General features: G+C 34.0%; 44 protein-coding genes (1 of these 44 only partly in view). 37 read left to right on the top strand and 7 right to left on the bottom strand.

Annotated elements, in window-relative coordinates; genetic code table 11:
- The 6 genes from ACVQ8P_RS04715 to fba form a co-directional block, all read left to right on the top strand.
- Nucleotides 1–114 carry the 3' portion of an alpha-hydroxy-acid oxidizing protein gene (locus ACVQ8P_RS04715; RefSeq protein WP_462297825.1) on the top strand. Its footprint begins 987 nt before the window's first position, so the window shows 114 of its 1101 coding nt (coding positions 988–1101); its start codon lies beyond the left edge, outside the window; its stop codon occupies nucleotides 112–114.
- Between the two features lie 44 nt (nucleotides 115–158).
- On the top strand, nucleotides 159–758 hold the full coding sequence (locus tag ACVQ8P_RS04720) for a TMEM175 family protein (RefSeq protein WP_462297826.1): 600 nt from the start codon (nucleotides 159–161) through the stop codon (nucleotides 756–758).
- A 181-nt stretch (nucleotides 759–939) separates the two neighbouring features.
- The gene (locus ACVQ8P_RS04725; protein WP_462297828.1) at nucleotides 940–2274 is read left to right on the top strand and encodes an NCS2 family permease; all 1335 of its coding nucleotides are present in this window, start codon (nucleotides 940–942) and stop codon (nucleotides 2272–2274) included.
- Between the two features lie 29 nt (nucleotides 2275–2303).
- Nucleotides 2304–4091 (top strand): adenine deaminase C-terminal domain-containing protein, encoded by a 1788-nt coding sequence (locus ACVQ8P_RS04730; RefSeq protein ID WP_462297829.1) that lies wholly within the window; start codon nucleotides 2304–2306, stop codon nucleotides 4089–4091.
- Between the two features lie 9 nt (nucleotides 4092–4100).
- Nucleotides 4101–5834, top strand: a complete 1734-nt coding sequence (gene ade, locus ACVQ8P_RS04735) for an adenine deaminase (protein WP_462297831.1) — start codon at nucleotides 4101–4103, stop codon at nucleotides 5832–5834.
- A 153-nt stretch (nucleotides 5835–5987) separates the two neighbouring features.
- Nucleotides 5988–6851: a class II fructose-1,6-bisphosphate aldolase gene (fba, locus tag ACVQ8P_RS04740; RefSeq protein WP_462297833.1), complete on the top strand. Its 864-nt coding sequence runs from the start codon at nucleotides 5988–5990 to the stop codon at nucleotides 6849–6851.
- A 160-nt stretch (nucleotides 6852–7011) separates the two neighbouring features.
- Here the strand turns inward: fba and ACVQ8P_RS04745 are convergent, their stop codons facing one another.
- Entirely contained in the window at nucleotides 7012–8016 is a 1005-nt protein-coding gene (locus ACVQ8P_RS04745) for a LacI family DNA-binding transcriptional regulator (protein ID WP_462297835.1), read from the bottom strand.
- A gap of 285 nt (nucleotides 8017–8301) precedes the next feature.
- Between ACVQ8P_RS04745 and ACVQ8P_RS04750 the strand changes: the two genes are divergently transcribed.
- Nucleotides 8302–10362, top strand: coding sequence for a beta-galactosidase (locus tag ACVQ8P_RS04750; protein ID WP_462297837.1), 2061 nt, complete (start codon nucleotides 8302–8304; stop codon nucleotides 10360–10362).
- A 12-nt stretch (nucleotides 10363–10374) separates the two neighbouring features.
- Nucleotides 10375–12309 (top strand): glycoside-pentoside-hexuronide (GPH):cation symporter, encoded by a 1935-nt coding sequence (locus ACVQ8P_RS04755; RefSeq protein ID WP_462297839.1) that lies wholly within the window; start codon nucleotides 10375–10377, stop codon nucleotides 12307–12309.
- Nucleotides 12310–12476: 167 nt separating this feature from the next.
- On the opposite strand, the gene ACVQ8P_RS04760 is transcribed toward ACVQ8P_RS04755, so the two are convergent.
- Nucleotides 12477–12845, bottom strand: a complete 369-nt coding sequence (locus ACVQ8P_RS04760; RefSeq protein ID WP_462297841.1) for a DUF1304 domain-containing protein — start codon at nucleotides 12843–12845, stop codon at nucleotides 12477–12479.
- Between the two features lie 172 nt (nucleotides 12846–13017).
- On the opposite strand from ACVQ8P_RS04760, the gene ACVQ8P_RS04765 reads away from it, so the two are divergent.
- The 9 genes from ACVQ8P_RS04765 (at nucleotide 13018) to ACVQ8P_RS04805 (ending at nucleotide 25362) form a co-directional block, all read left to right on the top strand.
- Complete coding sequence (locus ACVQ8P_RS04765) at nucleotides 13018–13497, top strand: DUF2798 domain-containing protein (RefSeq protein ID WP_462297844.1); 480 nt, start codon at nucleotides 13018–13020, stop codon at nucleotides 13495–13497.
- A gap of 154 nt (nucleotides 13498–13651) precedes the next feature.
- Entirely contained in the window at nucleotides 13652–14839 is a 1188-nt protein-coding gene (locus tag ACVQ8P_RS04770; protein WP_462297846.1) for an iron-containing alcohol dehydrogenase, read from the top strand.
- A 128-nt stretch (nucleotides 14840–14967) separates the two neighbouring features.
- A complete protein-coding gene (locus tag ACVQ8P_RS04775; RefSeq protein ID WP_462297848.1) occupies nucleotides 14968–15816 on the top strand; it encodes a YitT family protein in 849 nt (282 codons plus the stop codon).
- A gap of 10 nt (nucleotides 15817–15826) precedes the next feature.
- The gene (locus tag ACVQ8P_RS04780; RefSeq protein ID WP_462297850.1) at nucleotides 15827–16312 is read left to right on the top strand and encodes a methylated-DNA--[protein]-cysteine S-methyltransferase; all 486 of its coding nucleotides are present in this window, start codon (nucleotides 15827–15829) and stop codon (nucleotides 16310–16312) included.
- 407 nt (nucleotides 16313–16719) lie between these two features.
- On the top strand, nucleotides 16720–17565 hold the full coding sequence (locus tag ACVQ8P_RS04785; protein ID WP_462297852.1) for a methylenetetrahydrofolate reductase: 846 nt from the start codon (nucleotides 16720–16722) through the stop codon (nucleotides 17563–17565).
- Between the two features lie 488 nt (nucleotides 17566–18053).
- Entirely contained in the window at nucleotides 18054–19568 is a 1515-nt protein-coding gene (locus tag ACVQ8P_RS04790; RefSeq protein ID WP_462297854.1) for a helix-turn-helix domain-containing protein, read from the top strand.
- The gene (locus ACVQ8P_RS04795) at nucleotides 19568–20941 is read left to right on the top strand and encodes an FAD-dependent oxidoreductase (protein WP_462297856.1); all 1374 of its coding nucleotides are present in this window, start codon (nucleotides 19568–19570) and stop codon (nucleotides 20939–20941) included. Before ACVQ8P_RS04790 ends, ACVQ8P_RS04795 begins: the two co-directional genes overlap by 1 nt.
- A 344-nt stretch (nucleotides 20942–21285) precedes the next feature.
- Nucleotides 21286–23268: an N-acetylglucosamine-specific PTS transporter subunit IIBC gene (gene nagE, locus ACVQ8P_RS04800; protein ID WP_462297858.1), complete on the top strand. Its 1983-nt coding sequence runs from the start codon at nucleotides 21286–21288 to the stop codon at nucleotides 23266–23268.
- A 174-nt stretch (nucleotides 23269–23442) separates the two neighbouring features.
- The gene (locus tag ACVQ8P_RS04805) at nucleotides 23443–25362 is read left to right on the top strand and encodes a fructose-1,6-bisphosphatase (RefSeq protein ID WP_462297861.1); all 1920 of its coding nucleotides are present in this window, start codon (nucleotides 23443–23445) and stop codon (nucleotides 25360–25362) included.
- Between the two features lie 6 nt (nucleotides 25363–25368).
- On the opposite strand, the gene ACVQ8P_RS04810 is transcribed toward ACVQ8P_RS04805, so the two are convergent.
- Entirely contained in the window at nucleotides 25369–26022 is a 654-nt protein-coding gene (locus ACVQ8P_RS04810) for a TMEM175 family protein (protein WP_462297863.1), read from the bottom strand.
- Between the two features lie 177 nt (nucleotides 26023–26199).
- Between ACVQ8P_RS04810 and ACVQ8P_RS04815 the strand changes: the two genes are divergently transcribed.
- From ACVQ8P_RS04815 to ACVQ8P_RS04840, 6 genes are all read left to right on the top strand, one after another.
- The gene (locus ACVQ8P_RS04815; RefSeq protein ID WP_462297865.1) at nucleotides 26200–28920 is read left to right on the top strand and encodes a sigma 54-interacting transcriptional regulator; all 2721 of its coding nucleotides are present in this window, start codon (nucleotides 26200–26202) and stop codon (nucleotides 28918–28920) included.
- 132 nt (nucleotides 28921–29052) lie between these two features.
- Nucleotides 29053–29364, top strand: a complete 312-nt coding sequence (locus ACVQ8P_RS04820; RefSeq protein WP_462297867.1) for a PTS sugar transporter subunit IIB — start codon at nucleotides 29053–29055, stop codon at nucleotides 29362–29364.
- 16 nt (nucleotides 29365–29380) lie between these two features.
- Nucleotides 29381–29698 (top strand): PTS lactose/cellobiose transporter subunit IIA, encoded by a 318-nt coding sequence (locus tag ACVQ8P_RS04825; RefSeq protein WP_462297869.1) that lies wholly within the window; start codon nucleotides 29381–29383, stop codon nucleotides 29696–29698.
- Between the two features lie 27 nt (nucleotides 29699–29725).
- Nucleotides 29726–31009, top strand: coding sequence for a PTS sugar transporter subunit IIC (locus ACVQ8P_RS04830; RefSeq protein ID WP_462297870.1), 1284 nt, complete (start codon nucleotides 29726–29728; stop codon nucleotides 31007–31009).
- A gap of 66 nt (nucleotides 31010–31075) precedes the next feature.
- Entirely contained in the window at nucleotides 31076–32482 is a 1407-nt protein-coding gene (locus ACVQ8P_RS04835) for a glycoside hydrolase family 1 protein (protein WP_462297871.1), read from the top strand.
- Nucleotides 32483–32503: 21 nt separating this feature from the next.
- Nucleotides 32504–32926: a DUF3284 domain-containing protein gene (locus ACVQ8P_RS04840; RefSeq protein ID WP_462297873.1), complete on the top strand. Its 423-nt coding sequence runs from the start codon at nucleotides 32504–32506 to the stop codon at nucleotides 32924–32926.
- A 51-nt stretch (nucleotides 32927–32977) separates the two neighbouring features.
- Here ACVQ8P_RS04840 and ACVQ8P_RS04845 read toward each other — a convergent pair whose 3' ends face one another.
- Both ACVQ8P_RS04845 and ACVQ8P_RS04850 read right to left on the bottom strand, forming a co-directional pair.
- A complete protein-coding gene (locus tag ACVQ8P_RS04845; RefSeq protein ID WP_462297875.1) occupies nucleotides 32978–33832 on the bottom strand; it encodes a DegV family protein in 855 nt (284 codons plus the stop codon).
- Complete coding sequence (locus ACVQ8P_RS04850) at nucleotides 33829–34356, bottom strand: DUF1836 domain-containing protein (protein WP_462297876.1); 528 nt, start codon at nucleotides 34354–34356, stop codon at nucleotides 33829–33831. The genes ACVQ8P_RS04845 and ACVQ8P_RS04850 overlap by 4 nt, the downstream gene beginning before the upstream one ends.
- A gap of 162 nt (nucleotides 34357–34518) precedes the next feature.
- On the opposite strand from ACVQ8P_RS04850, the gene ACVQ8P_RS04855 reads away from it, so the two are divergent.
- Nucleotides 34519–35937 carry a C69 family dipeptidase gene (locus tag ACVQ8P_RS04855; RefSeq protein WP_462297877.1) on the top strand — a complete coding sequence of 473 codons (1419 nt, stop codon included), beginning with the start codon at nucleotides 34519–34521 and terminating at the stop codon, nucleotides 35935–35937.
- Between the two features lie 58 nt (nucleotides 35938–35995).
- Here the strand turns inward: ACVQ8P_RS04855 and ACVQ8P_RS04860 are convergent, their stop codons facing one another.
- Nucleotides 35996–36892, bottom strand: a complete 897-nt coding sequence (locus ACVQ8P_RS04860; protein WP_462297879.1) for a phosphate ABC transporter substrate-binding protein PstS family protein — start codon at nucleotides 36890–36892, stop codon at nucleotides 35996–35998.
- Between the two features lie 226 nt (nucleotides 36893–37118).
- Here ACVQ8P_RS04860 and ACVQ8P_RS04865 point away from each other — a divergent pair, with 226 nt between their 5' ends.
- The 4 genes from ACVQ8P_RS04865 (at nucleotide 37119) to ACVQ8P_RS04880 (ending at nucleotide 43520) form a co-directional block, all read left to right on the top strand.
- Nucleotides 37119–39140: an ABC transporter ATP-binding protein/permease gene (locus ACVQ8P_RS04865; protein WP_462297880.1), complete on the top strand. Its 2022-nt coding sequence runs from the start codon at nucleotides 37119–37121 to the stop codon at nucleotides 39138–39140.
- A gap of 88 nt (nucleotides 39141–39228) precedes the next feature.
- Nucleotides 39229–39879, top strand: coding sequence for a TetR/AcrR family transcriptional regulator (locus ACVQ8P_RS04870; RefSeq protein ID WP_462297882.1), 651 nt, complete (start codon nucleotides 39229–39231; stop codon nucleotides 39877–39879).
- Nucleotides 39880–41619 carry an ABC transporter ATP-binding protein gene (locus ACVQ8P_RS04875; RefSeq protein ID WP_462297883.1) on the top strand — a complete coding sequence of 580 codons (1740 nt, stop codon included), beginning with the start codon at nucleotides 39880–39882 and terminating at the stop codon, nucleotides 41617–41619.
- Nucleotides 41619–43520 (top strand): ABC transporter ATP-binding protein, encoded by a 1902-nt coding sequence (locus ACVQ8P_RS04880; protein WP_462297885.1) that lies wholly within the window; start codon nucleotides 41619–41621, stop codon nucleotides 43518–43520. The genes ACVQ8P_RS04875 and ACVQ8P_RS04880 overlap by 1 nt, the downstream gene beginning before the upstream one ends.
- Before the next feature lie 101 nt (nucleotides 43521–43621).
- Here the strand turns inward: ACVQ8P_RS04880 and ACVQ8P_RS04885 are convergent, their stop codons facing one another.
- Nucleotides 43622–44686, bottom strand: a complete 1065-nt coding sequence (locus ACVQ8P_RS04885; RefSeq protein WP_462297886.1) for an AraC family transcriptional regulator — start codon at nucleotides 44684–44686, stop codon at nucleotides 43622–43624.
- Nucleotides 44687–44894: 208 nt separating this feature from the next.
- Between ACVQ8P_RS04885 and ACVQ8P_RS04890 the strand changes: the two genes are divergently transcribed.
- The 9 genes from ACVQ8P_RS04890 (at nucleotide 44895) to ACVQ8P_RS04930 (ending at nucleotide 57434) form a co-directional block, all read left to right on the top strand.
- A complete protein-coding gene (locus ACVQ8P_RS04890) occupies nucleotides 44895–47225 on the top strand; it encodes an alpha-L-rhamnosidase-related protein (protein WP_462297887.1) in 2331 nt (776 codons plus the stop codon).
- Complete coding sequence (locus ACVQ8P_RS04895; RefSeq protein ID WP_462297889.1) at nucleotides 47222–48568, top strand: glycoside hydrolase family 30 protein; 1347 nt, start codon at nucleotides 47222–47224, stop codon at nucleotides 48566–48568. Before ACVQ8P_RS04890 ends, ACVQ8P_RS04895 begins: the two co-directional genes overlap by 4 nt.
- A gap of 325 nt (nucleotides 48569–48893) precedes the next feature.
- The gene (locus tag ACVQ8P_RS04900; protein ID WP_462297891.1) at nucleotides 48894–50213 is read left to right on the top strand and encodes an MFS transporter; all 1320 of its coding nucleotides are present in this window, start codon (nucleotides 48894–48896) and stop codon (nucleotides 50211–50213) included.
- 45 nt (nucleotides 50214–50258) lie between these two features.
- Complete coding sequence (locus tag ACVQ8P_RS04905; protein WP_462297893.1) at nucleotides 50259–51788, top strand: apiosidase-like domain-containing protein; 1530 nt, start codon at nucleotides 50259–50261, stop codon at nucleotides 51786–51788.
- Between the two features lie 101 nt (nucleotides 51789–51889).
- The gene (locus ACVQ8P_RS04910; RefSeq protein ID WP_462297895.1) at nucleotides 51890–52159 is read left to right on the top strand and encodes a SemiSWEET family transporter; all 270 of its coding nucleotides are present in this window, start codon (nucleotides 51890–51892) and stop codon (nucleotides 52157–52159) included.
- A gap of 195 nt (nucleotides 52160–52354) precedes the next feature.
- Nucleotides 52355–54148, top strand: a complete 1794-nt coding sequence (gene lepA, locus ACVQ8P_RS04915; RefSeq protein WP_462297896.1) for a translation elongation factor 4 — start codon at nucleotides 52355–52357, stop codon at nucleotides 54146–54148.
- 21 nt (nucleotides 54149–54169) lie between these two features.
- Nucleotides 54170–55714 carry an ABC-F family ATP-binding cassette domain-containing protein gene (locus ACVQ8P_RS04920; RefSeq protein WP_462297898.1) on the top strand — a complete coding sequence of 515 codons (1545 nt, stop codon included), beginning with the start codon at nucleotides 54170–54172 and terminating at the stop codon, nucleotides 55712–55714.
- Between the two features lie 42 nt (nucleotides 55715–55756).
- On the top strand, nucleotides 55757–56740 hold the full coding sequence (locus ACVQ8P_RS04925; protein ID WP_462297899.1) for a helix-turn-helix transcriptional regulator: 984 nt from the start codon (nucleotides 55757–55759) through the stop codon (nucleotides 56738–56740).
- Between the two features lie 61 nt (nucleotides 56741–56801).
- Entirely contained in the window at nucleotides 56802–57434 is a 633-nt protein-coding gene (locus ACVQ8P_RS04930; RefSeq protein WP_462297900.1) for a DJ-1/PfpI family protein, read from the top strand.
- Nucleotides 57435–57581: the final 147 nt, after the last annotated feature.

The raw sequence follows: 57581 nt of genomic DNA on the forward strand, positions 1-57581 counted from the left end.
AATGTCTTTAATTATTTCCAACATGAATTAGAGTTGACAATGCAATTAACGGGAACGCATAATATTGATGAAGTTAAACGGACAAAATTAGTTGATAATCCTTACGGTAATTAACGTTAATGGATGCTAAAAATGTGAAATGAATTGAGGATAGTATTTTGAATAAAGCAAGGGTTGAGGCATTTACTGATGCTGTGATTGCTATTTTATTAACGATTATGGTGTTAGAATTTACGGTGCCCGAGACTGCTAAATTAAACGAGTTGATTAAGATTATTCCATATTTTTTCTCATATGCGACTAGTTTTTTGTTTATGGGCGTTGGCTGGTTTAGTCATCATTTTATGTTTAGTTTAACGAAACGTGTGACGAAAAAAATTTATTGGTTGAATAATTTTTGGATTTTTTCAATGTCATTTATTCCAGTTGCGACAGCTTGGACGGGGCGATTTATGGCCGATAGGGTACCGGAATATACTTATTTTGCCGTTTGTTGTTTTTGGAGTTTAACTTTTATTTTATTAACGCGTGAAATAAAAGTTGTTAATGAAGAGAAACACCCGGAGGTTAGTCGGAAAATTGATCGAATGATTGTTTACGGCATTTTAACCAGTTGGTATTATCCGGTATTAATTGTGGCTGTACTGGTCGGGATTTATTTCTTTCCACCAACAGCAGTGATTGCGCAATTGGTTATGTTGAGTATTATGGCTATTAATACGAGAAAAGATGGCGATAGGATTTTTGATGAAAAATAGAACTGTTAAATGGGGGTGGTAAACCCTTTTTAACAGTTTTTATTTTGTTCGCACGTTTCAAAACACGAACATTTCATTTGTAAATTTTAATAAAGTACGTTTTTACTATTGATTTTCAATTTAATACGAGTAATATAATGCATATAACATAAAAAAGCACAACATAGGGAGAATATATCGCATGGATAACACAGAGAAAAAAGTAGGGATTTTTGATCGCTTATTTCATATTAATGAGTCAGGTTCAACGGTTAAACGCGAATCAATGGCCGGTTTAACGACCTTTGTATCTATGGCTTATATCTTATTCGTCAATCCTCAAGTTTTAGGTGCCGCAGGTATGGATAAAGGGGCTGTCTTTACAGCAACTGCAATTTCTGCCGCATTTGGTTGTTTCTTGATGGCATTTTTAGCAAATTATCCGATTGCAATTGCACCAGGTTTGGGCGATAATGCCTTCTTTACTTATTCAGTTGTTATTGGAATGGGTATTCCATGGCAAACGGCAATGGCCGGTGTTGTGGTTGCGTCAATTATTTTTATGCTTATTACATTATTTAAAATACGTGAAATTGTTATTGATGCCATTCCACATGATTTAAAGTTAGCAATGGCAGCAGGTATTGGTTTGTTTATTGCCTTTGTTGGGTTACAAGAAGGTGGACTTATTGTTGGAGATAAATCAACTTTAGTAGCGATTGGTTCATTAACTGTTCCGACAACGTGGCTTACTATTTTTGGATTAGTTGTAATTATTGTTTTAATGGCAAAAAAAATTCCTGGTTCAATCTTCATTGGAATGATTGCGACAACTATTTTGGGATTAGTAATGGGACTTATTAAATTACCAACGCATATTATTTCTTCTGTCCCAAGTATGGCACCAACATTTGGGGTAGGTATTGAAAATCTACATAAAATTAATTCGTTACAATTATGGTCTGTTGTCTTGATTTTCTTGATGGTTGCATTCTTTGATACAGCCGGCACATTAATCGGGTTGGCTACTCAGGCTGGATTTATGAAAGATAATAAAATGCCACGAGTGGGCCGCGCATTAATGTCTGATTCAGCTTCAATGTTAGCTGGATCTGTATTAGGAACAACGCCAACAGCTGCCTACGTTGAATCTTCAGCTGGGATTGCCGTTGGTGGTCGTACTGGATTAACGTCGTTAGTTGTAGGGGGAATGTTCGTTCTAAGTTTGTTCTTCTCACCACTTCTAACGGTTGTTACATCGCAAGTTACGGCACCAGTTTTAATTGTTGTTGGGATTTTAATGGCTCAATCATTAAAAGGTATTGATTGGGGCCGTTTTGAAATAGCAGTACCTGCATTCTTAATGGTTGTTGGTATGCCTTTAACTTATAATATTTCATATGGTATTGCTTTTGGATTTATTTTATATCCAATCACAATGATGGCAGCGGGTCGTAGAAAAGAAGTTGGTCCTGTCATGTATGTGTTACTTTTTGTTTTCTTATTCTTACTGTACGTCTTAAATATTCTTCAATAATACAAAAAAATTGATGGGTGGATAACTAAATGACACAAACATTGGCACAATTAAAAGATTATATAGAAGCTGGAGCTGCAAAGATTTCTGCAGATTTAGTAATTGAAAACGGGACATTAGTTAATGTTATGACAAGCGAATATTATCAGGCAGATGTTGCAATTTATAAAGAAAAAATTGTTGCTGTTGGTGATATTGAAGCTTATATCGGTGATGAAACGGAACACATAGATGCAACAGGAAAATATATAACACCAGGGTTAATTGATGGGCACATTCATGTTGAATGTAGCAAAATGAGTATGACAAGTTTTGCTAACGCGGTCGTCCCATTTGGAACAACGAGTGTCATTTCTGGCTTAGATGAAACAATATCTGTTGCTGGGTTAGAAGGTGTTCAAGAAGTATTTAAAGAGGTAGAAGCGTTACCGCTTAATTTATTTTGGGGGGCACCATATAAAACACCATATACGATCCCAACATCAACGATAGCTTTTAACATTAATGCAGATGTTCAAGAAACAATTCAAAAATGGACAGAATGTTACGGTGTTTGGGAAACAGTTAGAGAAGCTGTTGAAACGCAAGATGAAGATACGCTAAAAACATTGGTTCATGCACAAAATAATCACTTACCAATTTTTGGTTGTGCACCAATGACAATGGGAATTAAATTGAATGAATATTTAGCAAGTGGCGTTCGGTTAGACCATGAAAGTTATGGACATGAAGAACTTGTTGAAAAAGCTCGAAAAGGGATGAATGTTTTAATCAGAGAATCATCTGTAACACATTTTTTAGCAGAGAATATTCGAGCAATTACGGAAGTAAATCCAGCAATTGCTCGTCATGTTAGTTTTTGTACAGATGATGTTACGGCAACTGATATTTTACAAAAAGGTCATCTTGATAATCTTGTTAAGTTGGCTATCGAAGCTGGAGTAGAACCAATTACAGCAATTCAAATGGCTACAATAAATAGTGCCGAAGCTTATCGAATTGATGATCAAGTTGGTTCTGTCTCACCAGGTAGATTAGCTGATATTTTAATTGTTGATCAACCAGGTTCATTTAATGTTGAAATGGTGATTAGTCGAGGTCAAGTTGTTGCTGAAAATAAAAAAATACTTAAAACATTAGTTGCACCTACAAGAAGCGATTTATTTAAAGGACAGCTGAAACACGAGTTAACTTCGTCAAAAAATTTTGAATATAAAGTCGATGAAAAAGAAGGTTTGGCAACTGTTCAAACAATCAATAGTCAAGGTGCTTTTGTTCGAAAAAGAAAAGATGTCGATTTAATTATCAAAAATGGTATTGTACAACCTAGTCTAGAAAAAGATGTGGCTTTAGTGTCTGTGTTGGAAAGATTTGGGAAAAATGGTAATCAGTCACTTGGATTTACATCTGGTTGGGGGCTTAAAAAAGGTGCAATGGCTTCATCTTCTGCACCTGATGACAATAATATTGTCGTCATGGGTGTTAATTCTAACGATATGTCGATGGCTACAAATAAGTTAATTGAAGCAGGTGGCGGACAAATTGTCGTGATTAATGGTGAAGTAGTGTCATTTTTAGCCTTGCCAGTTGGTGGGATTATGAGCGACATGTTACCAAGTGAAATTGAAGCAGGCGAAATTGCTTTAAGAAAAGGATCAGATTTAATGGGTAGTGAGTTGCCTGATCCAATGTTCTATATGTCGTTCTTACCTATTACAGCGATTCCAGATTTGGCTATTACTGATTTAGGAATGGTGGATTGTGTTGCATTAAAAATTATTAATCCAATTATCAAAATTACACCTCTCAAAAAATAAGGAGTCATGATGGAAAAAGAAAGTTTAAAGAAGTTAATTGATGTTGCCGCTGGACGGCTTCCTGCTGATTTAGTTTTAACTAATGGTAAAATTGTTGATGTGTACAACGCATGTTTAATTAGTGGGGATGTTGCAATTGTTGATGGTATTATTGCAGGAATTGGTGGGCAATACACTGGGAAATCTGTTGTTGATATTCACGGACAATTTATTTCGCCAGGCTTTATTGATCCTCATATTCATGTAGAATCAGCTTACGTTAGTCCTGAAGAATTTGGCCGGTTAATGACGCCTCATGGGACTACGACTGTGATGGCAGATCCACATGAAATTGTGAATGTTGCAGGATTAGCAGGATTAGATTACATGATTAATGCGGCTAAAGAAACTGCTTTGGATATTCAATACATGCTTCCTTCATGTGTTCCAGCAACAAAAATGGAAAATTCTGGAGCTGTTATTTCAGCGGCAGACATGGTTGATCCACTTATGCATGATGAAACAAAAGGTTTAGCTGAATTTATGGATTTTCCTGGTGTGATTAATGCTGAAAGTGATGTTCTTGATAAATTATTAGTTGCTAAAAATTTAAATAAACGGATTGATGGACATAGTCCTCAAGTCTATGACAAAGAATTGAATGCGTATGTTGCAGCTGGAATTCAAAATGACCATGAATGTTCAACACTTGAAGAAATGCAAGATAGGTTAAGTCGTGGAATGTATGTGTTTTTACGTGAAGGATCGGTCACACATAATTTAAGAACATTGTTAAAAGGTGTGACACCTAATAATTCTAGAAGAACTGTTTTATGCGGGGATGATGTTCAGGCGAAAACAATTATTGAAAAAGGTCATTTAGATAATAGTTTGAAAATTTGTGTTGAAGAAGGCCTAGATCCTTTAGTTGCGATTCAAATGGCCACGCTCAATGCTGCCGAATGTTGCGAATTGAAAGATCGCGGAGCTGTTGCACCTGGACTTAGAGCTGATCTAGTAGTTATTAGTGATTTGAATAATATGACTGTTTCGAGTGTTTACATTTTTGGTGAAAAAATTGCTGAAAATGGTAATTATTTATTAGAAACTAAAAAATATCTAATTGATAGTGTTCAATCATCTGTTCATTTAACTAACTTTAGTCAAAATAAGTTAAGATTAGCATTAACGAGTAATCGTGTACATGCTATTGAAGTGATACCGAATGAGGCAATTACGATAGATAGAGAAATTGATGTCAGTCGTGATGACGCTGGTGATTTTATCTATAACCCAAGCATTCCAGTCGCTAAAATTTCAGTGATTGAACGTCACCATGAAACGGGTAATATTTTTACTGGTGTATTGAAAGATTATGGAATCAAAGAGGGGGCAATTGCTGTATCTATTGCACATGACTCACATAATTTGATTACAACTGGAACTAATGATCGAGATATGGCATTGGCGATTACTACATTGAAAGATATTCAGGGTGGCATGGTTTTAACGAAAAATAATAAAGTTCTAATGTCGATTCCGTTACCAATTGGTGGCTTGATGAGTGATCAATCAGGAGAATGGATATCAGAAAAGCTTGAAAAATTTAATGAGGTTGCTTATAAAGAATTAGGTATTAATGATAATGTTGATCCTGTTATGACGTTAAGTTTTATGTCGTTAGCTGTTATTCCAGAATTAAAAATTACTGATATGGGATTAGTTAATGTTAGCCGATTTGAATTTGAAGATGTAAGCGTGTAAGTATGTCTAAAACAGTCATAATCGGTCAAAAACAATTGATAATTATAATTATTTAAAAAATGAAAGTTTTATCTGATGACTAAATGTGCTAAAATGTACCTGTATTAAAAAATGCAATACAGACGTATTGTAATTTATCTAGGAGGATTTCAAATGACATTAGTAAATGGTAAAAGTATGTTCGATGCTGCACGTGCAGGTCACTACGCTGTTGGTGCCTTTAACACAAACAACTTGGAATGGACTCGTGGTATTCTTGCTGCTGCCCAAGAAAAAGGTGTTCCTGTTTTAATCCAAACATCAATGGGTGCTGCAAAATACATGGGTGGATACGAATTATGTTTACACCTTGTTCAAGATACTATTAAATCAATGGGTATTACTGTTCCCGTTGTAATGCATTTAGATCATGGTAACTATGAAGCAGCTAAAGAATGTATCGAAGTTGGATACAACTCAGTTATGTTTGATGGCCATGACTTACCATTTGCAGAAAACTTAGAAAAAACAAAAGAAATCGTTGCTTTGGCACATGCTAAAGACATCACAGTTGAAGCTGAAGTTGGCTCAATTGGTGGAGAAGAAGATGGTATCGTCGGAGCTGGTGAATTAGCTGATGTTGAAGAAGCTAAAACACTTGCTGCAACTGGTATTGACTACTTAGCTTGTGGAATTGGTAATATTCATGGCCAATACCCAGCTAACTGGACTGGCTTGAACTTTGATCGTTTAGCAGAATTAGCTGCTGAAATCAAAACACCACTTGTATTACATGGTGGTTCAGGTATTCCTAAAGACCAAATCCAAAAAGCTATTAAAATGGGTGTTTCAAAAGTTAATGTTAATACTGAATGTCAATTAGTATTTGCTGCTGCAACTCGCAAATATATTGAAGAAGGAAAAGACCAAGAAGGTAAAGGTTTTGACCCTCGTAAATTATTCGCACCAGGTACAAAAGCAATCACTGATCTTGTTGAAGATCGTATTGAATGGTTCGGTACAGCAGCTGCTAAATAATTTATTATTTAGTTCTGCTAAAAGAGTTTTCAAAATCATTATGATTTTGGAAGCTCTTTTTTTGTACGGTTAATCTATAATTTAAATGTAATATTTAAATAAAATGGCTCTTTATCAACGATTATTGATAAAGAGCCATTTTATTACCTGAATTTTTGATTTATTTATGTGGTTGTAAAAAGCTTTGACGATAAACAATATCAGCATCGAGTAAAATATTTTTATGAGTATTAACTGGGAAAATAATATTATCTTTTAGTGTGGTAATTGCAGTTTTAGCCAATTGATCAGTATCAATTTTAAATGTTGTTAGTGGTGGTGAAGTATATTTAATAATATCAATATCGTTAATACTGATGATTGAAGTGTCATTTGGTACACGAATATTGTGTTCATTAAAAGCTTGTAAGACACCAACGGCTAAAAGATCTGATGCAATTATAAATCCATTTGGTAGTGGACATTTGTTTAAATTATTAATAATTTGATTTCCGAGAGAATAACCAGTTTTGATAGAAAAGTCATCACCGATATAGATTAATTTTTGATTTAATAATCCTAATTCTCTTAAATGACTTTCAATATATTTTTGACGAGGATCTTTTAACCTAGTGGATACTGTATTTGCATGCCATAAAGAGCCACCAATAAAACCAATTGATTGGAAATTATCTTGAACAAAAAGATTAACAGCTTGCTCAATAATTGATTCTAAATTAGGTTGAACAGAATTAAATTTATGGGAATCAGGATTTGAATCAATAAAAAGGCAAATAGATGAATATTTGTATAGTAACTCAAGGTCATTAGATTGAAATTGACCAATTGTCAATATTCCATCAGTGTCAGAGGGGACATCTGTAATTTGTGAGTAGAAAGTTAATGACATGTTAGTTTTTTTGGCAGAATTAACAATACTTTGTCTAAGGTTATTATAGTAAATATCTTCTAATTCTTTCCGTGGTAAGATGGCAAAAATAACAGCAATTTTATATTTACCATGTGTTGTTGCATTAACTTTTTGATAATTTAGAGTTTGTGCTGTTTCTAAAATTTTATTACGGGCAGAATCAGAAATTGAAAAAGTGGGGTCGTTATTTAACAATCTAGAAACAGCTGCGGGAGAATAGCCAGCTTTTGCAGCAATTTCTCGAATAGTAGTCATGATAATCATCTCCTAAAATAATAGTATTTAATCGTTAATAGTTTTAGTAAATCATTTAGTTGGAAACGGTAACATTAAATAAACTATAGCACAATTCTGAATTGAAAACAGGGTGAAATAGTCGATATATAGCATAGTAAACATGGTAAACAAAGATAATTTTTTGTTTACCATGTTTTAGTAATTAACCTAGGAAAGCGCTTGCGTAGGGTGTTTTAACCGACTATGCTAGAACTATGTTATTGATAACAAACTAATAAATTATTGAAAGTGGGTATTATAAAAATGGTTACAAAATTAAATATAACCAATTTTTTGCATGGAGGAGATTACAATCCTGAACAATGGCTAGATCAACCAGAAGTGATTAAATCTGATTTTAATGCTTTTAAGGATGCCAAAATAAATACATTTAGTCTAGGAATATTTTCATGGGCAAAATTAGAACCAGAAGAAGGTAAGTTTGATTTTTCTTGGTTAGATGAAATATTCGATAAAATATCTGCACAAAATGGAAAAGTTATTTTAGCAACACCAAGTGGGGCACGTCCAAGATGGTTAGCTGAAAAATATCCAGAAGTATTGAGAGTTAATGCAAGAGGGGAACGACAACTTTATGGTGAGCGACATAATCATTGTTATACATCGCCAGTTTATCGTGACAAGGTTCAGATTATAAATCGTAAATTAGCAGAACGTTATGGTCATAATGGAATGGTTATTTTATGGCATATTTCTAATGAATACGGCGGTGAATGTTACTGTGATTTGTGTCAAGCAGAATTTCGCAAATGGTTACAAAAAAAATATCAAACTATAGATCATTTAAATCACGCTTATTGGACAACTTTTTGGAGCCATACTTATACAAATTGGAATCAAATTAAAGCACCAATGCCAAGTGGTGATACAGGTGTGTTAGGGTTGAATCTTGATTGGCATCACTTTGTAAGTGATCGAACTATTGATTTTTTCGATGAAGAAATTAAACCATTGCGTGAACTTACGCCAGATATTCCAGTTACAACGAATTTTATGGGTGGTAATCCACCTGAATCTCATGTTTTTTATGATTTAGACTATCAAAAATTTGCTAAACATGTTGACGTTGTAAGCTGGGATTCATATCCTAATTGGGCTAATGATTACGAAAGTACAAAACATTTAGCAATGAAAACAGCTTTGATGAATGATACGATGCGTGGTCTTAAAATGGATAATTATTTAATTATGGAAAATACACCATCACAGGTTAATTGGCATCCATATAATCGGGCTAAACGACCAGGAATGCATGAAATGGCAAGCCTACAAGAAATATCGCATGGTGCTAATTCAATTATGTATTTTCAGTTACATCAGTCATTAGGGTCATCTGAAATGTTTCATGGTGCTGTGATTAATAATCAATTACAAACAAAAACACGAGTTTATCAAGATGTTATTAAAGTTGGTAATGATTTAGAAAAATTAAAGTCTGGATTATTAACAAAACATCAAAAAGCGAAAGTAGCAATTATTTTTGATTATGCAAATATGTGGGCATTAGACGATAGTCGTAATTATGCATCAAAAACTAAAAAATATTGGAGAACTATTAGTGAGCAATATCAATATTTTTGGGAACATGATATTCCAGTTGATATTATTTCAACAGAACAAGAAATAACTGATTATAAATTAGTCATTGATCCAATGCATTTTTTGATGAGTAGTGTCTTTGCAGAAAAATTAGCGGCTTTTGTTAAACAAGGTGGTAGATTGGTTGGGACGTATATTACAGGCATCGTTGACCCAGAATTTTTAACGTACCAAGGCAGCTGGCCTCAAGGGCTACAAGATAGTTACGGTATAGAAATTCAAGAAACAGATACCCTATATCCTAAGCAAAAAAATACTATTTCGATGAATAATCAGGTATATGAAGCTAAAGATTACTGCGAGGTAATTAAGGTAAAAGGTGCCGAAACGTTAGGGACTTACCAAAATGATTTTTACAAAGAAACACCGGCGGTAACAAAACATAATTTTGGTAAAGGAATTGCGTACTATCAGGGTTGTAGACTAGATAATGAATTTCTTACTAATTTTTATAAAGAAATAACTGAGGAGTTAAATCTTAAGTCAACATTACCTGTTAAAAAAATGACTAATAATGTTTCAATTCAAATTAGAGAAAATGATACTAAAAGATATTATTTTATTATTAATTTTAGTCATAAAGCTACAAAGGTCGAAACAGTAACGTCTTTATATGATGTGCTTATGGAAGAGATACAGCCTAGCACCCAACTAACTTTACCCGCATATGGCGTTAAAGTATTAGTAGAAAAATTAAAAAGTTAGGGAGTAATAATAATGGATAATCAAAAGGTAGGGAAAAAACATTTAACGTGGATACAGTTAAGAGAACGAATTGCGTTTGCGCTAGGTAATTTAGGTCATTCTGCGTTTTATGGTGCCTTGAGTACATACTTTATCGTATATGTTACAAGTGGAATGTTTAGTGATGTTAGTCCCAAAGTAGCTAATCGCTTGATAGCATTAATAACAACGTTGGTCGTTATTATTCGCTTAGCAGAGGTTGTTGTCGATCCCATTTTAGGCAACATTGTAGATAATACAAAAACTAGATGGGGTAAATTTAAGCCATGGCAAGTTATCGGTAGTGTGGTGAGCTCTATATTATTGGTAATTGTATTTAGTGGTATTTTTGGATTAGCTAAAGTTAATTGGCTTTTATTTGCAATTTGTTTTGTCATAATATTTGTTACTTTAGATATTTTTTATTCATTTGCAGATGTAGCATATTGGGGTATGGTTCCTGCTATCAGTGGTGATAGTAAAGAGCGTGGTATTTTTACAGCCTTAGGAAGTTTTACTGGGTCAATCGGTTGGAATGGTTTGACAATGATTGTAGTTCCAATCACAACATACTTTACATTTTTAGCAACGGGTAAGCATGAACAAGGAACCCAAGGTTGGTTAGCCTTTGCAATTATTGTTGGTATCGTTGCAATTCTCTCCGCATTAGCAGTTGCTTTTGGAACAACAGAAAAGCATGATGTTATTCGAGAAGCTGCAAGTAAAAAAACGTCAATTAAAGATGTTTTTGTTGGAATTATAAAAAATGATCAAATTTTATGGATTAGTTTTGCATATTTAATGTATTCACTAGCTTATGTAGTTACAAATGGAGTATTGTTCTATCTCTTTAAATTTGTAATCGGTAAACCAAATGAATTTTGGATTGCTGGTGCAGTAGCCACAGTTGTTGGCTTTTCAACAGCACCTTTATATCCTATTTTAAATAAATTTATTACACGTAAAATTTTATTTTTGATTGGTCAAATCTCAATGATTTTGTCATATATCATATTTATTTTTGGTAGCAGTAATATGATTTTAGTCATCCTTGGATTAATATTATTTAATTTTACATTTGCCCAATTAGTTATTGTACTATCTTTAACAGATTCTATTGAATACGGTCAGTTAAAAAATGGAAATCGTAATGAAGCTGTTGTTCTTGCAGTTCGACCAATGCTAGATAAAATTACTGGTGCATTTTCGAATGGTATTGTAGGATCAATCGCTATTATGGCAGGAATGACAGGTAGCGCAACAGCGGCTGATATTACTGCGAAAAATGTTCATATGTTTAAAATTTTTGCTTTTTATAGCCCACTAGTATTCTCTATTTTAGCATTGATTATTTTTATGTTTAAAGTTAAAATTACTGAAAAAAAACATGCTGAAATTGTTGGAGAATTGGAAAGTAAATTGGCGCGTGGTGAAATATCGATGGATGACGATGTAGCAACTACTACAGAACTTGTTGATACTACAGTTTTGGCACCAGTTGATGGAACTTTAATGCCATTGAATTCAGTTCCAACAGGATTTAGAGGGAAAGGATTTGCTATTCAACCGACAGATGGGAAAATTTATGCACCATTTGATGGTCAAATTAAATTTACATTTTCAACTAGACATACACTTGGTATTATTTCAGAGTCTGGTTTGGAGACAATCATTCATGTGGGACTTGAAACAGTTAATATGCGTGGTGAAGGATTCATAACACATTATAATGATGGTCAAAAGGTTAAAGCTGGAGAGTTACTTTTGAGTTTTGATCAAGAGTTAATTCATAAAGCTGGTTATGATGATATTGTAATTGTCTTCTTTACGCAACCAAATCGTGTTGGTAAGATGGATGAAATATTAACGAAGTCAGTGCACCATGGAAATGAAGTTCAAAATATATCTTTGAATATAGAGACAAAATAAATTATATTATGTTAGATGGTAGTAAATTCGTAAGATAATCGAATTTACTACCATCTTTTTAATTATTATAGTACTGGTGTATATATAAACAAAAACTAGGTAATCAATTTTAAATATTAATTGATTGCCTAGAAAGTTATTTAATGCCAACTGGTTAAGTTGTTGACCTATAAAGTAAAAGCAATGGCGATAAACGCTAATAATGCGGGTAATCCTTGAACTAAAATGATCTTTTTAGCTGCTGTTAAACTACCAAAAATAGCAGCGATGAAAACAAATCCGGTGAAAAGTAACAGCATTGATTTAAGTGCTGCACCAGATAGTATTAAGAGAACAATCATTAGGCCAATACTGATAAAACCATTGTATAGCCCTTGATTTGCCATTAATGATTTAGCTTCTTTTTGATTTAGAAATTCTGGTTTTAATTCAAAAGCGTTTTGGGCTGTTGAACTCGTTGAGAAAAACATTTCTAATATCATAATAAATAGATGTTCAAGTGCGACAATCCAAGATAATATAAGTGCAATTAACATAAAAATACCTCCTTAATAGTTGTAAGTTAAGTATAACGTAATCCGAATGATGCCACAAACAATCGATTTAATCGCTTACAATGAGAAAAGTTTAATATTCAAAAAAAGACTTATGCAAGCAAACGATTTTGTGTAAGATAAGTCTTTATTAACAATATTAAGGAGAATTATAATGCCAACAAATGCAAAAGAAGGAATTATTTTTACAACATTAATGTGCTCGATGATGGTTTTCGTTATGAGTGCGTACAATTTATTATTAGTCGGAAAATTAGGAATGGCTACATTATTACTTGGATTCATTCCAGGTTTTATTGTTGCTTTCATTTTAGATGTTTTAGTTGTCGGTAAAATTGCGATGGCAATTGCTGATAAATTACCACTTAATCATGACAAAATGTGGCAAATGATTCTTGCAATCTCAGGAATGATGATTTGTGGAATGGTAGCCTTTATGTCACTTTATGGTCTGCTTATTGAAGGCGGGATGCCAGTTCATTTCTGGTCGTCATACCTTACAACTATCGGACGTAATATTATTGTCGCTGTACCATTACAATTGATTATCGTTGGACCAATTTCAAGGAAAATTTTGAGCATGATTCATGCAAATGATGAAGCTAAAAAGACCGTACAAAGTGATGTCATTTAATTGATAATTAGAAAAGAGTTTACCTTTTTAAAGGTGAATTCTTTTTTTTAGTAAGTGCTTACACTAGAAGGACCTTACTAGAAAGCGTTATACTGTAGATGTTCAGTAAAAATGATTTTTAATATAACTTCAAAATACAAAGGAGATTATAATTATGAAAGATTTTCAATTTAAAAATACAACAGATATTCGTTTTGGTTCAAATCGGATTGAAACAGAATTACATGATGCGGTCGCACAATTTGGACCTAACGTACTATTAACATACGGTGGTGGATCAATTAAACGCTCAGGATTATACGATACTGTAAAGAAGATTTTGAGTGATTTAAATGTTGTCGAATTAGCAGGAATTGAACCTAATCCTAAGATTAATTCAGTTCGTGAAGGTCAAAAGTTAGCTAAAGAAAATAAAATTGATGTTGTTTTGGCTGTCGGTGGTGGTTCAGTGGTCGATGCTTCAAAAATGATTGCTTCAGCAGCATTTTATGAAGGAGATCCTTGGGATTTAGTTATCGAACCAGCAAAACGTTTTAAAATTGATCAATTACCATTTGTTGATATCTTAACATTATCAGCTACTGGGACTGAAATGAATGCTGGATCAGTGATTTCAAATCTTGAAACAAATGAAAAATTAGGTAGTTTTGGTCCTAAAACACCAGCTGTTTCATTTCTAGATCCAGCATTAACAATGAGTGTTTCAAAATGGCAAACAGCTGCTGGTTCAATTGATATTTTCTCTCATTTGACAGAGCAATATTTTGATAAAGAAAAGAATAATGATGTGTCTGATGGGATGATTGAAGGTATCATGCGGACAGTTATTAAATGGGCACCAATTGCTGTTGCAGAACCTGATAATTATGACGCTCGTGCTAACCTAATGTGGTCATCAACTATGGCATTGAATGGAATTATGCGATTAGGCTACGAAGATGGTTGGACGTCACATCCAATTGAACATGAATTATCAGCTTACTATGATATTACTCATGGTGTTGGTTTAGGTATTGTGACACCTCGTTGGATGAAATTTGTTTTATCTGCAGATACGGTTGCTAAGTTTGCAAAATTTGGTCGCAATGTTTGGCATATCCAAGATGATGATGACCAAGTAGTTGCTGATAAGGCAATTCAAGCAGTTTACGATTGGGTTAAATCATTAGGTGTTCCAACTACCTTGCCAGGTGTTGACATTAATGATGAAACAAACTTTAAAGTGATGGCTGAATCAGCTGTCAAAGTTGGAAAATTAGATAGCGCTGTTTATGTTGATATGTCAGTTAATGATGTTATTGATTTATACAAAGCTGCAATGACAACTGACGGATTCGAATAAAAATGTTAAAGGCATCCAAAATTTTGGATGCTTTTTTTGTGCAATGAAGCTTAAATTTGTTTTCTGTAATAAAGTTCAGTATGCTAAATAATAAGAGATTACAAATCTAGAACGGAAAGAGGGCCTTTATGATAAATAGGATAAAACCACAAGTGATTCAGGGATTACTCATGTTGATTGGTTTAGAAATTATTGCGATAAGTATTAATTTCTTTTATGCACCGCAAGAAGTTGCAGTTGGTGGTGCAACCGGGATTGCAATACTTTTGGAAACAGCATTCAAATGGAACGTTTCCGTCGTGTTATTGAGTATTAATATTGCGTTATTGATTTTAGCTTATTTTATGTTGGATCGTTCAACAACTAAAAAAATTATGGTAGGAAGCTTTGTTTTACCCTTGTTTTTAGCGATTACGCCCCAAATAAATGTTGTTGAAGACCGATTATTAGCTGTTATTGTCGGTGGCGCGGTTTTTGCGGTGGGTATTTCGATTCTTTATCGAATTGGTGCCTCAAGTGGTGGGACAACTGTTCCACCGTTGATCGTTAAAAAGTATTTCAATATTAAACCTGCATCAAGTCTATTAGTGATTGATGGTATTGTGTGTTTTTTCAATATATTTGTCTCGGGTTCTGAAGCGTTTATTTTAGCTATTTTTTCATTAATCATTACGTATTTTATTATGAATTATATCGAAACGGGATTAGATCGCAAGAAAGTGCTATACGTGATGGGCACAGGAGCAGGATTAGAAAAATTAAAAACAGATATTAATGCTACTTTGGACAGAGGGGTTACCATTTTTGAGGTCAAAGGTGGCTATTCAGGAGAAAGTAAAGAAATGTTGATGATTGTTGTTGAAAATCAAAATTATCAACAAATGTTGAACAAAGTTCATGAGATTGAGCCAAATGCCTTTATTATTGTGTATAATATCGCAGAAGTTCATGGTGCGAACTTGTCTGGAATTCAATAGGAGTTTTAATATGTATGTGATGAACTGGAGTAATGGCACGAATCGCTATTGGTTGGGGATGACTGATAAGGGACTCAGTTTTGTTGGATCGCCAAATGGGTTAAAGAGCGAAATTGAAGAATTTTATCCGAAAGCTAACTTTCAAGAGAATGATGATCTATTTCAAACAATAACTGAAGAATTACAAGCTTATTTTATAGGTGTCAGACAAGAATTTACAGTAGCTATTGATTTTGATGTAAGCGGGACTAAACTGCAAAATGAGGTTTGGCAACAGTTACGACTAATTCCTTATGGTGAAACGAGATCGTATTCTGAGTTGGCGTTAAAAGTTGGTCATCCGGAAGCCGTTCGAGCGGTGGCAAGTGCGGTTGGCCGGAATCCTATTTTAATGGTTGTTCCTTGTCACCGTATAGTAAGAAAAGACGGTAGTCTAGGTGGCTATCGTGGTGGCAGCAAGATGAAGAAACAATTATTAGAATTAGAGTGTAAATAAAAAATCATCATTGTCGGGGGAGACAATGATGAAATAAGAGTAAGCTAGTTAGTTTCGGGGGAAATTAGCTAGCTTATTTAATTAGAGTGTAACAAGTACTTATGTAGAAAATAGATAGGTCTATTTTAATTTAAAAAACACTAGCTACTTCAGGAGTAGTAGTGTAAAAATACTAATCTATTCGAGACTCTGGGGGGAGTAAGTTAGATCTAAATGAAATGTTGCAGTATTTTTATAATAAATTTAAAATAGATACAAAATATTTTCGTGTCTATATTCATAGTATACGGGTTTATTTTTGAAAATATACTCATGTGACAACTTTGTTAGTTTATAATTAAATTTGTAAGATATATGAGAAAAATGATTTGGAGGAAGCAATTTTGAATTTCCTAGAAAAAGTAAAAATGAGTAAAACGATTTTAGTTGAGTGGAATACGCCTAGTACGCTTAATTCAAATGATTTCTTTGAAGGTGCTGATGTGTTGAGAAAATTAGACATTGATGCCTTATCAATTGCGGATAATCCTTTAGGAAAAGCACGTATTTCAAATACATTAATGGGTTACAAATTGAGTGAGAAAGGCCTGCCTGTCATTATTCATTTAACAACACGTGACCATAATTTAGTTGGTTTAGAGTCACAGTTAATGGGATTGAGTTCTGTTGGTTTGAATGATGTAATGATCATTAAAGGCGATCCTGCGAAAACGCAGGGGGCCACAAATGTCTATGATGTGACGTCTAAACAATTAATGATGGCAATTAAACAAATGAATCAAGGCATATCACCTTCTGGACGTGAACTGAATGGCCAAACGCATTTTAAAATTGGCGGTGCATTTAATATTAATGCGCAAGAACTAGATTTGGAATTTGAAGATATTAAACGGAAAATAGATGCTGGTGTGGATTATATAATCACGCAATCTGTGTTCAATATGACTAATGTTAATCGCTTAAAAGAGTGGCTAAAGACTAATGAAATAGCTATACCAATTTTTATTAGTGTGATGCCTGTACTTTCATTTGAGCGCGCAAAATTTATTCAAGATAACGTTCAAGGAATTGATTTAAATGATGAATTCATGGCCGAAATGAAGCAAGCTGAGCTAGAAAATAAGGAACGTGAAGTGGGTATTATAGCTTCTCAAAAATTGCTTAAGGAGGTATCAAAAGTCTTTAAGGGGATTCATTTAGTGACGCCGGGATCAGATTATCAGGCCATTGTTGAAATTATTCAAGGCACATAAAAAGCCATTATCTGGGAGGATAATGGCTTAAAGGAGTAGGAATAATTAAAATCTGGGGAGAAATTAATTAGGTGTTAATTGTTTAATTAAGGTATGAATACATAATAACAAGTAATTGTGAAGAAAGTGTGACTGAAGTTAGTCAAAATTAATTTTATTAGGTTAGTCAATTTTTAGGCAAAAAAAAAACGACACCGTAACGTAAGTTACAGTGTCGAAAAGGGTAAAACAGTCAAAATCAATTGGGGGATTGATTTTGATATTCAGACCTTGGGGGAGGTACTGAATAAGTTTTATTGATTAGGTTACTTATCCAATATACCAATTGTTTGTTTAAAATGCAAGAGTTAAATTAAATAAAATTAATAAAAAAAGTTATTCGTACCAATTTAGCCTGTTTCGCGGTAATATATGACTAGAATAAAAATTAGAATTGACCTTTTTAGACATTTCGGGTAAATGGTCAAATGAAGCTGGGGATTTTATTTATGTATATGGAAGACTTTTTAGATGGACAAGAAAAAATTTCTAATCAAATATTAGAATTACTTCAAACACATGGTGGCTATTTAAGTAAGAAAAAATTAACGGAATCATTACAAATATCTGGTAACTCATTACGAATCTATTTAAAAAACATTGAAGTAAGACTTGAAAAATTCATCGAGTCTGGTCATGTTTTTTTTGAGGTTGGAGCTAATCATGTTAAATTTGGCGTTGATGGGACAACGAACTTGTCCAATATTGGTAACGATCTGTTAAGACATTCATACAAATATAAAATAATTATGTATTTATACATGAATGAAACATTGAATTTAATTGAGCTCGAGAACGAATTGCATATTAGTGGTTCATCAATAACAAGACGAATTAAAGAATTGAATGAGACGTTGGCAGAATTCGATTTAAAAATTAGAAATCGACGACTTGTCGGTACTAAACTCCAATTAAATTATTTTTATTATCTATTTTTCATTAGAGTTGCGCCTTTTACGAATAGGGAAGAACTTTTATCAAAAAGTGCAACAGTTAATGAGTATGTTGAGGTATTGAATAAACAATATGACTTAGAATGGTCTGATGATGAAAAATTTAGTGTGTATTTATGGCTTAAAATTCTGATTCGTTTGAATTCATATAAGGAACAACAAGAAGAAAAATTAACGTCAGCTTCGCGTGAATTAATTAAAAATAATCCAGCGTACGCTAAGGTTAAAATCAGTTTTTTCAGATTCTTAAAAAAATACGCATTGTCTTTTGTTGAAGAAGATGCAGTTGGTCTGTATTACTTTTTAATTGGTTTTGATTTAATTAAAAATGATTCCGAGTTATATGTACAAATTAAGGATGACGATATTGATAAGGAAACGCCAATTAATGCGGCAATTAATCTTTTTTGGAGTGATATTGAGGAAAATACTTATTTCAAAAATGACTCAAAAATTAACTATAACTTATTTAATTTATACAGTAAATTAGCCATATTTAAGGGTGAAAGTTTTATTTATAATCGAACGATTACAGAATTTAATCGTAAATCATTAGAGCGAGAAGATTTTACCCAAATTGTTCAAAAATTATTGACTGCCTATCAATCTGTGACACAATTTGATGGATTGAATTCTCAAGATGATTTATATTATTTACAAAATCAATATTTATATATATTGAATATTTTAAATTTTGAATTTGATGATGTCTTAAAAATTGGGCTATTAATCAATCGTGATCCAATTATGGAGAAATTGACTATGATTATCATGGAGCGCGTTTTGCACAGTGTTTTGAACGTTCAGGTAGAGATTTTTCAAGAAGATAAAGATTATGATTTAATTTTGACAAATAGGATGGGTATGAGCCAGGAACAATTTAAGTCACCGTTATACGTCATGTCAGAGATTGGGGTCAGTTCTGATGAAGCCATCGCTAATGTGGTAAGTGAAGTTATAGAAATTGATAAAATTAAAAAAATAAATGTCCAAAGTTTGGAGGAAGAATAATGAAATATGTCATTGTTGGTGGCACACATGCTGGGATAGCTGCCGCTAGAACAATTTTAAAATCAGACTCGACTGCTGAGGTTGTCATTCTTGAAATGAAGGAAAGCGTTAGCTATATTTCATCTGGAATTAATTTGTATTTGGATGGGGTTATTGATGACTTACCAGATGCAAGCTATGCAACACCTGAATTATTGGAATCTGAAGGAATTGAATTAGTATGCAGTACCGAAGTCTTGCATGTCAGTCCAAAAGATCAACGAATCTATGTGATTGATTCGGCTGGACGTTACAGTTATATTAATTATGATAAATTGATTTTAGCCAATGGGTCCAAGGTGGTTAAGCCAAGAATAAAGGGGATTAACAATAAAAATGTCGTTCTTTATAAAAATCTAGAAGAATCACAACATGCGCTAGAACAGTTGAACTCAGCAGGTAAACGTATTGTGATTGTTGGGGCGGGATTAGTGGGATTGGCATTAGCTAGTTCAATTTATGAGAGACATAAGGGTGAAAATGTCGATATTACATTTGTCGAAGTAATGGAAGGTATTTTAACACGTTACGTGGATAAAGAAATTGGCGCTCGTTTAATTAGTGACTTAAAAGAAAAAGGTATGAAATTTGTTTTAAAAAATGATGTTCATTCTGTTAACGTTGATAAAAATGATAAAATAGTCAGCGTTTCAACAACTGATCAGGAGATTGACTGTGATTTAGTTGTCTTTTCTGTTGGTTTAAAACCAAACAATGATTTTTTGAGAGGGACAATTGAACTCAATCAAAATAACACTATCAAAATTAATGATTACATGCAGACAAGCGATGAAAATATCTATGCTGCTGGTGATAATGTTGAATTTAAGCAAACGGTGAGTCAACGTCGACAGTATCAACCACTTGTTAATAATTCTGTTAAAGGGGCAATTGTTGCTGCCTATAATTGCATGGGATTATTTGAACCTGTTAAAGTTGAAACAACTCAGGGGACAACGGGAACAAAATTATTTGGCTATTACATAGCGACTACGGGAATTACTGAAGAAAATGCCCCTTATATGGGGTTGGACGTTTTATCTAGTACAATTGAAGAAAAAATTCAGTACAATTATGTTAAAGATGGGTCTGCCATTATTGTTAAAGTTATTTACATGAAGGATACTGAAATAATTGTTGGTGCACAACTTTATTCAGAACATGACATATTAGATGTTGTTAATATCATGTCAGTAGCGATTAATATGCAAATGACGATGGCTAAATTAGCGACAATGGATTTTTATTTTAATCCAGAATACAATAAAGCGTTAAATTCTTTAAATGAAGTGGCACTTGCGAGAACTGTTAAAGGGCGTCATATAGGCGAATAGAATTAAAAATATCAATAATTGAGGGTTAACCCTCAATTATTGATATTTTTAATTCCTTTTTATGTGACATACTAGGCATTGTAAATAAATGATTCACAGGGGTTTTATTGATTAGTATATAGAATATCGAAGAGAAGATGTAGTGTGGGGACGCTTATTTTTCTGAAAGAGGTTACTTAATGTAAATTAGGTAACTCTTTTTTTTACCAAAAATAAAATTGGTATAGATGTTTAATGGAATTTAAAACGTTGTCTAAATGCCCTTTTTGACTGGATTATATATTATTTGATTTTTTTTGGTCTATCATGTAATATAATTTCATAAGAGAAAAAGGGGATATAAAATGAAAAGTTATTTACAAAGAATGGGACGCTCGTTGATGTTGCCAATCGCAGTTTTACCGGCAGCAGCATTATTAGTTGGTATTGGGAATTGGTTACCGCAAGATTGGTTCGCGGCAACCTTTATGCAGGCTGGTGGGAGTGCGATTTTAAATAATTTAGCACTCTTGTTCGCAGCAGGATTGGCTTTAGGAATGTCGACTGACAAGGATGGGGCTGCGGCACTAGCTGGTGTTGTGGCATTTGAAATTCCCGTCAAAATGTTGGAACCAACTTCAATTGCAACGTTATTAGGTATAAAAGTTGCAGATGTTAATCCAGCGTTTAGTTCCATAAGTGGAAATGTTTTTATTGGTATTATTGCGGGATTGATCGCAGCCGCAATGTATAATCGTTTCCATAATGTAAAATTACCGATGGCTGTTTCATTTTTCAGTGGGAAACGGTTAGTGCCAATTATGTCAGCGCTTGTGATGATTTTTGTTACGCTGGCCTTACTATTCGCATGGCCAGTCGTTTATGCATGGTTAGTTGCATTTGGTAAATTCATGGTTGGACTCGGTTGGGTTGGGGCTGGATTATACGGGTTCTTCAACCGTTTATTGATTCCAACCGGACTACATCAAGCATTGAATTCAGTTTTTTGGTTCGATGTTGCTAAAATTAATGATATTGGGAACTTTTGGAGTAACACAGGAATTAAAGGGACAACCGGTATGTATATGGCAGGCTTTTTCCCAATTATGATGTTTGGGTTACCAGCTGGTGCTTATGCTATTTATCGTAATGCTTTACCAGAACGGAAAAAAGAAGTTGGCTCATTGATGTTAGCTGGTGCTTTTGCGTCGTTTTTCACAGGTGTGAGTGAACCTTTAGAATTCTCTTTTATGTTCGTTGCTTGGCCTTTATACGTCATTCACGCGGCATTAACTGGATTGTCTTTGGCGTTTGCTGCATTTATGCATTGGACAGCCGGGTTTACATTTAGTGCGGGATTGGTTGATTACGTCTTGAGTTTACGTGTGCCGATGGCTAATATGCCATTGATGTTACTCGTACAAGGGGTTGTTATGGCAATTATTTACTACACACTATTTAATTTTGCAATCAAAAAATTCAATTTAATGACACCTGGTCGTGAACCAATTGCTGATGATATTCAAATATCATCAGAATTAGGTGACGATAAATATGCACGCCAAGCTCAAATTGTTTACGCTGCCCTTGGTGGTAAAGACAATTTAACAGTGGTTGATAATTGTACAACACGTCTCCGTTTACAAGTTAAAGACACAAGCCTTGTTAATGAAGCTGCGCTTAAAGCATCAGGAGCTGCTGGTTTTAAGGTGATTGATAAAACGAATATTCAAGTTGTTATTGGGACTGAGGTTCAATTTGTTGCTGATGAACTTGGTAAATTATACGAGGCAAAAGTGGATTCAATCTCACTCAGTAATGATGAACTACAAGCAAATGTTGATAAATTAAACGATACAGCTAACGATAATGATACAGTGGTTGTTGGTCATGAATCATTTTATACAGTCGCAGATGGCGAATTAATGCCTATTTCAGACGTAAAAGACGAGACCTTTGCTGAAAAAATGTTGGGTGACGGTTATGCGGTGGAACCAACGAATGGTGAGATTTATGCGCCAGTTGCTGGTAAAGTGGCAAGCATTTTCCCAACGAAACATGCAATTAGTATCATGACTGAAACGGGATTAGAAGTTCTATTACACATGGGTATTGATACGGTTCAGTTGGAAGGGAAACCTTTTGAAGTGGTTGTTTCTGAAGGTGATACGATTAAAAAAGGGGACTTAGTTGCACAGGTTGATTTAGACGCAATTAAAGCCGCTGGTAAAGAAACGACAATGATGGTTGTTTTAACAAATATGGATAAAGTTTCTGATATTGCATTTGAACATTTGAATGAAACTGTTAAAGCGAATGAAACTTCAGCAACTGTCCAAACTAAATAAGAATAAGTAAAAGCAGACCGATAGTTTTGGTCTGTTTTTTTGGTATAGATAGGGATTTAGGTTAAAGGACTGATGTGACACTATTGTAAGACAGGTAGCTAAGTATTGGTATTGATAATTCGACCATGGTATAGTATTTGTAAGCGCATTATAAAATTGAAGGAGGTTATTGAAATGAATCCCTATTATTTAATGTTATTAGGAAAAAGATTTCCAACCAAACAAAGTATTGTTACCGAAATTATAAATTTAGAAGCCATTCTTAACCTGCCTAAAGGAACAGAGCATTTTGTTAGCGACATTCATGGTGAATATAATGCTTTTCAGCATGTTTTAAGAAATGGTTCGGGCAATGTGAAACAGAAGATTCAGGAAACGTTTAATGGCCGTTTAACTGAAGAAAATATACAAGATTTTGCGATATTGATTTATTATCCTGAAGAGAAATTGATTGCTAAAAAGCAACAAATAGCATCACAATCTGAATTAGAACAGTGGTATTTGGATACGATTGGTAGAATGATTGAGTTGTTACAAAAAACGGCAACGAAATATTCACGATCAAAGGTGAGAAAGGCGCTATCACCTGATTTTATGTATATAACGGAAGAATTATTATATAGTAATGCCCACGAATTGGATCAAAGAGATTATTACAATCGGATAATCGAAAATTTAATCAAATTGAACCAAGCGGAAGCTTTTTTAACAGTGACTGCGTATACGATTCAACGATTAGTTGTTGATCATTTACACGTAATTGGGGATATTTTTGACCGTGGTCCCAATCCAGATAAAATTATGAAGACTTTGATGGATTATCATTCAGTTGATATTCAATGGGGGAATCATGATATTTTATGGTTAGGCGGAGTGGCTGGGTCGCCTTTATGTATCGCTAATTTACTGCGAATTTGTGCAAGATATAATAATTTAGCAATTGTTGAAGATGCGTATGGTATTAATTTACGGCATTTGGCAACATTCGCTGATAAAATGTATCAAGATAACCCAGCGTTTTCACCTAAAACAAATTCAGCACAAGAAAAAATTACAGAAGACGAACGCCTTTTGATAACAAAAATTCATCAGGCAATCGCGATTATCCAATTTAAATTAGAAGGCCAGATTATTCAACGTCGTCCTGATTTTGATATGGCGAACCGTGCAATATTAGAAAAGATTGTGGCTAATGGGACGAAAATCAACAGTCATGGTAAGCAATATTCATTACAGGATACTTGTTTTCAGACGATTGATTGGGCAAATCCGTACGAGTTAACGAGTGATGAATCAGAAATAATGGATAAATTGGTACAATCGTTCATTCATGCGACTAAGTTACGAGAACATCTCGATTTTATGATGGCACGTGGCAGTATGTTTAAGCGATATAATGGTAATTTGTTAGTGCATGGGTGTGTTCCAGTTACACAAGAGGGTAAATTAGAGAGCTTTGATCTGAAGGGACATTCATATGCAGGGCCAGAATTATTAGCTTTTTTTGAAGATAATTTACGAAAAAGTTATGCCGAGCCAAAAAAATCAACGGATCTTGAGACGGATTTATTATGGTATCTCTGGCAAGGACCAAAATCACCATTATTTGGGAAACACGCTATGAAAACTTTTGAACGTTATTTTATTGCCGATAAAGCGGTTCAAGTTGAAATACCAAATGCGTATTATGAATTGCGACATGACGAAGATTTTTGTCGTCATTTATTAGAAGAATTCGGACTTAATCCGGATAACGGTAAAATAATTAACGGACATACCCCAGTTAAACGGGGACACGAACCAGTCATGGCAAACAAAAAGATGATTGTGATTGATGGAGGCTTTTCTAAAGCGTATCAGTCAACTACTGGTATTGGCGGATACACACTGCTTTCTAATTCATATGGGTTGCAATTGGTTGCACATCAGCCATTCACGTCTAAATGGGATTCAATCGAAAATGGAACTGACATTATTTCGGTGAAACGGATTGTTGACAGTGAGGTTAAAAGGCAAACCATTGCTGAAACGGATATGGGTAAAGCGTTAGCTAGTCGTGTTGTAGAATTAAAAAAATATTTACAAAGCAAATAAAAAATCTTACTTTTTAGTAAGATTTTTTTTGTTGATAATCAATTTTTCAAGGCGATCTTCATTTTCACTCATTCGAAGGTAGGCAACGAAATGATAGATAATACCAGCTACCAGGAGAAATCCAGATAACCAAATATTGATGAAAGATAAGAGAATGGATGCCCCATAAATTGCCATTGAGCCAAGAGGATCAAAGCGAATTGATTGGTAATAAGATTCTGGTTTGGCTTTTGATTTTAGATAAGAGTGTTGGTTAACGTAAAAATAAATAATCAAAAAAGTTCCTGAAATGAACAGCGCAACTAAATCATAGAAGATAAAGGCTGTTCGAATATCAGCGGTATTACCTGATGCTAAAACGGATGATATTAAGGTCATTGGGTAGTTAATTAAGGTAATCGAGAAGAGCATTAGTAAATTCAAAATGTTCAGTCCCCGGTCAGTGATTTTTAAACCAGCAATATAGTCATGATGAAATAGCCAAAGCGTGCCTACATATAAGTAGGAAATAAGATAAGTGGCAAATATGGGCCATTGATTCAAGACTTCAGTTAATAAATCGCCTTTTGTAAAACGATCTAAATGAAATTCAAGGACCATAATTGTAATTAAAATTGAGAAAACACCATCACTAAAGGCTTGGACACGATCAAGTTTCATATTAAATCCCCCAAATACTTTGTTTATAATTAGTCTCATAATAGCGTTACAAAGCCTTTTTTGCAACTAAATAGCTGTAAATTTTGATTAGTGTGTAAATGTGAGAAAAGATGCGGTATACTAATGATAGTAAGCGGTTTCGTATTTTTGTTAATGTGTAAGGGAGTAGTGAGTAACTTGGGAGATCGAAAAAAAGATATTTATAACCTTTTGAAAAATAAAGGAACAGCAATGAATGCCACACAGATTGCAGATGAACTTGAGTGCAATCGTGCTAATGTCAGTCGTTATTTGAATGACTTGTATAAATCTGGTGAGGTCACAAAGAGCGATGGACGGCCAGTTCTGTACCAATGGTCGTCAGTTGAAGAAAAAGAAAAACAACAGGTAAAAGCTGACAATAAAAGTGGCAAAGAAATGACCTTTAAAAAATTAATTGGCGCTAATGATTCGTTAAAAGTGATGATTCAGCAAGCAGAAGCAGCTATTTTATACCCACCAAGAGGATTACACACTATTATTTTTGGTGAAACAGGGACTGGTAAATCGCTATTTGCTGAGTGTATGTATCAATTTGCATTAGAATCAAAGATGGTAAAAGCGGAAGCACCCTTTATTCGCTTTAACTGTGCGGATTACGCGAATAATCCACAGTTACTTTTTGCGCATATATTTGGTGTGAAAAAAGGGGCCTATACGGGTGCTGATCAAGATAAAAAAGGGTTGATGGATAAGGCTGATGGCGGAATCTTGTTCCTAGATGAAATCCATCGGCTACCTCCTGAAGGACAAGAAATGTTGTTCACCTTCATTGACAAAGGGTTTTATCGACCTTTAGGAGAATCTTCAATTACTAAAGAAGCAAGTGTGCAGATTATTGGGGCAACGACTGAAACATCTGAAAACTTTTTAAGTACGTTTAATCGTCGTATTCCAATGGCAATCACGTTGCCACCTATTTCAAAGCGGACGATTGATGAGCGCTATGGGATGGTCATGAATTTCTTTGAACAAGAAGTGGGTCGTTTGAACCAAGATATTGTTGTTGAACGCGATGCCATGCTTGCGTTAATGTTATACGAGCCAGAAGCCAATATTGGCCAAATTCAACGAGATATTAAAGTCGTTTGTGCAAAGGCCTTTTTGTATTTTAGAACGCATGAAACAGCGTCATTGTATATTAGATTAAAAGATTTACCACTAAATGTTCAAAAAGGACGTTTAGAAGGTAAAGCGAAGTATAAGAAAATTGATGCTTTAATGGATCGTTTAGCAAAAAGAACAAATGAAAAGAATACAAAAGTTGTGACTTTTAAAAATAGTGAGATAGTAGAAAAAGATGATCAAAAACCAACCGTTTACGAAACAATTGATAAAAAAGTTAGTGAAACGGATCAACAGAATTTAAAATCATTAAGTCTTAAAACGTTAATCGATTCAGATAACAAAGGTTATTTTAAAGATTATGTTGAGCAGTTATCAGGTGAAGGTGTACGAAAAGAATTATTACCAGATGACGTTTGGAAGGTTACCAATGAAGTATATGACTTAGCACAAAGTAAGTTAGGTCAAAAATATAATGAGAATGCGCGATTTGCTTTTGGATTACATTTGGTTAGCGCAATTGAACGAATTCGAAAAAATGTCGTTATCGTCCATCCTGATTTGAATAATTTACGTCAAAAAAACCCTAAGGCTTTTCGTGTTGCGTTAGAAATGGCAGACCGAATTGAGCACGAATTTGATATTGAGATTCCGTTAGACGAAATCGGGTTTATCACTATGTTTTTGAGTTCTGATTTAAGCGAAAAGAAACAACAAAATGAAATTAAAGTTGGTATTATCGTATTAATGCATGGCGCATCAACGGCTTCTTCTATGTTGCAAACGGCGCAAGAGTTACTGGGCACAACCAAAGGTAAGGCAATTAATATGCCACTGGATGTGAACGTTTCAGAAATTTACAATCAAGTGCGAGATTATGTGCTAGAGAATCAGGACCAATTAAAAAAAGGGTTGTTACTTTTAACTGATATGGGTTCATTAACGAGCTTCGCATCAATGTTAGGCGAAGAAACGGGAATTAATACACGAGCCGTTTCGATGACGAGTACATTGGTTGTACTTGAATCGTTAAGAATTGCGATTGCTGGTCGTGAGTTGGAAGATATCTATGCTAATGCACAACATATTTTTGAATCGTCTGTTAAAGAACAATTTTTCCATATGCGTCCTAGAAAAAAAGCGGTTATTGTTGCTTGTTTTACTGGCGAAGGTGTTGCTGCAAGATTATATGACCGTATTGTACCTATTGTAAATGAAGATGAAGTAAAAGTTATTCGGATGCAATATTTAGAAAAAGATGCTTTTAAAAAGCATATCAACACATTAATGCGGGATTATGATGTGAAAGCGATTGTCGGAACTGTTGAAGTTTCTTATCAAAGAGTGCCTTTTTTCTCGGCCTTAGATATCTTTAATGATGATACGTTACAAATTTTGAAGCGCATGTTATCTGATAATGATTTAACACAAGAAACAATTACAGCGTTAGAAGGCAGCATTAATTCGGTTAACTCTGTACCAGATTTAATTCATACCGTCCAAACAATGATTATTAAAATTCAATCAGACTTACAGATTGTTCTTGATCCTGAGATTACCGTGGGAATAATGATGCACCTGGCCTTTTTAGTAGATTCAAGATTGAAGGATCAACCAATTAAACCATTTAAGAATGTTCAAGAATTTTCTGCGGAAAATCATTTACAAATGGAAATTGTTAAAACGGCGTTAATTATTATTGAAAAAATGTATAATATTAAAATTTCAGATGACGAAGTTGCTTATATTGTCGAAATATTTATGGGCAATATGTTGAATAAAACCAGTGTGTAATAGTGAAAGAGTAGTGTGTGTGTAAAAATAAAAGTCTTAGAAAACGCTTTCAGAAAGCCTTTTCTAAGACTTTTATTTTTTGGCACGGAACTTGCGTATATAAGAGTATAAATAGAAAAAGGAGTGTCAATTATGAAAACAATTATGTTAGTTTGTTCAGCGGGTATGAGTACAAGTTTATTAGTATCAAAAATGCAAAAAGCTGCAGAAGCAGAAAGCTACGAGTCAGATATCTTTGCAGTTGGAGCTTCAGAAGCAGATTCAATGCTTGAATCAAAACCAGTTGATGTTTTGATGTTAGGCCCACAAGTTCGTTTTATGAAAGACGAATTTGAAAAAAAGGTTGCTGACAAGAATATTCCAGTAGAAGTTATTAACATGCAAGATTATGGCATGATGAATGGCGAAAAAGTTCTTGCAACAGCCAAAACATTGCTTAAATAAAAAGGAGGTGTCCGGTATGGATGAAAACGACGCACAAATGCAAACAATCATGGGGTTAATCGTGAATGGTGGAAACGCTAAGAGTGATTCTATGGAAGCAATTCGAGCTGCTAAAAAAGGTGACTTTGAAACAGCAGCTGCTAAATTGGCTGATGCAGATAAATCATTAATTGAAGCACATCATTCTCAAACAGCTATGTTAACACAAGAAGCCTCAGGTGATCCGGTGCCAGTTAGTTTATTAATGGTTCATGGTCAAGACCACTTAATGAATGCGATTACATTTAGAGACTTAGCCGGCGAAGTAGTAGACGTTTACAAAAAGATAGGATAAGAATTATAATCTAAGGAGGAACTACTCATGGACAAATTTTTAAAATGGATGGATATTCACTTTATCCCAGTAGCTTCAAAAATCGGGGCACAAAGACATTTGATAGCAATTCGAGATGCCTTTGTTGTTATTATGCCACTTATGATTTTGGGTGCTTTAGGAACATTAGTTAATAATCTTCCAATTCCAGGCTTTTCAAATTTAATGAATGGCTTATTTCCAAAAATAGTTAATGATGCTCCAATTTGGCAAAGTTTAGGTGGCGGCGTTTGGAATGCAAGTTTCGGTATTATGTCATTATTCATTGCATTCTTAGTTGCTCATAACGTTGCAAAATCATACGGTAAAGATGGTATCGCTGCTGGTACAGTATCAGTTGCTTCATTCTTTGCTCTTGGTGGCTTACAATTAGCTGGTATGACATCAACAGGATTATTCGTTGCACTTATTGTTGCTTTAATTTCATCAGAATTATTCCAACGTTTGAGTGGTAACAAACATTTAATCGTTAACATGCCTGATGGTGTTCCACCTGCTGTAGCAAAAGCATTTGCTTCATTATTCCCAGCAATGATTGTTGTAACAATCTTTGCCTTTATCAATACATTATTCCAAGGATTCGGCGTAACTGATATTATTGCAGCATTCTACAAACTTGTTCAAGAACCATTCATGGGCTTGGCAAATTCATACCCATCAGCATTATTATTAGCATTCATTTCACCATTCTTATGGTTCTTCGGTTTACATGGTGCTAATATGATTGATCCACTAATGCAAACAATTAACGCACCTGCTATTGCAGCTAACGTTAAAGCACTTAGTGAAGGTAAAGCAATTCCTTACATTGTTAACAAACCTTTCTTTGATTCATTCGTTAACTTGGGTGGAACTGGTGCAACAATTGGTTTGATTATTGCCATCTTCATCGTTGGCCGTAAAAACAAACCTTACAAAATGATTGGTTCTTTATCAGCAGCTCCTGGTATTTTCAATATTAATGAACCAATGATGTTTGGATTACCAATTGTGTTGAACCCAATTATGTTCGTGCCATTTATCTTAACACCAATGGTACTTGTAACGGTTGCTTATATTGCGACTGCTACCGGTATTGTGCCAGCAGCTACGGTAATGCCTCCTTGGGTTACACCACCAGTAATTGGCGGAATCTTAGCAACTAAGAGTTTAGCAGGTGGTGTTTTAGCCGCAGTCAATGTGGCTATCTCAGTATTAATCTACTCACCATTTGTTATCTTAGCAACAAGACAAATTGAAAAAGATGAAGCAGCAGCTTCAGAAAACAAATAAAATAAAAGCAAATCTCTTTACGTAATTTTATGTAGAGAGATTTTGTGCTAAATAAAGGAGTTTACTATGGTTAAATATGAATTTCCAAAAGATTTTTGGTGGGGGTCTGCTGCAAGTGGGCCACAATCTGAAGGCCGTGTTTTAGGAGATGGAAAAGCTGATAATATTTGGGATGCTTGGTATCAATCAAGTCCCGAAAAGTTTTTCAATCAAGTTGGTCCTGAAAAGGCATCAAGGGTCTATCAAAAATATGCAGAAGATATTTCTTTGATGGAAAAAACAGGTCATAATTCATATCGTACCTCAATCCAGTGGTCACGATTAATTCCAAATCCATTTACTGGAGAAGTTAATCCGGAAGCTGTTACCTTTTATAATCATCTTATTGATGATTTAATTGCTGCTGGTATTGAACCTTTTATTAATCTCTATCACTTTGATATGCCAATGGTCCTACAAGAAATGGGAGGTTGGCTAAATCGTGAAGTTGTCGATTTATACACTGACTACGCAGAAACGTGTTTTAAATTATTTGGGGATCGTGTTAAAAAATGGTTTACTCAAAATGAACCAATTGTTCCCGTTGAAGGTGGCTACTTATATGGTTGGCATTTACCTGATGAACGTAATTTGAAGCATGGAGTCCAAGTTGCTTATCATGAAGCTTTAGCGAGTGCTAAAGCAGTTGAAAAGTATCATGAACTTAATTTAGGTGGAACAATTGGGATTATTTTAAACTTAATGCCAACGTATCCAAAAGATGAAAATAATCCAGCAGATGTTAAAGCAGCTCAATTTGTTGATGGTTTCTTTAATCGGTCATTTTTAGACCCTGCAATTAAAGGAACTTTTCCACAAGATATTGTTAATTGGTTAGAAGCATATGACTTGATGCCAATCTACCATCAAGATGATTTAGCCGTTATTAAAGACAATACGATTGATTTATTAGGTGTGAATTATTATCAGCCAAGACGAGCAGCAGCTAAGGTCATCAAAGATGAACCAGAAGGTGAAAATGGTTGGATGCCTGAAGATTTCTATACCGTATATGATATGCCTGGGAAAAAAGTAAATCCATATCGTGGCTGGGAAATTTATGAAAAGGGTATTTACGATGCTTTAATTAATATTAAAGATAATTACGGTAATATTGATTGCTTTATCTCAGAAAATGGGATGGGTGTTGAAGATGAAGCCAGATTTATTAATTCTGATGGCCAAATTAATGATGATTATCGAATTGAATTTATTAAAAATCATTTGAAGTGGGTTCACAAAGCACTTGAAGAAGGCAGTCATGTCCATGGTTATCACATGTGGACATGTATGGATAATTGGTCATGGTTGAACGCCTATAAGAATCGTTATGGATTTATTAGTATTGATTTGGATAACGAAGCGAAACGAACCATTAAAAAGAGTGGTTACTGGTTTAAAGAAATGACGGATCAGAACGGCTTTAATGATTAGAAAAATGGAGGTGAATGACTCATGGAAGTTGAAATGAAATTAAAGATTCCCGCAAAATATTTATTTGATCAGATTATGGAATCTGTATTATATGATATTCATGCTCAAACAGGTCGTAAATTAACAAGAAATCAATTAGATGGATTTGAATTCACCAAACAATTTACTAAAACCCAATCGGCTGAACTAAAAGTTACCAAAATGATTGAAAATGAAAGTTATCATTTTCAAACAGATAGTAACCGTAATAAGTTTGAAGTAGGATACGATATTAAAGTAATCGATGACGGTCATTGCTTATTAAGCTATAAAGAATCAATGACGTCTAAAGGTAAAATGCAACAAATGAATGACGCTTTTATGAGTATGATTATGAGTTTCTTCAAGAAGAGAAATTTCAAAAAAATGATTAAACAAATTGAAAGTAAGTACACGACTAATTAGAGAATAGGAAAAGGAGTCAATCGACATTTATCGATTGACTCCTTTTTTGTGTTAATCCAAAATTTCAACACCGATACCAATGACACCAGGCCCAGCATGAACACCAAGAGCTGGAGAAACGTCACCAAAGTAGAAATGCGCGGCATTTGGATAATTAGTTTTTAATTTTTCTAAGATACTTGCGGCTAAAGTTTCATTATTACCGTAAGCAACGGCAATATCAAAATGTTCAGCATCGCCAATTTTATCATCGACGAGTGACAGGAATTTTTTCAAGGCCGCTTTTTCACCGCGAGCTTTTGCGATGGGATAGTAAATACCATTTTCATCACATGAAATAATAGGTTTGATATTTAAAAGGTTACCCATGAGACCAGCAACACGACCAATACGGCCACCAACTTGAAGATAGTGTAAGGTTGGCACATAGAAAAAGACGCTACTTTCATCAACGGCTAATTGAACTTTTGTGACAATTTCGCCAAAGTCATCGCCTTCTTTGATTAGGTTTGCTGCGAAAATACCAGCTAATCCACTACCAATTCCAATATTCTTCGTATCGATAATTTCAACAGTTAATGGCGATAATTTTGCGAATGTTTTAATGGCGTTGTAGGTACCAGATAACCCACTTGAAATGGTTGTTGCAATAACATGTGTATAGCCATCAGCTTTAATTTGTTCAAAAATATCGTTAATTGCGCCACCTGCTGGTGTTGCGGTTGTTGGAATTTCAGTTTCCATACGTTCATAGACTTCTGCAGGTGAAATAGAAATGCGATCTAGGTAAGTTGTGTCACTAAATGTAATTAAAATAGGGACCATGTAAATATGTTCTTGAGCCATAAAATCCTTAGGAATATCTGAACCAGAATCGACTAATATTGCAATTTTTTCTTCTCTCATGATTGAGGAGCCTCCTTCATTAGTATGACGAGTTTTTCACTGATAATATGATTAATGACGGCACTTGCGGCCGATCGTTGTTCTAATTCAATGATTGTTGTTTCAGTTGTGACTGGCTTTAAATTAATATTAAATGTTAATGATTTAACTTGTTCGTTAAAAATTAGGGCAAAATTTGTGTAAGCTTCCTCGGATGAATTGTCGACTAAAAGTTGATCAATGCCATCCTTGATAACATCTAATGGAAAAGCAGATTTTAAAAGTGTAATAACAATAATCGCTGCTAAGTGTTCTTTATGGTATCTTTTTTTGATTGGTTTGAACATAATTTCTTTTTTTACGTAATTATTAACCATTGTAGGCGTTACAGGTGTTAATTTTAGTGGTTCTAGATATTGGTTCACAAGTTTAATGGATTGATCCATATAAAGATCTAATTCTGGAAAATCAGTCCAATTAGGTAGCGTGATTTCTTTTAAGTTATCTAACCAATTTAAAAAAGATAGCGGAACCTTTTGACTCAAATGATAACCCCCTTAACGTAATAACTTCATGTTATCATTTTCATCTAGTGTTGTAAACTAGATTGAGTTGTTTCTTAAAGCATGTGTATAATTTTATGTCTATATAGGGATAAAAGTTGTACACTATAATGGTATTTAATAACGAGAAGGAGTGACTTATTTATGATGGAACAAGCATGTACAACCATTTTAGTTGGTAAGAAAGCCACAATTGATGGCTCAACAATGATTGCTAGAAACGATGATACATTTTTGCCTATTACACCACAACGATTCTTAATGTACCCTGCAGTAACAGGGCGTCATGAAACGTTAACTTCGAATAAAAATGGTTTTACCGCACCATTGCCAGAAAATGGCTACCGCTGGACAGCAACACCTAATGTTGAAGTATCAAGTAAAGGTGTTTTTGATGAAAGTAGTATTAATGAAAAAAATGTCGCAATGAGCGCAACAGAAAGTGTCTATGCTAATGAACGTGTTTTGGCCTATGATCCTTTAATTAAAAATGGTTTGGCTGAAGATTCATTACAAACAATGGTTGCACCTTACATTGAGTCAGCAAAACATGGGGTTGCATATTTAGGGGCCTTGATTACAAAATATGGGTCACCTGAAGGAAACGGCGTCTTATTTAGTGATAAAAATGACGTTTGGTACATGGAAATTGTGACCGGACATCATTGGATTGCGCAACGTATTCCAGATGACGCTTATGCGGTTGCAGCTAATCAAGTTGCGATTCAAGAAATTGATTTTAATGATGCTGATAACTTTATGTGGTCAGACGGCATTCGTGAATATGTTGAAGAACATCATTTGAATCCTGATAAAACGGGCTGGAATTTCCGTCATATTTTTGGAACAGATACAGAAAAAGACCGTCACTATAACACACCTCGTGTCTGGTACGGTCAACGTTGTTTGAATCCTGAAATTGAACAAGAACCTACTTCAAGTGATTTACCATTCATTTGTTATGCAAATAAAAAAATTAGCGTTGAAGATGTGACTGCTATTTTAGGCTCACATTATAATGAAACGCCATATGATCCATTTGGTCATGGCGCTGATGAAGACCGGTTGAGATTCCGACCTATTTCAATGAACAGAACACAAAATGCGCATGTTCTACAATTGAGAAATGAAGTTGATGATGCGCATTCTGCATTAATGTGGATTTGTTTAGGGGTTCCAGCATTTGCACCCTTTGTCCCATTCTACACAAATGCTACAGATACAGATCCTAGTTACAGTGAAACGCCGTTAACGTTGGACATGAACAGTGCTTATTGGATGTACCGAACGGTATCAATGTTGACGGAATCACATTATTCTCATTTTGTGCAAGAAAATGTTGATTACTTGAAGGCTTGTCGTCAACAATTGAAGACGATGGTTGCTGATAGTGATGTAGCATCTGCAACTATGAGTGGGGATGAATTAACGAATTACCTCACAAAACAAAATTACGCTATTGTTGCTGATATGCGTGAAAGAACAATGGCAATGATTGGTCAATTTATTACTGAAGGCTTAACGTTGTCAAAATTAACATTCAATATGGATGCTAATTTATAAAAATAGGTTAAAAAAAGTGTTGCAATCAAAATTGCAACACTTTTTTTATGAATTTAGATTATTTGTTAATTTCGTCAACAGTCCCTTTAGCATCTTTTTCAACTTGCATATCTGAGATTGAGATGTAACCTAATTTTTTGATTAAGCTATTTTGAACTTTGTTTGATTGGATGTAGCTAATGAATTTAGCTGTTGCATATTTAGGTGAACCTTTAGTGTACATATGTTCATATGACCAGATTTTCCAGTTGTTATTTTCAACATTTTTTGATGTTGGTTTAACTTTATCAATTGATAATGCTTGGACTTTGTCATTTAAGTATGAGAAGGCTAAGTAACTGATAGCACCTGGTGTTGAGGCAACCATTTTTTGAACGGTACCATTTGAATCTTGTTCTTGTGTTTGTTTAGCTGTTTTCTTTGGAAGGATAATGCTATCAAATACAGTACGTGTACCTGAACCAGAAGCACGGTTAATCACAACAATTTTTTGATCAGCACCGCCAAGATCTTTCCAGTTTGTAATTTTACCTAAGAAAATATCAGCAAGTTGTGATTTTGAGATGTTAGTAACTTTTGTCCCCTTGTTAACAACTGGGGCAATACCAACAACTGCGACTTTATGATCAACAATCTTTTTAGCGTTAACGCCATCTTTTTGTTCTGCGAAGATATCTGAGTTACCCACTGTAACAGCGCCTGTAGAAACTTGGCTTAAACCAGTACCTGATCCGCCACCTTGAACACCGATGGTTAAACCTGAATGGGCATCTTGATAAGTTTCGGCTGCTTTTTCAACTAAAGGTTGTAAAGCAGTTGATCCAACAATATTAATTTTTCCTGTTATTTTTGTTGCGTCACTTGAAGAAGAAGATGATGATGAAGTTTTACCACATCCTGCTAATAATAAAAGCCCCATTGCTACTACTGAAATAATTGCTGTTTTCTTTCTCATAATTTACTTCTCCTTTTATTTTTGTACTCGTATTTAAGAACAACTTCATAGTATCAGGTAATTGTTATCGTTTTGTATGAATCGTGTAATGATTTATACTAGAAATTGTAAAGAATAGGTAAAGGTCGATTAAAATGTTTTGCTTTTGTGAATAGGGTTGCCTATAATGAAAATCATCCTATTATGACAGATTGTCATAAAGAAAAACAGAAACAGGGGGAGTCAAATGATTCTAGAAATCAAGCACGTTTCTAAAACGTATAATATGGCTGGTGGTACGACATTTAAAGCCTTGAAAGATATTAATGCCTCTTTTGACAAGGGCGAATTAGTTTCTATTGTTGGTGAATCCGGAAGTGGTAAATCAACATTAATGAACTTAATTGGTGGACTGGATTCAAGTTTTGATGGTGAAATTACTTATAATGGTGAAAATATCGGTGATTTTTCTGAAAAAGAATTGGTTAACTTCCATAAAAAGAGTATTGGATTCATTTTCCAAAATTTTAATTTGATTCCTCATTTAAGTTTGATTGATAATGTTGCTATGGCAATGACTCTCTCGAACGTTGATAAATCAGTGCGTGTTGAACGTGCCAAAAAATTATTAACGGATGTTGGTTTACAAGATCATATGACAAAGAAGCCAGATCAAATTTCTGGTGGACAAAAACAACGTGTTGCAATTGCGCGTGCTTTAATGAACGATCCAGATGTCATTATTGCTGATGAACCAACAGGTGCTTTAGATTCAGAGACAACGGATGCTGTCTTAGAAATTATCAAAGATATCGCCAAACGTGGTAAGTTAGTTTTAATGGTTACTCATTCAGATCGTGTTGCGGCTTATTCAAGTCGTGTTGTTCGAATTGATAATGGTGCGATTATTTCTGATGCTGAACAAGAACAACTTGAATTGCATACGAATGAAGATGAATTTAAAGGTGAAACACCTAAAAATTTAAGTCTATGGTCAGCAATTCGATTAGCTGCATTGAATATGAAAGCTAAATTCTCTCGTAATTTACTTGTTGCCATTGGGTCAAGTATCGGGATTATGTCAGTTGTTTTGATGTTGTCGCTTGGTAGAGGTGTGACAAGTTATATTAAAAGTACAATGTCTAGTTATGTGAATCCTAATGTAACGGAAGTCCATATGAAAGCCAAAACGAGTTCGAGTGCTTCAAGCAGTAGTGGCAGTTCTACACCAACGCCAACAGCAGCCACTGGTTCTCAAGCGCAAGCAGCACAAGCTAAGGAACAACAAACACAAATGGCTGCAATTACCGGTCAAACAGGTTCATTTGCTAAGAAAGATATTAAAAAATTAACGAATGTGAACCATGTTGATTCTCTTCAAAAGGGTTATACAGCGATTTCGCTTGGAACAAATACAGTTTCATATAAAGGTAAAAAAGCCAGCTTGATGCAATTGGGGACAATGAACTCAGGAATTACAGCATCAAATATTACTAAGGGGTCAAAACCTGGTAAAGATGGTATTTTATTAGATAAAACAACTGCTGATACATTAGGCAAAAATATTGTTGGTAAAAAAGTCAAAATTGCGATTGTTTACAATGAAAAAACAATCAAAAAAACGTTCAAAGTTGCCGGAATTTATGAAGCCTCTGGTAGTAGCAGCTCAAGTAGTTTAGTTTACTTGAATTATACTGACTTACAACAATTGGTTAAAGATAATCATGAATCAATCAAGCCTAATGTTGTTTACTTGCATACAAAAGATAAAGCTAATACAGCTGGCATTAAAGCTAAAGTGAAGTCATTAGGCTACACGGGTTCAATTCAAGAAAAAATGTCTGAAATGTTTACTCAAATGTTAGATATTTTAACAGATGTTTTAACAGCCGTAGCTGCAATTTCATTACTTGTTTCTGCAATTATGATATTAGTTGTGCTTAATATCTCAGTTGTTGAAAGAACAAAAGAAATTGGTGTAATGAAGGCTCTAGGGGCACGTCGCAAAGATATTCGCCGTATTTTCGTTTCAGAAGCCTTCTTAATTGGATTAGCATCTGGCCTAATTGGTGTCGGGGTAACGTATATTTTAGCCTTCGGGTTAAATGCCTTCTCGATTGCAACATTCGATGTCACAATCGTCAAAGTTACCGCTAGTTATGCATTTTCTGGTATTTTAATTAGTGTCTTGATTAGTATGTTTGCAAGTTTCTTACCAGCAAATAGAGCATCAAAACTTGATCCAGTTGAGTCTTTAAGAAAAGAATAAGTAAAAGCATTGCATTTTTAAATAAAAACGAGTAACATGACAAGTTGTCATATGACAGCTTGTCATTTTTTGCATATAAGGAGGAAATATGCCTAAGAAAACGTATTTTAATTTGGATGAAGATAAACAAAAACGAATATTGAATGCAGCGAAAGAAGAATTTTCAAGAGTGCCTTTAGCTGAAGCATCAATTAATAATATTATAAAAACGGCCGATATTCCGCGTGGTAGTTTTTACCAATACTTTGAAAATAAGGAAGATTTATATTTTTATTATTTTGATAGTATTAGACAGAACCAAACGAAGAAGTTTATGGATACTTTAGAGGCAAATCATGGCGATATCGTAAAGACGATGAAAGAATTCTTTTCCGAAATCATTGCGGATACTGTATCTGGTGAAAATGCGGCGTTTTTTAAAAATGTTTTTGTTCGGATGGATTTTAAAATGGCCCACCATATGCAACCGCATGGCGCCCGACCACATGCAGGAAGATTTCAACACCCTGAGTTTCATTTAGGGGATAAAGTTGACCTCTCATTGCTAAATATCTCTACAGATGAAGAATTGAAGTTATTAATGTTTTCTATGATGAGTCCGTTTATGAGAACAATTAATGATTACTTTTCAAAGCAAAAACAAGGCATCGAAATTCCAGTTGAGGAATTACAAAAAGAATATGAAACAATGGCTAACTGGGTAGCCATCGGCGTTTCGAAAAGAGAGGAACAAGAGTAAATGATAAAAGTAATGAAAAATCGCGTCAATCTTTGGGCAATCGGTGGTGCATTTGTCTTCATGATTGTCCAAGTTATCTGTGATTTATATTTACCAACATTGACGTCTGATATGATTAATAAAGGTGTCTCACAGGGGAACGTTTCTTACATTTGGCAAGTTGGTTATGTCATGTTAGGTGTGGCAGCTATCGGTATTGTTGCTGCAGTTGGAAATGTCTTCATCGCATCCCGATTGGCTCAAAAATTAGGTCGTAGTTTAAGAAGTAACATTTATAAAAAGGTCCTTAATTTTTCAAGTTATGAATTTGATCAAATTGGGAACTCGAGTTTAATTACAAGGACATCAACGGATGTTTTACAAATCCAAAATGTGACAGTAATGATGTTAAGAATGATGATTCAAGCACCTATTATGTTGATTGGTGCTAGTGTCTTGGCTTACAACAAACAAAAAGAATTAACCGTTATATTTCTAGTCGCTGTGCCCATTTTATTCATTTTGATTGCTGCAGTGATGACTTTTGCAGTGCCGTTATTCAAGACGTTACAAAAAAGAATTGATCACATTAACCTTGTTTTTCGTGAAGGATTAACCGGTGTCCGTGTGATTCGAGCATTCAATCAAGATGCCTATGAACAAAAACGATTTGACGGTGTAAATAAAGCCTATACAGATAACGCACGTAAAGTTTTCTCAATTACAGCTGTTATGTCACCAATGATGACTCTAGTTCTTAGTGCAACCAATATCGCAATTATTTGGTATGGTGGGCACTTAATCGGCGACATGTCGATGCAAGTTGGTAATTTAGTGGCATTCATGACGTATGCCATGCAAATTCTATCAAGTTTCATGATGTTATCAATGGTCTTCGTTATGTTGCCTCGTGCACAAGCCGCCGCCGCTCGTATTAACGAAGTTTTAGATAAAAATGATTCGATTGAAGATCGTCCTAATGCAATCACAGTTGATCGTCGTCAATTAGGCGCAAGTCAATTGTCATTTGATAAAGTTAATTTTCGTTATGCAGGGGCTGAAAAAGCAGCTTTAACTGATATCAACTTTGAAGCCAAAGCCGGCCAAACAATTGCTATTATAGGTGGGACTGGTTCTGGTAAATCGACATTAATTAATTTGATTCCACGTTTATTCGATGTTGAATCAGGTGATATTAAAATTGATGGGCAATCGATTTATGAGTTAACACAGGCAAGTTTGCATGATCAAATTTCACTTGTACAACAAAAAACCGTTCTTTTTAAGGGCACAATTAGAAGTAATTTACAATTTGGTAATGAGACGGCAACAGATGAGCAAATGTGGCATGCACTTGAAATTGCACAAGCAAAATCATTTGTTGAAGAATCAGCAGATGGTTTAGATGGCATGGTTGAACAAGGTGGGGATAACTTCTCCGGTGGACAAAAACAGCGCCTTGCCATTGCTAGAGCGTTGGTTAAAAAAGCGTCCGTTTACTTGTTTGATGATTCATTTTCAGCACTTGATTTTAAAACGGATGCTAAGTTACGAGACTCACTTAAAACGGACGCAAATGTTAAAGATAGTGTTGTTCTAATCGTTGCGCAACGGATTTCTAGTGTGACGGGTGCTGATTTAATCTTAGTCATCGATGGTGGCAAAATTGTCGGTAAAGGAACGCATGAAGAATTGAAAGCAACCAATAAAACGTATCAAGAAATTATGCAATCACAAATTAGAGAGGGGGATGCAGAATAATGGCAGATAATAACAAACAATCTAGCCGTCCGGCAACACAACCATCACGAGGCGGCGGTCATCATGGTGGGCCTGGTGGTAATATTGGTCGTCCAGTTGAAAAGCCTAAAAACTTCTGGAAAACAATTGGCCGTTTAGCAAAATATATGTCACCTTGGTTATTTTTAATTGGGGTAGTGTTAGTTCTAGCGATTATTTCTGTTATCTTCCAAGCCGTTTCGCCTAAAATTTTAGGACGAGCAACAACAGAAATTTTCTCTGGTGTGACTAAAGGTTATGCACAAATTAAGCAGGGGCATAAAGTAACTTCATTGCCAATCGATTTTAATGCGATTAAGAACATCTTATTCACAGTTGGTATTATGTATATTGCTTCGGCTTTATTCAGTTTTATTCAACAACTGATTATGACTAATATCTCTCAAAAAACAGTGTACGCGCTCCGTAAAGATATTAAGGCTAAGATGGAACGTGTGCCAATTTCTTACTACGATACGCATCCTAATGGTGATATCATGTCACGTGCTGTGAATGATGTGGATAACATTTCGGGAACGCTGCAACAAAGTTTTACACAGTTGGTGACAAGTGTTGTGACTTTTGTCAGTGTCCTTTATATGATGTTCTCAATTAGTTGGCAATTAACGTTAATTGCCTTGATTATTGTGCCTTTGAGTTTGGGGGTTGTTTCATTAATTGCCCCTCGGTCACAAAAATTCTTTGCGGGACAACAAAAAAGCTTAGGCCTTTTGAATAATCAAGTTGAAGAAACTTATGCAGGCCATACAGTTGTTAAAGCTTTCAATAAAGAAGAAAAAAATATTGATATTTTTGAAAAACAAAATAGTGACTATTATAAAGATTCGTGGAAAGCACAATTTATTTCCGGATTAATTATGCCAGCAATGAACTTTATTAAAAATATTGGTTACGTTTTTGTTGCAGTCATTGGTGGAATTAAAGTCTCACAAGGAACAATTACTTTAGGTAACGTTCAAGCTTTCTTGCAATATGTTAACCAATTCTCACAACCAATTACGCAAATTGCTAATTTATCTAATACAATTCAAGCAACCGTTGCTTCAGCAGAACGTATCTTTGAAGTCTTGGACGAAGAAGAATTGAAAGATGAAAGTAATCATGAGTTACCAATTCCTGATAATGGTAATAAAATTTCCTTTGACCATGTTCAATTTGGTTATTCAGATAAAAAATTGTTGATGACTGATTACAATTTGGATGTTAAAGAAGGACAGAAGGTCGCTATTGTTGGGCCAACTGGTGCTGGTAAGACGACGATTATTAACTTAATTGAACGGTTCTATGATGTTTCGTCAGGATCAATTCGTCTTAATGGTGTTGATACTAAAAATTTAAAACGATCAGATTTACGTCAATCACTCTCAATGGTACTTCAAGATACTTGGTTATTTACCGGAACCATTATGGAAAATATCCAGTATGGTCGTGAAAATGCAACAGATGAAGACGTTTTTGCTGCAGCAAAAGCTGCCCATGTGGATACATTTGTACGTCAATTACCGGATGGTTATCAAACGGTCTTGAATGAAGATGCTTCGAATATTTCGCAAGGACAACGTCAATTATTGACAATTGCTCGCGCTTTCTTAGCTGATCCTGAGATTTTAATCTTAGATGAAGCAACGAGTTCTGTTGATACACGTACGGAAGTCTTGATTCAAAAAGCAATGGATACCTTATTAAATAATCGAACAAGCTTCATCGTTGCTCATCGTCTATCAACGATTCGTGACGCGGATAATATTATTGTGATGGATAATGGCTCTATTATTGAAACTGGAAATCACGATGCTTTGATTGCTAAAAATGGTTTCTACGCTGATTTGTATAATAGTCAATTTACAAATGGGGCTATTTAATTAAAAAAATGAACAGTATTTTTTAGGTAGATGAATCAAAAAATGATTTTTGTAAAAAGACCAAACTTCAGAATATGAAGTTTGGTCTTTTTTGCGTATTGTTAGAATATATTTTCTGAATGACTATCTTTTCTATATTGAGATGGTGTTTTATTAAAGGTTCTTTTAAATAAGCGAGTAAAACTTTCTTGTTGCGGATAACCAACTTGTTGACTGATCTCTTTAACTTTAATGGATGTTGTTTCCAATAATTTGGCTGCTTCGTGCATACGTTTATATATGAGATATTTAGTGAATGACAAACCAGTCATTTTTTTAACACGATATGAAATATATTGAGAGGAGTAGTTAAATTCAGATTTAATTTGTTCTAGGGTAATTGTAGAATAATCACTATCTAGTTTGTTCATTATATTAAAATCAACGACGTCAATTTTTTTTGCAGGTTTTGCCATAATAGCATCTGAAGAATAACGACGCATGATATAGCTGAGTACAGTGACTAATTTAGACCGAACAATATAAGGATAGTATTCTTCTCTATTTAAAGTTTCTAAATAAAGATCAAGAATAATATTTTTAATTCTAATATCAGCTTTTGTTGAAAAAATAATGAATGAATTATCTACAGGCATATTCGCATTGCTACTGAAGACGTTTTCAAATCCGCGAGCGTTAAATTTATTAATAAAAAGGGCGTTGAATACCGATTTTTTAATTAATATATTGATTACAATACTATAGTTATTTACATCTAACATATGGTAAACACCAGGGGTAATAAGACAAAAATCGCCAGTATGCATAGTAAAGGTTTTGTTACCAATTTGTTGTTCAAATTCGCCTTCAAAAACATAAAATAATTCAAAAAAATCATGATTGTGCATTATTGGAGTTGAGTAACGGGTATGTTGTGTGACACAAATATTAAGAGGATCGTTCTTTTTAAAAAAGAAGCTAGCTGGTAACGTGTCCCATCCATCAGTAGCATCTGGTTTAAGGTGAGGTAAAATATCAACTAATGTTTCTTGCGCATCTTGATGAGATAATTGTGCATCGAATTTTTGAATTTTACTTTTATCTTTACGGATATCTGGATGATTTTTGAGATAACGTTCAATTTTAGTATACGTATGCATTTTTTCTAATAATTGTTGTGGTGTCATAATCAAACCCGCTTTCTTTATCGAATAAGTCAAAGAACATCTGGCGTGATAAGGAGATTAGTACAAAACTTAGCCTAATTATAGACTGTAAGTCTTAAATAAATCAACTTTTTTAAGACTTATAGACTAATTCAATTTAGTTTGAAAACGATTACAATGTGTATACAGTAATGATTCCAAGGTTAACTGTTTAAGAGAGGAGCGTGTTATGAATAAATCAGCAGTATGGTTATGGGAAAAAGAATTAAATCACGAAAAAACACAATTAATGTATTTTAGGAAAGAAATAAACTTAGAAACAAAACCATTATCTGCATTTATCAAAATTAGTGCAGATTCACGATACAAAATTTATGTAAACCAACAATTAGTTGAAGTTGGTCCCAGTAAGGGAGACCCTCAGTGCTGGTATTTTGATCAAATGGATATAAGTCCATATTTAATGATTGGTGCTAACGTCATTGGTGTTGAGGTCCTTCACTACAGTACTAAGCATGATATTGGTAATTTTGGCATATTCAGAACTAATACGCCAGGTCTTTATATCGATGGAGAGATTTTAACTGAGAATCAAGCAATATCTTTGAATACAAACAATTCTTGGAAAGTTGCTTTAAACAAACAGTATAGTGTTTATGCTGAAGATGATGTATTTTCACCGTTATATATTTTTGAAAAGACAGCTGGTAATGAGTTAACAGCTGGATGGTTATATTCAACGTTTTCAGATGTAGCGTGGGAAGACGCATATGAGTATCAAAATGATCAAATTTCTAGCTCATTACGTCCTGAAAATTTAAAACAGCGAAAGATTCCCTTTTTGTATCGTGACAATAAACGAATGAAGGACATTACAAATTTACAATCTAACAGTTCTCGGAAATCTTGGGAAAATATGATTAAGTATCCACAAAAACATATTACAATTCCAGCATATAAAAAAGAAATTATAGAGTTGTCTGCAGGTTATGAAGAGACAAGTTATCTATATCTGCTACTAAGGCAAGGTGCTGGGGCTAAAATTAAGATACTTTATGCAGAATCTTATGTGAGTGATGAGACAGAAATGAGTAATGGAATGGAAATCCCGATAAAAGGTCAGCGAGATGACTATCAAAATGGTCATTTGAATGGCTTTTATGATTATTACAAAGTACTTGGAACAGGGACCGAAGCCAAGCGGGAATCTTATACACCATTTTGGTTTAGAACATTTCGATATTTAAGATTAGAGATAGAAACTTTTTCAGAAGAACTCATTTTAGATGATATTTGGCATGAAGAAACAGGGTACCCTTTAGACGTTCAAACTGAAGTGACAACATCAGATTCTAGTTTGAATGATATCTGGGAAATTAGCGAACGTACTCTGAGAAGATGTATGCATGAGACATATGAAGATTGTCCTTTTTATGAACAACTTCAGTATATTATGGATACGCGTTCTCAAATTTTATATACATATTCGATAGCTAATGATGATCGATTAGCTCGACAATGTATTGATCAATTTTCTCATTCGATTAATCCTAATGGAATGTTGAATGGCGCATACCCTAGTTATGAGAAAAATATAATTCCTGGTTTTTCTATCTATTATTTACTCATGTTAACTGATCATTGGCAATATTATAAGGATATTAATTTAATAACGGAATATTTTCCAATTGCAGAACAAATACTTAATTATTTTTCTAATCAAGTTAATGAAAAAGGCTACTTGAATAAAATAGGTGGGTTAAATGGTAAATCTGATTATTGGTCATTTATTGACTGGGCTCCACAATGGTCAGAGACTAGTGGTGTTCCAACTGCGATTGAAGAAGGACCGCTTACGATGGAAAGTCTACTTTATTTATTAGGATTACAACAAGGTATCAAGTTGGCAAAAATTATGAATGATTCAAAAAAAGTAGTTGAATATACAACAAAGGAAGCTGCATTAAAACAAGCTATTATTTCTAATTGTATGGGGGTAAACGGCCTATTGCAAGATGGACCAGGGGTTGAAGAGTACAGCCAGCATGCGCAAGTATTTGGCATTATTACAGGTGTTCTTACTGGAAAACAAGCAAAACGTAATTTGTTAGAGACGTTAAATAATCCTGAAGATTATGCTCAGTGTAGTGTTGCAATGTCTCTGTACTTGTTCAGAGCTCTTGAAATAACTGGATTGTATGACTGGACGAACCATTACTGGGATATATGGCGTCGTATGATAGCCAAAAAATTAACCACTAGTGTTGAGTCTGAATCTGGTGAACGTAGTGACTGTCATGCATGGGGAGCGTTAATATTACATGAATTGCCTTCAGTGACATTAGGTGTAAGACCGCTCATAGCTGGCTACTCAAAGGTAGAGATTGCACCAGTTACTGGTTATCTGAAATGGGCGAAAGGCAAGGTTATAACACCTGTGGGGATGATTGAAGTTGCTTGGTATAAGAATAGTGATGGGATTATTAATTTGGATTATATGGCACCAGAAGGTGTTGAAGTAGTAGTTAACATGGAAAGAGAAAGGATTAAAACATTATGAAATTAACTTATAATTCTACAATTATTAAAAATGAGCAGTTGTTTGAAAATCAGGGTGAAAAAGTATTTTCGCCTGATGATGGTGTGGAAAATAATGCAATTAATATTTTTCCAGATTTTGAAGATCAAACTTTTGAAGGCGGAGGTGGCGCATTTACAGAATCTACGGGGTATGTGTATTCAAAACTTAGCCAAGAAGAGAAAGATAGATTTATATCAAAGTATTTTGATACTGACAAAATGAATTATCAACTTGGAAGGCTTCATTTGGATAGTTGTGATTTTTCTTTATCAGAGTATGAAGCAATGAGTGATCCTGATGATCGAAAGATGACAAGTTTTTCTATGGATCGTGTACAAAAAAATATATTACCATTATTAAAAGATGTGAAAGAAAAAACGGGTAAGAATTTAGACTTAATGATTAGTCCTTGGTCGCCTCCTGCATTTATGAAAACTAATGGTAAGCGAGAAAAAGGCAAATTAAAAAATGAATATCAAGGTTTTTGGGCTGATTATATTTGTAAATATATACAAGAATTAAAGGGATTAGGCGTTGAAGTACATTGTCTAACAATTCAAAATGAGCCTAATGCAGAACAAATCTGGGATTCATGTTTTTATACTGCTCAAGAAGAAAAAGTATTTTTAAAAGATTACTTATATCCTGCTTTAAAGAAAAATCATCTTTCGGATGAAATTGAAATTTTTATTTGGGATCATAATAAGGAACGAGTTTACGAAAGAGCATGCGCAATGATTGATGAAGAAACTGATTCAATGATTTCAGGAATAGCATTTCATTGGTATAGTGGTGATCATTTTGAAGCATTAGACCTAATTCATAAACGTTTTCCAAATAAAAAGCTTGTGTTATCAGAAATGTGTATAGAATATAACAAATATGATTCTGAGGATCCGTTAAAAAATGCTCAAATTTATGCACACGATATTATAGGAAATTTAAATGCTGGGATGAATGCTTTTTATGATTGGAATTTGTTATTGAATAAGGATGGTGGACCTAATCATGTTAATAATTTATGTGAGGCACCATTTATGTACGATGAAGAAAAAAATAAGTTATTAGCTAAAAATAGTCTTCAATATTTGAACCATTTTACGCACTACATTCAACCTGGTGCAATCAGAATTGGTTACAGTAAATATACAGATACTTTAGAAATAACGGCGTTTAAAAATCCTAATGGCACTATAATTATGGTTATTTTAAACAAATATGATGAAGAAAAAGAAGTTAATATACGTTTAAATAGTATGGTATCGAATATAGCAATAAAACCCTTATCAATTACTAGTGTAGTAATTGATCGTAATCTTTAAATAGTTATGAGCCAACTTAGGAAGGGATGTGAGTTGTTTTAATTTCGATTACAAAAATTAATGATAGTTAAATAGGCCACAAAGGCCTATCCACGTTACGACCAAATAACAGGAAAGTAGGTGCCCTCATGACCAAAATTAAGACTAACATATCAAACAATTATCGGCAACTATCAATTATAAAATGTAGATATATCGAATTTTTTCATAATCAAGGCATGTTGGTCAATTATGGTTCCTGACTAATGATAGCTATTTATATGGGATGAAACATCATTTAGTGATGTTGATATATTAAAATATACTTAATTGAAAGAGGCTAATTATGGAAACTAAAAGTAAAGCTAGTAGGTTGTCGAGTTACAATAATGCAATAGTAGCATCGGAGAATGATCCATCTTTGTCACCTGAAACAGGGTTGCCACTAAGATCGCGGATAAAAGCTAGATATGTTATTGGATTCTTAATTTTTGGAATACTTTGGATGGTAGGTATCCAATCAGTTGCAGCATTTATAATTCCTTTACGATTAAAAGGTATGGTTAGTAGTCCAGAAAGTGTTATCGCCATTAATGGGATTGTGTCGTCTGTCTTCTCTTTATTAGCTAATATTGTTTTTGGAAGTCTTTCAGATCGTAGTCATTCAAGATTTGGACGTCGAACACCTTGGATTATCGGGGGAGCTACGTTTGGTGGTCTGTTCATGTTTCTTACAGGGGTAGCGCCAAATGCTTTCTTAATGGTTACTTTTTTCGGTCTTGCAATGGCTGGACTGAACATGATGATTGCACCTGTAGTTGCAATGTTATCTGACAGAATTCCTAAGGGTTCTCGAGGTACGATGAGTTCAGCATATGGTGCAGGTCAGACTGTTGGTGCACCAATGGGGACACTTTTAGCGACGCAATTAATTAGTCATCAAACATTATCTGCAATTATTGCTGGAGGATTTATGTTGATTAGTGGGATTGTGTTGATACTAATGATTCCTCGGGAACCAGCGGCTGATTTTTTTCCTAAAAAAGAAAATGATTTTAAAAGTATCGTTCATTCATTTCAACCGCCTAAATTGGCAGGTAATTCTGATTTTTACAAGGCATTTGTAGGACGGTTATTTATGCTGATGAGTTACCAGATGATTGTTGCTTATCAATTGTATATTGTAACCGATTACATAGGACTGGGGACAAAAAGTGCTGCTGCAACAATTTCAGTGATGTCAATTATAACAATGATAGTTTCTCTGGTAGGACCACTTATCTCGGGACCATTGTCAGATAAATTTGGAATGAGAAAATTACCAGTTGTCTGTGCATCAATCCTTTTTGCAATAGGTGTTGCTTTGCCGTGGATGATTCCATCAAGATTAGGAATGATTTTATTTGCTGTAGTTAGTGGATTAGGATATGGGATATATTCATCAGTTGATCAAGCGTTAAATGTTGATGTGTTATCAAATAAGGAAGAAGCGGGTAAAGATTTAGGAATACTAAATTTAGCTACAACCTTAGGACAAATGATTGGTCCAGTTTTAACTTCATGGATTGTTATTTCTACAGGTGGTTATTCTGGGGCTTTCATCACTTCTATTGTGTTATCAATTCTGGGTTCAATATCTATTTTATTGATAAAGAGAGTGAAATAATTTTATAAAAATTAATGTGAACTATTAATTGACGGAGGTAAATAGATGTATGAATTAATTTTCCATGGAGATTATCCTAATAAATCTGAAAGCGCTGTTGATTTTTATGCTGAATTTTCAAAAGAAAAAAATTGGGATGTAGTTACTAAAGTAAAGGGATTTTATAAAGGATCGGGTACTTATTCAATACGTTTTTGGGCTCCTGAGTCAGGAAATTGGAAATATAAAACTAAAGGAATAATCGAGGAATCTGGTACATTTTTTTATAGTGTACCAGAAGATAGTCATGGGATGGTGACGGCTGTAGATACACATTTTCAGTATACTGATGGTACTTATTTTTATCCTTTTGGAACAACTGTTTATGCACTTGTTCATCAAAAAAAAGAACTGATTGATGAAACATTATCAGTCCTTAGTACTTCAGGATTTAATAAGTTGAGATTCTGTGTATTCCCCAAAGATTATGAATATAATCACAACGAACCAGAATTATTTCCTTTTGAAAATACAGATGGTAATTGGAATTTTGATAAACCATGTTATGCATATTGGGATGCTTTAGAAGATAACATAGTAGCGCTAGAAAAAATGGGAATTGAAAGTGACTTAATTTTGTTTCATCCCTATGATCGTTGGGGATTTTCAAAAATATCTAAAAAAAATGCGATAAAATATTTAGATTATGTGGTTAGGAGGCTTGGCGCATACCCGTCACTTTGGTGGAGTATTGCAAATGAATATGATTTAATGGAATATACAGAGGAAGAGTGGCAAACATTTATTGATTTTGTTGCAATAAATGATCCTTTTGGACACTTATTAAGTATTCATAATGGTGTTAAATATTGGAATTACGCAGATAATAATATTACACATTGTAGTTTACAGATAAAAGATGTTGATTTGACGGAACAAATTGGATTAAAATACAAGAAACCTGTTATGATTGACGAATGTTGTTACGAAGGTAATTTGAGATTTGAATGGGGGAATATTTCAGCATTTGAAATGGTAAATCGTTTTTGGAAAGTAATAGCTCAAGGTGGATATTGCACGCATGGTGAAACATATGCAAGCCCTGATGAAATATTGTGGTGGAGTAAGGGAGGACAATTAAAAGGTGAAAGTGCGGAAAGAATAAAGTTTTTAAGAGATATTGTTGAAGACTTTCCTAATCCTCTTTCTCCACTAAATGTTCAAGATGAAATTACTAAAGATAAGTATGATTACTATAAAATGAATGCAGTTCCTAGTGATGCATCAGATTTTTTAAAGGTTATTGTTAATGCACCTTGGGAAGAAGCTGTACAAGTATTGAATTCAAGTAGAGTTTTTCATGCGCATGATGAAAAAAATATATTTTTATTTTATTATGCAAGACACTGTCAGAACAAAGATGAATTACATTTACCTACTGATCAATATTATGATATTGAAGTTATTGACAGTTGGAATATGACAAAAGAGGTTGTGTTAAGACATGTAACTGGTATTGTTAATGTCCCCCTTCCAGGAAAGGAAGGAATTGCTGTAATTGCTAATAGTATTAATTATAAAAGTAATATAAAATAAGATAAAAAAGTGAGTAATTGAAAAAAGTAATCGTTTAGGTTGATTTTCTATACTTGGGAAGTAATATTTAAATTAGATAATTACATTTTAGGAGAGAAAGTATGGATGATTATGAAAGAAAAGTAATTGTGCTAGGTAGACTGGCATCAATTTTATCAGTATGTATGTACGTATCCTATATTCCGCAAATCATAGATAATTTAAATGGAGTGGCAGGAAACCCACTTCAACCATTAGTTACAAGTTTTAATTGTATTTTGTGGTGCTCATATGCATTTGTTAAGCCACATAAGGATTGGCCAATTATTATTGCAAATTTACCAGGAATATTTTTAGGACTAATAACTTTTGTTACAGCAATAATGGCATAAATAAAGAGTTTTAAGTAGCCCCCTAGAATTGGATTTTATTCCAATTCTAGGGGGCTTTACTATACTTTTTGAATGTCATATTAATTCATTTATATTGGCTTTTTAATCTAAGTATTACGCCATTGATAATTTAGCGTATAATAAAAAAGACTCTAAAACAGTAGATGATTATTTAGAAAATGAGGTTTAATCATAATGGAACAATCAAAAATTAGAAATTTTTCAATTATTGCCCATATTGATCATGGTAAATCGACTTTAGCTGATCGAATTATGGAAGAAACGCAAACAGTTAGTGAACGTGAAATGTCGAGCCAGTTATTGGATTCAATGGCTGTTGAACAAGAACATGGAATTACCGTTAAATCAAGAACAGTTCGCAGTTATTACACTGCAAATGATGGTGAAACTTACGAATATAACTTTATTGATACACCAGGACATGTGGATTTTTCATATGAGGTTTCAAAAAGTTTAGCTGCTAGTGATGGGGCTATTTTGTTAGTGGATGCGACTCAAGGTGTACAAGCACAAACGGTTGCGAATTACCGTTTAGCTAAAGAAAATAATTTAAAAATTATCCCTGTTATTAATAAAATTGATCATCCAAATGCAGATGTTGAAGAAACTAAAATTCAATTGATGGAATTAGCTGACGTAGATGAAGATGACATGTTATTAATCTCAGCTAAAACAGGGATGGGTGTTGATTTGGTTTTAGAAGCCATTAAAGACCGGATTCCTGAACCAGTTGGTGAGATTGAAGCACCACTTAAAGCACTAGTTTTTGATTCACATTTTGATGCGTTTAAAGGAATTGTGGCTTATATTCGTGTCTTTGATGGTGAATTTAAAGCCAATGACTTACTTCGTTTTATGCAGCAAACAACTGACTTTCAAGTCGTTGAAGCAGGTATTTTTAAACCAGATATGGTTGCCGTTGATAGTTTACATGCTGGCGATGTTGGGTATGTGATTACGGGGTTAAAAGACCCTCAATTGGTTAAAATTGGGGATACGTTGACGTCTCAAAATAATCCGACACCCGAGTCACTCCCTGGTTATAAGGAATCAGAATCAATGGTTTTTGCCGGATTTTATCCGAAAGATAATAACTATAAAGAATTAAAATCAGCCATTCAAAAATTAGCATTAAACGATTCGTCTTTCCATTATAAGGAAGAAAAATCGGATGCTTTGGGTTTGGGATTTAGATGTGGATTTTTAGGGATGTTACATTTGAGTATTATCCGTGAACGACTTGAAAAGGAATATCAGTTAGGTGTTTTAACAACAACACCGAATGTTACTTACCATGTTATTTTGAAAAATGGGCAAGAAGTTATTGTTGATAATCCTGTTCAATTTCCTGATTTTTCTGAGATTGATCATGTTGAAGAACCTTTTTTAGATGTTCACATGACGGTTCCAGATGAACAAGTTGGTGATATCATGAAATTGGCTGAAAAACGTAAAGGTATTTTCCAAGATATGGCTTATAATTCTGGTCAAACTGAATTGAATTATGCGCTACCAACGTCTGAAATTGCCTATGATTTCTTCAATCAATTAAAATCATTATCACATGGTTATGCAACAATGGAGACGCAATTCAAAGGGTACCAAACGGCAGATGTTGTTAAAATGGATGTTTTAGTTAACTATGCAACAGTTGATGCACTAGGATTTGTTGTTCATAGACAAGACGCCGTTGAGATTGGTCAAAAATTAGTGGAACAATTAAAATATTCAATTCCACGTAAATTATTCCCAATGCCAGTTCAAGCAGTTATCGAAAATAAAGCCATTTCACGGGCAAATGTGCCACCTCTTCGTAAGAGTGCCACAACAAGTAGTGATAAAAAGAATGCGGCTAAACAAGATATGTTACGCCGCCAAAGTGCTAACAAACGTTTAGGATCTAAGGCTGAAATGGACTTTCCACAAGAAGTATTCAATGCAATATTAGAAGTTAATAATGATAATTAGTCTTTAGAAAGAAGGATCATAATGGGAGTTTTAGAAGTTCGCCAGCTTTCCCATCAATTTGCAGATAAACAATTATATGAAGATGCTCATTTTGAATTAAATGTGGAAGATCACATGGGTATTATTGGCCAAAATGGGGCCGGTAAAAGTACGCTAATCAAAATTATCACAGGGCAAGAATTACCTGATGAGGGTGAAATTAAATGGAAGAAAAGTGCCACAATTGGCTATTTAGATCAGTATGCTGAAGTCGCTGAAGGGATTACGGTCATTGAATTTTTGAAGACAGCATTTCAACGTTTATATGATATTAGTGAGAAGCAAACACAGGCTTATACTGATTATGCTGGAAATTTGGATGAGAAGTTACTGGAAAAAGCAGGTCGCTATCAAGAAGAGCTTGAAGCTAAGAACTTTTATGAGATTGATACGGAAATTGATCGTGTGCGAACTGGTTTAGGGTTAGATGCAATCGAAAAAGACCATCAAGTTAGTGAATTAAGTGGTGGACAACGCTCAAAAATTATTTTGGCTAAGTTATTACTGGAAAATCCTGAAGTTATTTTATTGGATGAACCCACTAATTATTTGGATACAGAACATATCGATTGGTTGACGGAGTATTTGAATCAATTCGAGGGCTGTTTTATGGTTATTTCTCATGATTTTGAATTTTTACAAAATGTTACTAATACCATTATTGATGTCGCATTTGGTAAAATTACAAAATACCGTGGTAATTTTAAATCGGCCATTAAACAAAAAGAAGCTAAAAAAGAAGCCCAATTGAAGGCATTCCAGAAACAACGTCTTCAAATTGAAAAAGATGAAGCTTATATTCGTAAAAATAAAGCGGGAACGCGTGCCACGATGGCTAAATCTAGACAGAAACGATTAGATAAAATTGAACGGGTGACACCACCAAGTGATACCGTAAAAGGTAAATTTGATTTTCCTTATCTGGATACTGGCTCTGCATCGACGTTGGCTGTTAAAAATTTATCAGTTGGTTATAAGACGCCGTTACTATCACCAGTGACTTTCTCGTTATCACATCAAGAAAAAGTGGTTTTAAAAGGATTTAATGGTATTGGTAAATCAACCATGATTAAGTCAATTTTGAAATTAATCCCAACATTTGGTGGTACAGCAGAATTTTCTGATTCTGTTGTTGTGAATTATTTTGATCAAGATTTAATTTGGGATAATAAAGAAATGACACCATTACAAATTATTCAAGATGAATATCCTGATTTAGAGCCGAAAACGATTCGTCGTCGTTTAGCTAAATCAGGTATCAACGCTGCGAATACAATGAAACCCATTGGTATTTTGAGTGGTGGGGAACAAATGAAAGTGAAATTGAGCTTGGTTGAATTGAAACCAAGTAACTTCTTGATTTTGGATGAACCAACTAACCATTTGGATGATGACACAAAAGATGCGCTACAAAAGGCAGTTCGCCGATTTCCTGGGAATGTTTTATTGGTTAGTCATGAGGCACCGTTCTATGAATCTTGGATCGATAAAGTATTCGATGTTGAAGCAATTAGAATTCAAAAATAATGATGAATGGTTTTTATAATTTAAGCTGTGTTGTAACTATTATTGAGAAATCTGTTATTTGATAACAGATTTCTTTTTTTTGAGATTTATTATTTCATCTATCAGAAAATTGAAAGGTTAATAGGAATCGTATTATATTTACTAAATAGAGAAAAAACGACTGCTAGTGAGTTGGCAAGTCATTTTAGTGTTTCACGAAGAACAATCGTTCGAGATATTGATACATTATCCTTATCAGGTATTCCAATTTATTCTGTGATAGGCTCTAAAGGAGGTTATTCAATCAATAAAAACTATAAAATCAATAATCGAATAATGAATCATGTCGATACTGATTATATTTTACTTGCATTGAATGGGTTGAAAGATATTTTGGGAGAAAAAGCGGTATCTAGTACATATGAAAAAATAAATTATATATACTCTACAGAAAAAGTGTCGAATTCTTCAATGAATATTGATTTTTCAGTTGTTAGCGAAAATGAACGTAATGTAGATAAGGTTGCCAAATTGAAACGAGCAATTGAAAATAATAAAGTTGTTTCTTTTCAATATAGTGATTCCAAAAATAAAAATCGAATAGTTACTGCTAACATGATTTATGTTTACTTTAAATGGTATTCTTGGTATGGATTAGGTTACGATACAGCAAAAAACGATTTTTTAATTTTTAAAGTTGAAAGAATGGCTAATTTTTCTACATTAGATGAAATATTTGTTAATGAATATGACGTTAAACAGATCCTTGAGGAGAAAGAATTTGAACAAATAAAACAAAATTCAACAGTTATATTAAAGTATCCAAAGAGTTTAAATAATACTGTAGAAGAATATTTCAAAGGTAATATAATCAATGAAACAGAAGAATATTATATCAGAGAAACCCAGGTTAAAATAAATGATTTTATGACGTTTTCAATTCTGTTAGGACTAAGTGATAAAATTGAAGTTTTAGCACCAGCAACATTAAAAAAGAAGATAAAAAAACATTTTTTATCTTCTTTAAAATTAACACAAAAAGAGTGACACATAGTTGTCACTCTTTTTGTGTTAAATTGAGATTATCAAATTGATAGGAGTAATAGTAATGAAAAAAATATATATTTATGTATTAGATACAATGGCTGAATGGGAAGTAGGAAATATTCTTCAAGCTTTTAGTATGGAAAGTTTGCTCAAAAAAGGAAATGTTAAATTTGAAGTGAAAACGGTAGGAATGAATAAAGAACCAGTTCGTACAATTGGTGGGCTAACAATTATACCTGACTGTACTTTAAGTGAAATAGATGAAGAAAATATGGCTGCAATTCTTTTACCGGGAGCGGACACTTGGAATACTAAAGGAAATGAAAAAATTTTAACTAAAATACCGTACTATTTAGAAAAAGAGATACTTGTCGGAGCAATCTGTGGCGCAACATTAGCTTTAGCAGATTTAGGTATCTTCAATGAATACAAACACACAAGTAATTCTTTAATTTTCTTAAAGATGTTTTCAAATAATTACATAGGAGAAAATCTTTACCAAAATGTACCCACTTTTCGTGATAAAAATCTAATCACTGCCAATTCAGCTAGCGGCTTGTTATGGGCCAAAGAAATATTAGTTTATTTAAATGTTTATTCAAAAGAAATGCTTGATTTATGGTATTTATATTTTTCTACAGGAGATTCACAATATTACATGAAATTATGGGTCTACAATATCTGTTGTTGGTAATAGAAATTAATTCTATTACCAATAACAGTTTTTTTGTATAATGACAAAAAAAGACCCAAAAGCCATAAGACTTTTGGGTACGGTTTATCCAAATCCATTATCGTTCAACCACCACAGATGAATTAATAAGAAAGAAGGAATCTCCGC

The sequence above is a fragment of the Dellaglioa sp. BT-FLS60 genome (genome assembly GCF_054941065.1).

Coding starts and splice junctions, on each gene's coding strand:
- ACVQ8P_RS04725 (WP_462297828.1), top strand. CDS start 940: ATGGATAACACAGAGAAAAAAGTAGGGATTTTTGATCGCTTATTTCAT.
- ACVQ8P_RS04730 (WP_462297829.1), top strand. CDS start 2,304: ATGACACAAACATTGGCACAATTAAAAGATTATATAGAAGCTGGAGCT.
- ade (WP_462297831.1), top strand. CDS start 4,101: ATGGAAAAAGAAAGTTTAAAGAAGTTAATTGATGTTGCCGCTGGACGG.
- fba (WP_462297833.1), top strand. CDS start 5,988: ATGACATTAGTAAATGGTAAAAGTATGTTCGATGCTGCACGTGCAGGT.
- ACVQ8P_RS04745 (WP_462297835.1), bottom strand. CDS start 8,016: ATGACTACTATTCGAGAAATTGCTGCAAAAGCTGGCTATTCTCCCGCA.
- ACVQ8P_RS04750 (WP_462297837.1), top strand. CDS start 8,302: ATGGTTACAAAATTAAATATAACCAATTTTTTGCATGGAGGAGATTAC.
- ACVQ8P_RS04755 (WP_462297839.1), top strand. CDS start 10,375: ATGGATAATCAAAAGGTAGGGAAAAAACATTTAACGTGGATACAGTTA.
- ACVQ8P_RS04760 (WP_462297841.1), bottom strand. CDS start 12,845: ATGTTAATTGCACTTATATTATCTTGGATTGTCGCACTTGAACATCTA.
- ACVQ8P_RS04765 (WP_462297844.1), top strand. CDS start 13,018: ATGCCAACAAATGCAAAAGAAGGAATTATTTTTACAACATTAATGTGC.
- ACVQ8P_RS04770 (WP_462297846.1), top strand. CDS start 13,652: ATGAAAGATTTTCAATTTAAAAATACAACAGATATTCGTTTTGGTTCA.
- ACVQ8P_RS04775 (WP_462297848.1), top strand. CDS start 14,968: ATGATAAATAGGATAAAACCACAAGTGATTCAGGGATTACTCATGTTG.
- ACVQ8P_RS04780 (WP_462297850.1), top strand. CDS start 15,827: ATGTATGTGATGAACTGGAGTAATGGCACGAATCGCTATTGGTTGGGG.
- ACVQ8P_RS04785 (WP_462297852.1), top strand. CDS start 16,720: ATGAGTAAAACGATTTTAGTTGAGTGGAATACGCCTAGTACGCTTAAT.
- ACVQ8P_RS04790 (WP_462297854.1), top strand. CDS start 18,054: ATGTATATGGAAGACTTTTTAGATGGACAAGAAAAAATTTCTAATCAA.
- ACVQ8P_RS04795 (WP_462297856.1), top strand. CDS start 19,568: ATGAAATATGTCATTGTTGGTGGCACACATGCTGGGATAGCTGCCGCT.
- nagE (WP_462297858.1), top strand. CDS start 21,286: ATGAAAAGTTATTTACAAAGAATGGGACGCTCGTTGATGTTGCCAATC.
- ACVQ8P_RS04805 (WP_462297861.1), top strand. CDS start 23,443: ATGAATCCCTATTATTTAATGTTATTAGGAAAAAGATTTCCAACCAAA.
- ACVQ8P_RS04810 (WP_462297863.1), bottom strand. CDS start 26,022: ATGAAACTTGATCGTGTCCAAGCCTTTAGTGATGGTGTTTTCTCAATT.
- ACVQ8P_RS04820 (WP_462297867.1), top strand. CDS start 29,053: ATGAAAACAATTATGTTAGTTTGTTCAGCGGGTATGAGTACAAGTTTA.
- ACVQ8P_RS04825 (WP_462297869.1), top strand. CDS start 29,381: ATGGATGAAAACGACGCACAAATGCAAACAATCATGGGGTTAATCGTG.
- ACVQ8P_RS04830 (WP_462297870.1), top strand. CDS start 29,726: ATGGACAAATTTTTAAAATGGATGGATATTCACTTTATCCCAGTAGCT.
- ACVQ8P_RS04835 (WP_462297871.1), top strand. CDS start 31,076: ATGGTTAAATATGAATTTCCAAAAGATTTTTGGTGGGGGTCTGCTGCA.
- ACVQ8P_RS04840 (WP_462297873.1), top strand. CDS start 32,504: ATGGAAGTTGAAATGAAATTAAAGATTCCCGCAAAATATTTATTTGAT.
- ACVQ8P_RS04845 (WP_462297875.1), bottom strand. CDS start 33,832: ATGAGAGAAGAAAAAATTGCAATATTAGTCGATTCTGGTTCAGATATT.
- ACVQ8P_RS04855 (WP_462297877.1), top strand. CDS start 34,519: ATGATGGAACAAGCATGTACAACCATTTTAGTTGGTAAGAAAGCCACA.
- ACVQ8P_RS04860 (WP_462297879.1), bottom strand. CDS start 36,892: ATGAGAAAGAAAACAGCAATTATTTCAGTAGTAGCAATGGGGCTTTTA.
- ACVQ8P_RS04865 (WP_462297880.1), top strand. CDS start 37,119: ATGATTCTAGAAATCAAGCACGTTTCTAAAACGTATAATATGGCTGGT.
- ACVQ8P_RS04870 (WP_462297882.1), top strand. CDS start 39,229: ATGCCTAAGAAAACGTATTTTAATTTGGATGAAGATAAACAAAAACGA.
- ACVQ8P_RS04875 (WP_462297883.1), top strand. CDS start 39,880: ATGATAAAAGTAATGAAAAATCGCGTCAATCTTTGGGCAATCGGTGGT.
- ACVQ8P_RS04880 (WP_462297885.1), top strand. CDS start 41,619: ATGGCAGATAATAACAAACAATCTAGCCGTCCGGCAACACAACCATCA.
- ACVQ8P_RS04885 (WP_462297886.1), bottom strand. CDS start 44,686: ATGACACCACAACAATTATTAGAAAAAATGCATACGTATACTAAAATT.
- ACVQ8P_RS04890 (WP_462297887.1), top strand. CDS start 44,895: ATGAATAAATCAGCAGTATGGTTATGGGAAAAAGAATTAAATCACGAA.
- ACVQ8P_RS04895 (WP_462297889.1), top strand. CDS start 47,222: ATGAAATTAACTTATAATTCTACAATTATTAAAAATGAGCAGTTGTTT.
- ACVQ8P_RS04900 (WP_462297891.1), top strand. CDS start 48,894: ATGGAAACTAAAAGTAAAGCTAGTAGGTTGTCGAGTTACAATAATGCA.
- ACVQ8P_RS04905 (WP_462297893.1), top strand. CDS start 50,259: ATGTATGAATTAATTTTCCATGGAGATTATCCTAATAAATCTGAAAGC.
- ACVQ8P_RS04910 (WP_462297895.1), top strand. CDS start 51,890: ATGGATGATTATGAAAGAAAAGTAATTGTGCTAGGTAGACTGGCATCA.
- lepA (WP_462297896.1), top strand. CDS start 52,355: ATGGAACAATCAAAAATTAGAAATTTTTCAATTATTGCCCATATTGAT.
- ACVQ8P_RS04920 (WP_462297898.1), top strand. CDS start 54,170: ATGGGAGTTTTAGAAGTTCGCCAGCTTTCCCATCAATTTGCAGATAAA.
- ACVQ8P_RS04930 (WP_462297900.1), top strand. CDS start 56,802: ATGAAAAAAATATATATTTATGTATTAGATACAATGGCTGAATGGGAA.